Annotated in this window: 55 protein-coding genes and 2 pseudogenes (1 of these 57 running past the window's edge); 35 read left to right on the top strand and 22 right to left on the bottom strand. The window is 38.6% G+C overall.

The window, feature by feature from the left end:
• Nucleotides 1–206: 206 nt before the first annotated feature.
• The 3 genes and pseudogenes from ACFQZ9_RS08640 to ACFQZ9_RS08650 form a co-directional block, all read left to right on the top strand.
• Nucleotides 207–572 (top strand): annotated as a pseudogene (locus tag ACFQZ9_RS08640) (CAP domain-containing protein); the annotation flags it as partial.
• Nucleotides 573–695: 123 nt separating this feature from the next.
• Nucleotides 696–1,064 carry a VOC family protein gene (locus ACFQZ9_RS08645; RefSeq protein ID WP_498943303.1) on the top strand — a complete coding sequence of 123 codons (369 nt, stop codon included), beginning with the start codon at nt 696–698 and terminating at the stop codon, nt 1,062–1,064.
• 153 nt (nt 1,065–1,217) lie between these two features.
• Entirely contained in the window at nt 1,218–1,781 is a 564-nt protein-coding gene (locus ACFQZ9_RS08650; RefSeq protein ID WP_498943305.1) for a hypothetical protein, read from the top strand.
• A gap of 65 nt (nt 1,782–1,846) precedes the next feature.
• Here the strand turns inward: ACFQZ9_RS08650 and ACFQZ9_RS08655 are convergent, their stop codons facing one another.
• Entirely contained in the window at nt 1,847–2,260 is a 414-nt protein-coding gene (locus ACFQZ9_RS08655; protein WP_498943307.1) for a hypothetical protein, read from the bottom strand.
• Nucleotides 2,261–2,438: 178 nt separating this feature from the next.
• On the opposite strand from ACFQZ9_RS08655, the gene ACFQZ9_RS08660 reads away from it, so the two are divergent.
• Entirely contained in the window at nt 2,439–2,564 is a 126-nt protein-coding gene (locus tag ACFQZ9_RS08660; RefSeq protein ID WP_498943309.1) for a hypothetical protein, read from the top strand.
• A 211-nt stretch (nt 2,565–2,775) separates the two neighbouring features.
• Nucleotides 2,776–4,065, top strand: a complete 1,290-nt coding sequence (gene hmpA / locus ACFQZ9_RS08665) for an NO-inducible flavohemoprotein (RefSeq protein ID WP_498943310.1) — start codon at nt 2,776–2,778, stop codon at nt 4,063–4,065.
• 46 nt (nt 4,066–4,111) lie between these two features.
• On the opposite strand, the gene ACFQZ9_RS08670 is transcribed toward hmpA, so the two are convergent.
• Nucleotides 4,112–4,321 (bottom strand): twin-arginine translocase TatA/TatE family subunit, encoded by a 210-nt coding sequence (locus ACFQZ9_RS08670; RefSeq protein WP_026575209.1) that lies wholly within the window; start codon nt 4,319–4,321, stop codon nt 4,112–4,114.
• Between the two features lie 326 nt (nt 4,322–4,647).
• Here ACFQZ9_RS08670 and ACFQZ9_RS08675 point away from each other — a divergent pair, with 326 nt between their 5' ends.
• From ACFQZ9_RS08675 to ACFQZ9_RS08710, 8 genes are all read left to right on the top strand, one after another.
• Complete coding sequence (locus ACFQZ9_RS08675; RefSeq protein WP_498943312.1) at nt 4,648–5,568, top strand: ABC transporter ATP-binding protein; 921 nt, start codon at nt 4,648–4,650, stop codon at nt 5,566–5,568.
• A 21-nt stretch (nt 5,569–5,589) separates the two neighbouring features.
• Nucleotides 5,590–6,735 (top strand): ABC transporter permease, encoded by a 1,146-nt coding sequence (locus tag ACFQZ9_RS08680; protein ID WP_498943313.1) that lies wholly within the window; start codon nt 5,590–5,592, stop codon nt 6,733–6,735.
• Nucleotides 6,736–7,126: 391 nt separating this feature from the next.
• Nucleotides 7,127–7,279, top strand: coding sequence for a hypothetical protein (locus ACFQZ9_RS08685; RefSeq protein ID WP_498943315.1), 153 nt, complete (start codon nt 7,127–7,129; stop codon nt 7,277–7,279).
• Between the two features lie 65 nt (nt 7,280–7,344).
• Complete coding sequence (locus ACFQZ9_RS08690) at nt 7,345–7,869, top strand: acyl-CoA thioesterase (RefSeq protein WP_198309813.1); 525 nt, start codon at nt 7,345–7,347, stop codon at nt 7,867–7,869.
• Between the two features lie 189 nt (nt 7,870–8,058).
• Nucleotides 8,059–9,048, top strand: coding sequence for a TAXI family TRAP transporter solute-binding subunit (locus ACFQZ9_RS08695; protein ID WP_498943317.1), 990 nt, complete (start codon nt 8,059–8,061; stop codon nt 9,046–9,048).
• 63 nt (nt 9,049–9,111) lie between these two features.
• Complete coding sequence (locus ACFQZ9_RS08700; protein ID WP_498943318.1) at nt 9,112–9,639, top strand: DUF1850 domain-containing protein; 528 nt, start codon at nt 9,112–9,114, stop codon at nt 9,637–9,639.
• Between the two features lie 34 nt (nt 9,640–9,673).
• The gene (locus tag ACFQZ9_RS08705; RefSeq protein ID WP_498943611.1) at nt 9,674–11,587 is read left to right on the top strand and encodes a TRAP transporter permease; all 1,914 of its coding nucleotides are present in this window, start codon (nt 9,674–9,676) and stop codon (nt 11,585–11,587) included.
• 94 nt (nt 11,588–11,681) lie between these two features.
• Nucleotides 11,682–12,233, top strand: coding sequence for a CBO0543 family protein (locus ACFQZ9_RS08710; protein WP_198309816.1), 552 nt, complete (start codon nt 11,682–11,684; stop codon nt 12,231–12,233).
• Between the two features lie 40 nt (nt 12,234–12,273).
• Here the strand turns inward: ACFQZ9_RS08710 and dltD are convergent, their stop codons facing one another.
• From dltD to ACFQZ9_RS08740, 6 genes are all read right to left on the bottom strand, one after another.
• Nucleotides 12,274–13,470, bottom strand: a complete 1,197-nt coding sequence (gene dltD / locus ACFQZ9_RS08715) for a D-alanyl-lipoteichoic acid biosynthesis protein DltD (protein WP_498943320.1) — start codon at nt 13,468–13,470, stop codon at nt 12,274–12,276.
• Entirely contained in the window at nt 13,467–13,703 is a 237-nt protein-coding gene (gene dltC / locus ACFQZ9_RS08720) for a D-alanine--poly(phosphoribitol) ligase subunit DltC (RefSeq protein WP_198310159.1), read from the bottom strand. Before dltC ends, dltD begins: the two co-directional genes overlap by 4 nt.
• A gap of 15 nt (nt 13,704–13,718) precedes the next feature.
• Nucleotides 13,719–14,876: a D-alanyl-lipoteichoic acid biosynthesis protein DltB gene (dltB, locus tag ACFQZ9_RS08725; protein ID WP_498943321.1), complete on the bottom strand. Its 1,158-nt coding sequence runs from the start codon at nt 14,874–14,876 to the stop codon at nt 13,719–13,721.
• On the bottom strand, nt 14,873–16,381 hold the full coding sequence (dltA, locus tag ACFQZ9_RS08730) for a D-alanine--poly(phosphoribitol) ligase subunit DltA (RefSeq protein WP_498943612.1): 1,509 nt from the start codon (nt 16,379–16,381) through the stop codon (nt 14,873–14,875). Before dltA ends, dltB begins: the two co-directional genes overlap by 4 nt.
• Before the next feature lie 17 nt (nt 16,382–16,398).
• A complete protein-coding gene (dltX, locus tag ACFQZ9_RS08735) occupies nt 16,399–16,548 on the bottom strand; it encodes a teichoic acid D-Ala incorporation-associated protein DltX (RefSeq protein WP_498943323.1) in 150 nt (49 codons plus the stop codon).
• Between the two features lie 188 nt (nt 16,549–16,736).
• Nucleotides 16,737–17,756, bottom strand: a complete 1,020-nt coding sequence (locus ACFQZ9_RS08740) for a M42 family metallopeptidase (protein ID WP_498943613.1) — start codon at nt 17,754–17,756, stop codon at nt 16,737–16,739.
• Between the two features lie 249 nt (nt 17,757–18,005).
• Here ACFQZ9_RS08740 and ACFQZ9_RS08745 point away from each other — a divergent pair, with 249 nt between their 5' ends.
• The 5 genes from ACFQZ9_RS08745 (at nt 18,006) to ACFQZ9_RS08765 (ending at nt 21,617) form a co-directional block, all read left to right on the top strand.
• Nucleotides 18,006–18,317: a hypothetical protein gene (locus ACFQZ9_RS08745; protein WP_026575219.1), complete on the top strand. Its 312-nt coding sequence runs from the start codon at nt 18,006–18,008 to the stop codon at nt 18,315–18,317.
• A 160-nt stretch (nt 18,318–18,477) separates the two neighbouring features.
• Nucleotides 18,478–19,179 (top strand): DUF421 domain-containing protein, encoded by a 702-nt coding sequence (locus ACFQZ9_RS08750; protein ID WP_498943614.1) that lies wholly within the window; start codon nt 18,478–18,480, stop codon nt 19,177–19,179.
• Between the two features lie 23 nt (nt 19,180–19,202).
• Nucleotides 19,203–19,958, top strand: a complete 756-nt coding sequence (locus ACFQZ9_RS08755) for a GTP cyclohydrolase II (RefSeq protein ID WP_429747144.1) — start codon at nt 19,203–19,205, stop codon at nt 19,956–19,958.
• A complete protein-coding gene (gene ribD, locus ACFQZ9_RS08760) occupies nt 19,951–21,036 on the top strand; it encodes a bifunctional diaminohydroxyphosphoribosylaminopyrimidine deaminase/5-amino-6-(5-phosphoribosylamino)uracil reductase RibD (RefSeq protein WP_498943325.1) in 1,086 nt (361 codons plus the stop codon). The genes ACFQZ9_RS08755 and ribD overlap by 8 nt, the downstream gene beginning before the upstream one ends.
• Nucleotides 21,037–21,047: 11 nt before the next feature.
• The gene (locus ACFQZ9_RS08765) at nt 21,048–21,617 is read left to right on the top strand and encodes a 5' nucleotidase, NT5C type (RefSeq protein ID WP_498943326.1); all 570 of its coding nucleotides are present in this window, start codon (nt 21,048–21,050) and stop codon (nt 21,615–21,617) included.
• A 636-nt stretch (nt 21,618–22,253) separates the two neighbouring features.
• Here ACFQZ9_RS08765 and corA read toward each other — a convergent pair.
• Nucleotides 22,254–23,204 carry a magnesium/cobalt transporter CorA gene (corA, locus tag ACFQZ9_RS08770; RefSeq protein ID WP_498943328.1) on the bottom strand — a complete coding sequence of 317 codons (951 nt, stop codon included), beginning with the start codon at nt 23,202–23,204 and terminating at the stop codon, nt 22,254–22,256.
• A 236-nt stretch (nt 23,205–23,440) separates the two neighbouring features.
• Between corA and ACFQZ9_RS08775 the strand changes: the two genes are divergently transcribed.
• From ACFQZ9_RS08775 to ACFQZ9_RS08790, 4 genes are read left to right on the top strand one after another with little or no spacing between them, the layout of a single operon-like run.
• Nucleotides 23,441–24,772 (top strand): spore germination protein, encoded by a 1,332-nt coding sequence (locus ACFQZ9_RS08775; RefSeq protein WP_498943330.1) that lies wholly within the window; start codon nt 23,441–23,443, stop codon nt 24,770–24,772.
• Between the two features lie 21 nt (nt 24,773–24,793).
• Complete coding sequence (locus ACFQZ9_RS08780) at nt 24,794–25,867, top strand: SLC5/6 family protein (RefSeq protein WP_498943332.1); 1,074 nt, start codon at nt 24,794–24,796, stop codon at nt 25,865–25,867.
• Nucleotides 25,864–26,964, top strand: coding sequence for a Ger(x)C family spore germination protein (locus tag ACFQZ9_RS08785; protein WP_198309827.1), 1,101 nt, complete (start codon nt 25,864–25,866; stop codon nt 26,962–26,964). Before ACFQZ9_RS08780 ends, ACFQZ9_RS08785 begins: the two co-directional genes overlap by 4 nt.
• 17 nt (nt 26,965–26,981) lie before the next feature.
• Nucleotides 26,982–27,680 carry a DUF421 domain-containing protein gene (locus ACFQZ9_RS08790; protein WP_498943334.1) on the top strand — a complete coding sequence of 233 codons (699 nt, stop codon included), beginning with the start codon at nt 26,982–26,984 and terminating at the stop codon, nt 27,678–27,680.
• A gap of 39 nt (nt 27,681–27,719) precedes the next feature.
• Here ACFQZ9_RS08790 and ACFQZ9_RS08795 read toward each other — a convergent pair whose 3' ends face one another.
• Nucleotides 27,720–28,880, bottom strand: a complete 1,161-nt coding sequence (locus tag ACFQZ9_RS08795; RefSeq protein WP_498943336.1) for a TIGR04053 family radical SAM/SPASM domain-containing protein — start codon at nt 28,878–28,880, stop codon at nt 27,720–27,722.
• Nucleotides 28,881–29,688: 808 nt separating this feature from the next.
• Between ACFQZ9_RS08795 and ACFQZ9_RS08800 the strand changes: the two are divergent.
• Together ACFQZ9_RS08800 and ACFQZ9_RS08805 are read left to right on the top strand one after the other, a co-directional pair.
• Nucleotides 29,689–30,021: pseudogene (locus ACFQZ9_RS08800) on the top strand (C40 family peptidase); the annotation flags it as partial.
• 171 nt (nt 30,022–30,192) lie between these two features.
• The gene (locus ACFQZ9_RS08805; protein WP_498943337.1) at nt 30,193–30,819 is read left to right on the top strand and encodes a TVP38/TMEM64 family protein; all 627 of its coding nucleotides are present in this window, start codon (nt 30,193–30,195) and stop codon (nt 30,817–30,819) included.
• Here the strand turns inward: ACFQZ9_RS08805 and ACFQZ9_RS08810 are convergent.
• Entirely contained in the window at nt 30,812–31,165 is a 354-nt protein-coding gene (locus tag ACFQZ9_RS08810) for a hypothetical protein (RefSeq protein ID WP_198309832.1), read from the bottom strand. The genes ACFQZ9_RS08805 and ACFQZ9_RS08810 overlap by 8 nt on opposite strands.
• A 100-nt stretch (nt 31,166–31,265) precedes the next feature.
• Here ACFQZ9_RS08810 and ACFQZ9_RS08815 point away from each other — a divergent pair, with 100 nt between their 5' ends.
• On the top strand, nt 31,266–31,709 hold the full coding sequence (locus ACFQZ9_RS08815) for a GNAT family N-acetyltransferase (RefSeq protein WP_498943339.1): 444 nt from the start codon (nt 31,266–31,268) through the stop codon (nt 31,707–31,709).
• A gap of 435 nt (nt 31,710–32,144) precedes the next feature.
• Here ACFQZ9_RS08815 and ACFQZ9_RS08820 read toward each other — a convergent pair whose 3' ends face one another.
• Complete coding sequence (locus ACFQZ9_RS08820; protein WP_498943340.1) at nt 32,145–33,518, bottom strand: MFS transporter; 1,374 nt, start codon at nt 33,516–33,518, stop codon at nt 32,145–32,147.
• Nucleotides 33,519–33,571: 53 nt separating this feature from the next.
• Complete coding sequence (locus ACFQZ9_RS08825; RefSeq protein WP_498943342.1) at nt 33,572–34,075, bottom strand: hypothetical protein; 504 nt, start codon at nt 34,073–34,075, stop codon at nt 33,572–33,574.
• Nucleotides 34,076–34,693: 618 nt separating this feature from the next.
• Between ACFQZ9_RS08825 and ACFQZ9_RS08830 the strand changes: the two genes are divergently transcribed.
• Nucleotides 34,694–35,671 (top strand): FUSC family protein, encoded by a 978-nt coding sequence (locus ACFQZ9_RS08830; protein ID WP_498943344.1) that lies wholly within the window; start codon nt 34,694–34,696, stop codon nt 35,669–35,671.
• Here the strand turns inward: ACFQZ9_RS08830 and ACFQZ9_RS08835 are convergent.
• Nucleotides 35,668–37,209: a multicopper oxidase family protein gene (locus ACFQZ9_RS08835; RefSeq protein ID WP_498943346.1), complete on the bottom strand. Its 1,542-nt coding sequence runs from the start codon at nt 37,207–37,209 to the stop codon at nt 35,668–35,670. The genes ACFQZ9_RS08830 and ACFQZ9_RS08835 overlap by 4 nt on opposite strands.
• A 133-nt stretch (nt 37,210–37,342) precedes the next feature.
• Here ACFQZ9_RS08835 and ACFQZ9_RS08840 point away from each other — a divergent pair, with 133 nt between their 5' ends.
• The 3 genes from ACFQZ9_RS08840 to ACFQZ9_RS08850 are packed head-to-tail and all read left to right on the top strand — an operon-like array spanning nt 37,343 to nt 40,989.
• Nucleotides 37,343–39,667, top strand: a complete 2,325-nt coding sequence (locus ACFQZ9_RS08840; protein ID WP_498943348.1) for a xanthine dehydrogenase family protein molybdopterin-binding subunit — start codon at nt 37,343–37,345, stop codon at nt 39,665–39,667.
• Nucleotides 39,664–40,503, top strand: a complete 840-nt coding sequence (locus ACFQZ9_RS08845) for an FAD binding domain-containing protein (RefSeq protein ID WP_498943350.1) — start codon at nt 39,664–39,666, stop codon at nt 40,501–40,503. The genes ACFQZ9_RS08840 and ACFQZ9_RS08845 overlap by 4 nt, the downstream gene beginning before the upstream one ends.
• Nucleotides 40,504–40,533: 30 nt before the next feature.
• Nucleotides 40,534–40,989: a (2Fe-2S)-binding protein gene (locus ACFQZ9_RS08850; RefSeq protein ID WP_498943352.1), complete on the top strand. Its 456-nt coding sequence runs from the start codon at nt 40,534–40,536 to the stop codon at nt 40,987–40,989.
• Between the two features lie 51 nt (nt 40,990–41,040).
• Here the strand turns inward: ACFQZ9_RS08850 and ACFQZ9_RS08855 are convergent, their stop codons facing one another.
• From ACFQZ9_RS08855 to ACFQZ9_RS08870, 4 genes are all read right to left on the bottom strand, one after another.
• A complete protein-coding gene (locus ACFQZ9_RS08855; RefSeq protein WP_498943353.1) occupies nt 41,041–42,105 on the bottom strand; it encodes a Ger(x)C family spore germination protein in 1,065 nt (354 codons plus the stop codon).
• On the bottom strand, nt 42,102–43,190 hold the full coding sequence (locus tag ACFQZ9_RS08860) for a GerAB/ArcD/ProY family transporter (protein WP_498943356.1): 1,089 nt from the start codon (nt 43,188–43,190) through the stop codon (nt 42,102–42,104). Before ACFQZ9_RS08860 ends, ACFQZ9_RS08855 begins: the two co-directional genes overlap by 4 nt.
• Nucleotides 43,191–43,208: 18 nt before the next feature.
• On the bottom strand, nt 43,209–44,696 hold the full coding sequence (locus ACFQZ9_RS08865) for a spore germination protein (RefSeq protein ID WP_498943357.1): 1,488 nt from the start codon (nt 44,694–44,696) through the stop codon (nt 43,209–43,211).
• A 143-nt stretch (nt 44,697–44,839) separates the two neighbouring features.
• A complete protein-coding gene (locus ACFQZ9_RS08870) occupies nt 44,840–46,900 on the bottom strand; it encodes a peptidoglycan D,D-transpeptidase FtsI family protein (protein ID WP_498943358.1) in 2,061 nt (686 codons plus the stop codon).
• A 222-nt stretch (nt 46,901–47,122) separates the two neighbouring features.
• On the opposite strand from ACFQZ9_RS08870, the gene ACFQZ9_RS08875 reads away from it, so the two are divergent.
• Nucleotides 47,123–47,509 carry a hypothetical protein gene (locus ACFQZ9_RS08875; RefSeq protein ID WP_498943359.1) on the top strand — a complete coding sequence of 129 codons (387 nt, stop codon included), beginning with the start codon at nt 47,123–47,125 and terminating at the stop codon, nt 47,507–47,509.
• A 20-nt stretch (nt 47,510–47,529) separates the two neighbouring features.
• Here ACFQZ9_RS08875 and ACFQZ9_RS08880 read toward each other — a convergent pair whose 3' ends face one another.
• Genes ACFQZ9_RS08880 through ACFQZ9_RS08890 form a run of 3 tightly spaced genes read right to left on the bottom strand, consistent with a single transcriptional unit; the run spans nt 47,530 to nt 51,193 of the window.
• Complete coding sequence (locus ACFQZ9_RS08880) at nt 47,530–48,018, bottom strand: (2Fe-2S)-binding protein (RefSeq protein ID WP_498943361.1); 489 nt, start codon at nt 48,016–48,018, stop codon at nt 47,530–47,532.
• Complete coding sequence (locus ACFQZ9_RS08885; protein ID WP_498943362.1) at nt 48,015–48,854, bottom strand: FAD binding domain-containing protein; 840 nt, start codon at nt 48,852–48,854, stop codon at nt 48,015–48,017. Before ACFQZ9_RS08885 ends, ACFQZ9_RS08880 begins: the two co-directional genes overlap by 4 nt.
• The gene (locus ACFQZ9_RS08890) at nt 48,854–51,193 is read right to left on the bottom strand and encodes a xanthine dehydrogenase family protein molybdopterin-binding subunit (protein ID WP_498943364.1); all 2,340 of its coding nucleotides are present in this window, start codon (nt 51,191–51,193) and stop codon (nt 48,854–48,856) included. Before ACFQZ9_RS08890 ends, ACFQZ9_RS08885 begins: the two co-directional genes overlap by 1 nt.
• Before the next feature lie 250 nt (nt 51,194–51,443).
• Between ACFQZ9_RS08890 and ACFQZ9_RS08895 the strand changes: the two genes are divergently transcribed.
• Together ACFQZ9_RS08895 and ACFQZ9_RS08900 are read left to right on the top strand one after the other, a co-directional pair.
• Nucleotides 51,444–52,976: a carboxypeptidase M32 gene (locus ACFQZ9_RS08895; protein ID WP_498943366.1), complete on the top strand. Its 1,533-nt coding sequence runs from the start codon at nt 51,444–51,446 to the stop codon at nt 52,974–52,976.
• A gap of 351 nt (nt 52,977–53,327) precedes the next feature.
• The gene (locus ACFQZ9_RS08900) at nt 53,328–54,095 is read left to right on the top strand and encodes a TerC family protein (protein ID WP_198309844.1); all 768 of its coding nucleotides are present in this window, start codon (nt 53,328–53,330) and stop codon (nt 54,093–54,095) included.
• A 45-nt stretch (nt 54,096–54,140) separates the two neighbouring features.
• Here ACFQZ9_RS08900 and ACFQZ9_RS08905 read toward each other — a convergent pair whose 3' ends face one another.
• Entirely contained in the window at nt 54,141–54,569 is a 429-nt protein-coding gene (locus ACFQZ9_RS08905) for an EamA family transporter (protein ID WP_198310167.1), read from the bottom strand.
• Between the two features lie 218 nt (nt 54,570–54,787).
• Between ACFQZ9_RS08905 and ACFQZ9_RS08910 the strand changes: the two genes are divergently transcribed.
• The 3 genes from ACFQZ9_RS08910 to ACFQZ9_RS08920 all read left to right on the top strand — a co-directional run.
• Nucleotides 54,788–55,393 carry an undecaprenyl-diphosphatase gene (locus ACFQZ9_RS08910; RefSeq protein ID WP_498943368.1) on the top strand — a complete coding sequence of 202 codons (606 nt, stop codon included), beginning with the start codon at nt 54,788–54,790 and terminating at the stop codon, nt 55,391–55,393.
• A gap of 69 nt (nt 55,394–55,462) precedes the next feature.
• Nucleotides 55,463–57,145, top strand: a complete 1,683-nt coding sequence (locus ACFQZ9_RS08915; RefSeq protein ID WP_498943370.1) for a DUF6044 family protein — start codon at nt 55,463–55,465, stop codon at nt 57,143–57,145.
• 21 nt (nt 57,146–57,166) lie between these two features.
• Nucleotides 57,167–57,671 carry the 5' portion of a glycosyltransferase family 2 protein gene (locus tag ACFQZ9_RS08920; protein WP_498943372.1) on the top strand. It continues 488 nt past the right edge of the window, so 505 of the gene's 993 nt are visible here — the first part of the coding sequence; the start codon lies at nt 57,167–57,169; the stop codon falls past the right edge of the window.

The raw sequence follows: 57,671 nt of genomic DNA on the forward strand, positions 1-57,671 counted from the left end.
GGGTCCAACAAGGGAATTTCTGGTACTATAGTTTTGCTCCTAATGCTGTAAATCCAAAAACAAATTTACCGAATACAGGTAAAAATGGTATGGTCACGAATCCAAATACAGGGAAACAGGGTACAGTCAATAAGACTACACCAAAAACTACAACACCGCCTGCCCAGCAACCAACCACTCAGGCGCCAGCTGGGATTACCAAAATGGCGCAGCAGGTTATTGATTTAACCAATGCGGAAAGAAAAAAAAATGGGCTTCCGGCACTTTCAGCAGATGCTTTATTAAGCAAAGTTGCTCAGACAAAATCAGATGACATGGAAGCAAAACATTATTTTTCACACACTAGTCCAACTTACGGTTCACCGTTTGATATGATGCGGGACTTTGGTGTAACCTATAAATCAGCTGGTGAAAATATTGCCATGGGACAGCCTACTGCACAAGAAGTTGTCACTGCTTGGATGAATAGTGAAGGACACCGAAAAAATATTTTAAGCCCTAACTATACGAATATTGGGGTTGGTTTTAACTCTAAGGGAAATTATTGGACACAGGAGTTTATAGGTAAATAACCAAAAGAGAGCTATTTTCTTTAAAAAGGAATAGCTCTCTTTTTTATGAATAAAATTTGATGGAATTTTAAAAATTTTGTAAAATAAGGCTATGCACCCATAATCTGTTTTGGAGGGATGAAAATGGCCTTTTCATTTAAAAAAATTGATCATGTCCAGCTTGCTGCACCAAAAGGGTGCGAGGATGATGCCCGAGAATTTTTTAATGGGATTCTTGGTTTAACCGAAGTAGAAAAACCGGAAGAATTAAAGAAACGCGGCGGAGTTTGGTTTGAATTTGGCACTTTTCAGCTTCATATTGGGGTAGAAGAGCCCTTTACACCGGCGAAAAAAGCCCACCCTGCATTTGTGATTGAAAATATTGAAGATTTAAAAGCACATTTAAAAAATAAAAATGTTTCGTTTACGGAAGATGATAATCTGCCAGGTGCAAACAGGATTCATGTTCACGATCCCTTTGGCAACCGCCTTGAATTTATGGAATGGATGTAAACAGAGATTTGTCGAACTTGCTGGAATTCTATTTCCATCCTAAAATCCCTTCTTAATGGAGGGATTTTTTTTTGAATATTTTTAAAGCGAGAGGGTATCATAAATTCGTGCCATTTAAAAAATGGATGATTTTACTAATGAAGGGAGATTTATATGAAGAACAAACTTTTTGTTTTGATTCTTGGGTTGTTTTTAGCCGTACCAGGTCTAGCATCAGCACACAACCATATTCCCGTTGATCATGAAGGGCATGATAATCATAAGGGAGATTGCTGTGATAAAGATAATCACCGTCACCATTTTATGCACGGAGATTGGAAGGCAAAAATGGCTGCGCGGGAAGGGAAAATTTTAGCGTGGGTGAACCAATATACCCCTGAGAAAAAAGCGGAATGGACGAAAATGTTCTCAGAGAAAAAGGTTCTGATGATGAAATGGCTAAGCCCGCAAAATGCAGCAAAGCGCGAGCAGTGGAAAAAAGAGGGCATGGAAAAAATGGAGAAGTTCCGAAAGCAGTATGATGAAGGAAAGATAACCAAAGAAGAATTCCTTAAAAAAGTTCATGGCGGCAAGGACATGAGCCATTGGCAAACCTACCATGAATTAGAGGAAGCCGTGGCAGAAAAAGACAAAGAAGAGGCTAAAAAATACCTAAATCAATTATTGGAGCAATACAAAGCACATAACCAAATGTTAAAAGATTTAATGGCAAAATAGTTTTTTTCAAAACGCTCATTCTTGTGAATGAGCGTTTTTGGTTCAAAAAAGCAGGGATTGGTTTTTCAATCATCCAATTCTTCCACATTCACTAAGACATTGTCCTTATAGTAGACAATTAATTCGCTGGTTGCCTGTGCGGCCTTTTGAATGATCCTAAGATTTCTGCAAAACAAAGGGATTTCAACGGACCCGCTTCGGAAAATAATATAGGTAAATTCATCCGAAAACGGTGATTCCTCATCGCGGATCATCAAAAATGTCCCTTGAAAACTAGAAAGAGCATGAATGTCTGAATTCTCTGCTTCTTCCACTTGAACGAGAAAATTTTCATTCACATGCCTTAGAAGTTCTCTCAAAAATAAAAGAAGAGCAATAAAACCTAAGACCATTAAGGCAACCATATAGCTATCTGACAGCGTAGGAATCGAAATAGCCAACACCCAGCAAAGCACAGCAACCACAATGTGAAAATACATAATTTCCACCTACATTTAAAAACTGAAAATTTAATTATTTGTATTTTTAGAATACAATAATTTTTCGAAATCGTAAATGTTTAGTTTTACGAAACTGTTAAATTTTGATTACTACTTTTAAAAACAGAAAGAAGAGGGAAGATATATAATTGAAGGCTAGTCACGAGGAGGAATGAGAATGAATCGAAAAAATTTAATGATGACCACTGTTGCCCTAGGTGCTGCATATTTACTAAGAAATAAAAAATCCCGGCAAAAGCTGATGGGTCAATTCCAATCCTTGGCAGATAAATCACGAAGATAATTCTCTGACACATTCCCTGTACAACTTAGGGGATGTTTTTTTATTAAGCTGTGTTAAATGTGAATGCTGACTTTTTAACATCGTTGAATAGAGCAGAGTGCCTGAAGCGGAAAACACATCGTTTAAAAAAGCCTTTCATTAAACATGCAAAACCTACCTTAATGCCATCATTCTTGTACGGACATACTTTCTATGAAGGGGGGAATTTATCATGAGTTTAAACACTACATTGGAAGCAAAACATTCATGGAAAGAAGTTTTAAATAAAGTAAAGGCGCTAGATCCTAAAAAATTAGAAGTGATTAAAGCAACCTTGCCGGTGGTAAAAGAACATGGCGAGGCAATTACGAAGCAATTTTATAAGCGAATGTTTAAACAACATCCGGAACTAAAAAATATTTTTAATCAGACGCACCAAATCACCGGCCATCAACCAAAAGCATTAGCGGATGCCGTTTACGGTGCAGCAGCAAACATTGAAGATTTTAGTCAAATCATGCCTGTGCTTGAGCGAATTGGTGAGAAGCATCGCAGCCTACAAATTAAACCCGAACACTACCCAATCGTTGGTGAAAACCTTTTGGGCGCGATAAAAGAAGTTCTTGGCGATGCTGCTACAGATGAGATCATGAATGCATGGGCAGATGCCTATGGGGTGATTGCAGATGTGTTCATTCGTATGGAAGACAAAATGTATAAGTCGACTGAATCACAGCCGGGCGGTTGGGCAGGGTTCCGTGATTTTGTAGTAGACCGAAAAGTAAAGGAAAGCGATGTAATTACTTCCTTTTATTTAAAACCAAAAGATGGACAACAAATCACTACCTTTATTCCCGGTCAATATATTACAGTAAAAATGGAAATGAGCAGTGAAGAATATACTCATTTAAGGCAATATAGTTTATCTGACAGACCTGGTTTGGAGTATTACAGAATCAGTGTAAAACGGGAGGATGCAAGAAGCGAAGGAATTCCGAACGGGATTGTATCAACTTATTTGCACAGCCACGTGAATGAGGGGGATATCATTCCCATCACGGCACCTGCCGGAGATTTTTACTTAAATATGGATTCTAGCCTGCCATTAGTCTTAATCAGTGGCGGGGTAGGTTTAACACCAATGATGTGTATGTTGAATACAACGGTGAACGAAAATCCGAATCGAACGGTTTATTATATTCATGCAGCAATTAACAGCAATTTGCATGCGTTTAAAGATCACGTCAACGACCTTGCCGCAGAACATAAAAATGTAAAATCCTTCGTCATATATGAAAAACCTAGTGAAACCGATCAGGAAATGAAGAATTACGATAAGGAAGGCTTTTTTACACTTGAATGGCTGCAAAGTGTTTTACCATCCAATGATGCGGATTTTTACTTTTGTGGCCCTTCGCCATTTATGAAGGTTGTCAATCAATCGTTAAAACAATGGAAAGTCCCTGAAGAACAGATTCACTATGAGTTTTTCGGCTCCTTTGGAAATCTGGACGAGTTTTAAAACTAACAAAAAATGCAAGATGAACAATCATCTTGCATTTTGCCTTTTATTTTTTCAAATCAATTTGTTTTGCTTCTTTAATATCTTCTTTAAATTCTTCCTTTATATCGTCGGCAATTCCTTCGGTTGCTTTCTTAAATTCGCGAATCGATTTTCCAAAAGCACGTCCAATTTCCGGGAGCTTATTTGGGCCAAAAATGACTAATGCAACAACTAAGATTAAGATTAATCCTGGTACTCCAATATTTGAGAACATGGTAACACTCCTTGCGAAGATGGTTATTTACTTCTATCCTCATTATAACTTTTTATCTTAGATTGTACAGTATATTAAGCAAATGTAGCATGAATCATAAATAAGATAAAGAATCCTATTCCCAGCTCAAATGCCACTATTTTAATGGTTAACACCACCTCAAAATATTGTTCTTGCCAATCATATAAATATTAATTATTTCTTAAGATTCCCTTAATAATTAGAAAAAGATTAAATTTTATCTTTTTCCAGAATAGGTATTTCATTGTTTCTAGAAATGTATAATATATAGGTTGCAAAAAATGGATTTTTTTGGAGGGTAATAAATGGAGGAATCGGTAATTGTAAGTAATTTGGTAAAAATATTTGGCTCAAAAAAGGCCCTTGAAAATGTTTCATTTACTGTAAAGGAAGGAAGCTGCTTTGGTTTGCTTGGTCCAAACGGGGCAGGTAAATCAACCACAATGAAAATTATTACAGGTATTATTGAAGCAAATGAAGGGGGAGTGGATCTGTTTGGGCAGGATATCCGAAAATCTGCGGAGTCAATTCGCAAGATCGCCGGTTACGTTCCTCAGGAAATTACCCTATACGATAAAATTTCCGCTTATAACAATCTTATCTTTTTTGGAGAAATGTACGGGGTGAAGGGTAAGCTGCTTAAAGAGAGAATTACTGAAGTGTTGGACCAGGTGGGGCTTAAAGAACGGGCTAATGATCCAATCAATACCTATTCAGGCGGGATGAAGCGAAGGATTAATATTGCCGCCGCCATGCTCCACAAACCAAAATTGATTATTCTGGATGAACCAACCGTCGGGATTGACCCGCAATCACGCAATCATATTTTTGAAATTATAAAGACTCTACGTTCTGAGGGAGTAACGATCATTTATTCCACTCACTATATGGAAGAGGTGGAGGCTCTTTGCGATGATATTGCCATTATTGATCATGGTAAGGTCATTGTCCAAGGGAATCTGGATGACTTACTACGCTTATATGCAACAAAAGCGATTTACCTTGAGTTAGAAGATCAGCAACATTTACCTGCAATCCCAGGTATCAAGAAGGTCAGCGAACATAAGAAGGGCTGGCTGCTTGAAACGGATGAGGTTTTACCTTCAATGGAAAATACCATCCAAGCAGTAACGGAGACAGGAGCCAAAGTAAAGGCATTAGAAATGATGAAACCTTCACTCGAAAGTGTTTTCTTATCCTTAACGGGAACGACCCTCCGAGATTAATGAAGAAAAGGAGAACGTGCAATGATCAAAAGCATTATTCGGAAAGAAATTCAAATAACACTGAAGGAAAAAGGGACCTTTTTTTGGCTGTTTTTACTTCCAATCTTTTTTATTGTCATTTTTGCATCAATTTTCGGAAACACCTCAGATAAAATCACCATTTCCTATTATGACCAAGACCACTCCGAGATGTCCCAAATGTTTTTAAAGCAATTAAAGCAAATTCCCGGTTTTGAATTAAAAAAGGATTCTTCTCTTTCATTGAAAGAACAAATTAAAGAAATAAAAGAGGGGCGGTCCACATCACTTTTGGTTATTCCAAAAGGTTACGAGGAAAATTTAAAGGCAAATCGACCTGCAGATATTCAGCTATTCCGAGATGCAACAGCAGATTCAGCCGTCGCACCGATTAAAGCGGTACTCGAGAATATGACAACATCTTTTAGAGAAGCCAAACTTTCACAAACGCTTCAAACCTTAGGACAAAACACTGCTCAGGCCAAAGTCACTTTGACGCCGCCAGTCGAAGTGAAAGAAATTAAAGAAAATGCCGCTAAATTGAATATGATTACGCAGGTTGTCCCAGGATATACGGTAATGTTTGTATTTTTTATAATGATCACAATGGTTCGAAATTTCATTAAAGACAAAGAGTCAGGGATGCTTTCGCGTCTAAGGAGTACGCCGATGAAATCCTACCATTATTTAATAGGGATGTGGGTGCCGAATATATTGGTCGTCATAACTCAATCCACTGTATTATTAATGTTTGGAAAAGTGGTATATGACTTGAATATCGGAGACCTGCTTTCAATAATCTTAATTGTTATAAGTTTGGCGATATGCGCAACCGGCTTAGGTTTACTACTGTCTGTATTTGTTCGTAGTGAAAATCAAGGCGTTGCCTTTGTGCAAATCATTACGATGGGCGGTGCTGTTGTTGGAGGTTTATGGTTTCCCTATGATTTCCTGCCAAGATTTGCACAGATTATCGGTAAATTCACTCCTCAGTATTGGGCTCAGCAGGGCATGCAGAATGTCATGATTCGCGGGGCACATTTGGGGGATATTTGGATGACCGTCTTGATCCTTTTAGCATTTGGATTAATAGGTTTAATGATTGCTAGTTTACGATTTAAAAAGTTTTTTACGACTTCGATTAATTAAAAAAGGTTATTAAAAAACACGCTGAGTTCATTTTTAGCGTGTTTTAATACTTTTATTGATTTGAAATTTTTTTAAGCTGAACTTGTGCCTTATGACTGGCAAGATTTTCAAAGACTATTGGATAAAGCAAGAAAATGGATTTGTCTGCTAATTTTTTTTGCGCTAAATATACTTTTTGTTTTTAAAAGCGCAAAAAAATTTGGCGCTTTTTAATTTTATGCCCAATAAATTTAGAATCTTTTAAAAAATCGAAATTGGCACGGAACTTGCATTGTTTAGTAGATTGAAATTAAAAACTGGGAGGTATGAGTTTCCGGAAAGAAGAAAAATAAATTAAAAAAGAAAAAATGATAACAGAAAATAAATTATCAATTAGTTGGAGGGATTTTAAATGTGGGTAATCACTGTTCATTCAAGGAATAACGTTCAAATGTTTGAGTTTGATAATGAAAAAGAAGCAAAAGAAGTTTTGGCTAGAATTCCAGGGTATAAAATTCTTACCGAAGTAATTTATTTTAATGACGATTCTTTTAATGAAAAGTAGGTGGGGAGTAATTCCAATTTTGATCGAACTAAAAATAGATAGATGTGTTTTAAGGGGATGTGTTCATGGAAACAAAATATTGTAAAGAATCAAGGGTTATAAGAACAAGCCGTGTATTTCCGAATGATGTAAATAATCACAATACATTATTTGGCGGTCAGCTAATGAGTCATTTGGACCAAGTTGCTTCAACCTCTGCAGCACGTCATAGCCGTAGAGAATGTGTAACTGCTTCAACAGATACAGTTGACTTCTTACACCCGATTCAGACAACTGATTCGGTCTGTTTTGAATCATATGTAACGTGGACAGGCACATCATCAATGGAGGTATTTGTAAAAATTATTGCTGAGGACTTAAAAAGTGGTGAGTGCAAAATTGCAGCAACTGCCTTCCTAACGTTTGTAGCACTTGATCAGAATAAGCGTCCAACACCCGTTCCACGTGTTATTCCGGAAACAGAAGAAGAGAAAAGATTGCATGAAACAGCAATGGAGCGAGCAAGAATTCGAAAAGATCGGAAACAAAAAAGTAAAGAATTAGAAGCATTTTTAACGATAAATTATCCAAGTGTACAATATAGTTTATAATGATACGAATCTACCGAAGATCAAAAGATAAAATAATAGGTTAACAGGGGCAATGATTAGTCATTGTCCTTTTTTTATAAATAGAAAACAGGGCTAAAGTACCAACTTTGTAATATTTGACAAGTTTGTAAAATACCTATCATAGAAATAGATACGAAATTGGTAATCCAATAAAGGGGGAAATAGGTATTGAAAAAGAAAAAATTTCTCACAATCTTTTTATTAGCATTTTCGATGATTCTTGCTGCTTGCAGTAGTCAAGAAGAGGATGAGAAAACGAATGGAAATGGTAATGATGAGAAAACACCAAAATTTATGAGTATTTTAACAGGGGGAACGGGTGGAACCTATTATCCGCTCGGAGGATCATTTGCAAAAATCATCAAAGATGAAACAGGTATACAAGCCAATGTGGAAACTAGCGGAGCATCTGCTGAAAATATGAACTCCTTGAAACAAGGGGATGCAGAAATTGCCTTTACCCAGACGGATATTGCCTCCTATGCAAAAAGTGGTAAATTGATGTTTAAAGACAATAAGGTTGAAAATGTCCAGGCGATTGCAACACTTTATCCGGAAACGATTCAAATTGTCACAACGGAAAAGTCTGGAATTAAATCAATGGAAGATTTAAAGGGGAAAAAGGTTTCAGTTGGTGCTCCAGGTTCCGGGACAGTTGCAAATGCTGAACAAATCCTGGAATTACATGGCATGACCTTTGATGATATTAAGAAACAGGACCTCTCTTTTGATGAATCTACACAAGGCATTCAAGACGGCACAATTGATGCAGCATTTGTAACAGCAGGTACTCCTACCGGAGCAGTTGAAAGTCTATCCGCAACAGAAGATATTGTTATCGTTCCAATTGCTGGCGATAAAATCGATGCGCTGATCGAAAAGTACCCTTACTATGTAAAGGATGAGGTTCCTGTCGGAACGTACGGTTTGAAGAATGCTGCATCCACCGTTGCTGTTCAAGCTATGCTTGTGGCAAGAAGCGACCTTTCGGAAAAAGTAGTATACGATATTACGAAAGCTATTTTTGAAAACTTAGATAAAGTAACACATGCAAAAGGAAAATTGATTAAGGTGGAAAATGGACTAAATGGTGTAGGAATCGAGGTTCATCCAGGCGCTCAAAAATATTTCGATGGAAAAGGTGTTAAGGCGCAATAAGAAGACAATGACCGGTTGTGCTAATCCAAGCAAGCCGGTCTCATTTTCAAAAGTGGAGGGAAAATGAAAAAAGGTAAGTTTCCAAAATTTATCATGTATCTAGTATTCTTTCTTATCCTACTCACCATCTTTGCAGCCATACCGCTCCAAGAGTCACTTGTGTTCCAACCGCCTCACTCCACTGCTAAGATCGCCTACATTCCGATAAAAGACAACGCCCATTTTAAAATTAAATACACTCATTCGATCCATCTAACAGATGTCGTAGAGAGCTACAAAATGACTTCAGATCACAAAATACAGCAATATGAACTGGAATATCAGGATTTTGCCATTGGTATGCCGGCAAATGCCGGTGAAGGAGAAAGATTTATGCAAAAAAATGGAAAATATTACATCGAAAATATGAAACGAATTTTTCCTTTTTTTAATCTACGAATCGGACAGGTCCGTGCTAATCATCGGGTGATATTTGATCAAAGGGAATATCCCTTATCCCGCTACATACCAGGGACCACTGTAAAAGTAGAATTCCGTAAATTAAGTATTTTTCAAAGGTGGAAAGGAGTGAATATCCTTGAGTCAATTTGAAGAAACCTTGTCTATTGAAAAACAGCAGGAACTGATGGAAAAGTATGATCCGGAGGCTGGAACAAGAAAGCTTAAGGGTATTGGAGGATGGATTGCTTTCGCAGGATTATTAGCCTTTTCTTTATTTCATCTCTATACAGGTATTTTCGGGGTGTTAACAGCTCAGCTTCAGCGCTCAATCCATCTAGGGTTTGCCCTTGCACTTATTTTTTTACTTTTTCCGGCGCGGAGAAAAAACAGGGGAAAAGAAAATAGGGTTGCCTGGTACGACATAATCTTAGCTGTTATTTCCATTATTGTGGGTGCTTACTGGCCGCTCATGATTGATGACTTAGTGTTAAGAGCAGGGATGTTAACAAACCTTGATTTTTACGTGGGGCTGGCAGCCATTATATTAGTATTGGAAGCAACCCGTCGTGCAGTCGGTCTCCCGATTACGATTATAGCGATCGTCTTTATGCTATATGCTTTGTTTGGCCAATCGATGCCCGGATTCATTGCTCATCGAGGACTTGATTTGGAACGGCTGGTACAGACGATGTTTTTTACCACTGAGGGGATTCTTGGTACACCAATTGGTGTTTCGTCGACATTTATTTTTCTTTTCCTATTGTTTGGTTCGTTTTTAATTAAGACAGGGGTGGGGGAGTACTTTAATGATCTTTCAATTGCTATCGCCGGGAGAAGCGTCGGCGGGCCGGCAAAGGTAGCGGTGTTTTCAAGCGCGCTGCAAGGAACGATCAGCGGCAGTTCTGTGGCAAATGTGGTAACCTCCGGAGCTTTTACCATCCCGATGATGAAAAACCTTGGCTATAAAAAAGAATTTGCCGGTGCAGTTGAAGCGTCTTCGTCAACAGGCGGTCAATTGATGCCGCCGATTATGGGGGCAGCCGCCTTCCTTATGGTCGAGTTCATCGGTGGAGGTATCACGTATTGGGATATTGCTAAAGCTGCGGCAATCCCAGCAGTATTATATTTCACCGGGATTTGGATTATGACTCATTTTGAAGCGAAAAGAATCGGACTTCGCGGGTTAACAAAGGAAGAAATGCCAAGCCGGAAAGAAGTCTTCAGTAAACTTTATTTGTTATTGCCAATCATCGCGATTGTAATTCTATTAATGTCTGGTATGAGTGTCATTCGAGCGGCATTATGGTCGATTGTCATTACCGTGGTAGTGAGTGCTTTAAAAAAGGATACGAGAATTGGCTTTAAAGGAATAGTGGATGCACTAGTCGATGGCGCACGATCTGCGCTTGGAGTGGCTGCGGCAACGGCTGCCGCCGGAATCATCGTGGGTGTGGTGACAAAGACAGGTTTAGGCTTGAAAATGGCAAACGGGTTATTGGATCTATCCGGGGGATACTTACTTCCTACTTTATTTTTAACGATGGTTGCATCGTTGATTCTCGGAATGGGATCACCAACGACAGCAAATTACGTCATAACCTCGACGATTGCAGCGCCGGCCATCATTTTATTAGGGATACCGGATTTATCGGCTCACTTATTTGTGTTCTATTTTGGAATTGTCGCGGATATCACACCGCCGGTGGCATTAGCCGCATTTGCAGCGGCGGCGATTTCCGGGGGAGAACCATTTCGAACGGGAGTGGAGTCTTCAAAACTCGCGATATCGGCGTTTATCATTCCGTATATGTTTGTGTTATCGCCGGAATTACTGATGATTGATACGACATGGTCTTACTTAATATGGGTGGTGTTTACCGCCTTCATTGGGATGATCGCCATCAGTGCGGGAGTGATCGGCTTCTGGATGCGAAAAATGTTCTGGATCGAACGGATTTTTGCGGTTATTTCAGGGTTGTGTTTAATCTATCCGGAGAAAATCAGTGACATCGCTGGGTTGCTGTTGTTTGCTTTATTATTTGGACTACAAAGGTTGAAAAAGAGTAGCAATATCTCAAAATTTCAAAAGATTGAATGAGAGTCCTCCGATTGAGGGCTTTTTATTTTGCTTCGGAGTATAATAAGCGCCAAATTGGAAAAAAATAAGCTTTATTTTACATATAGGTGATTCCATGAAAAATAAAGTTTATGACGAAATGAATAAAGGCTTGGAGTTAATCCATCAAGGGTACCAAATCAAATACGATATTTGGCAGGATCAGGTCCTTTTTACCTGGCGCTGGTGGCTTGGCTGTGGACTCGTAATACTTTGTTGGGTGGGCTGGAGCTTTTTCAGAAAGAAGAGAAGCTCCGATCGGCTGTTCTATGCAGGATTGTTCGTTATGACAATTTCGGTAAGCTTGGATGCAATCGGAATGCAGCTTAAAGCATGGAATTATATCTATCCGCTAATCCCATTAATTCCAGCCTATTTACCCTATGACCTAGCGTTAATGCCAGTGTCTGTCATGCTCTTAATCCAAGTTAAACCAAAGATAAATCCATTCTATAAAGCGATTTTGTTTGCTGCTTTGACGTCTTTTGCCGGGGAACCCATTTTTAAGTGGCTGGAAATTTATGAACCGCTAACATGGAGATATATTTATTCTGTTCCTTTTTATATTGTCATTTATTTAATAGCTAATTGGTTGAGCAAGAGGTCAAATTTTGAAAAAATTATATAAGAAAAGCTTGGACTTTTTAATAAATCCAAGCTTTTCTTGATTAATTTAATTGAGCAACGTTTTTATTATTGCCAGCATAAAATTGTTCAATGGCTCGATCGGTATAAACCCAGCCCTTCCAGCCGATGTGAATCGTATCCTTCATGAAATATGGGTCGTATTCATGTCCGGAAAAATCGGCTACTTGAAAGCCTGAAGCCTCAATTTGTTTCTTAATTCTGTGATAATAAGTGATACGACCTTGTTTCGGGAAGCCGGTATAATCATAATAATGGCCATTGACCGGAACTGAGATAAATAACGGTTTTGCACCTGACTGCTTCAACACGTCTAAAACAAGCTGAAAGTCACCGTATTCCTTCGATTTTCCATAAGAAGCATGGATGTTTTTATTTTTTAAAGAAGGCAGGAAGCCTTTGATTTTGTTATATTGTGAGTTCACAACGTAAAAATGATTGTTTGTTGCCCGCTTAGCACCGTATTGGTCAGCTTCCTGTTCCAGTTGGCTCCATGTTCGATGTTTTACTCTTGGATTGATATCCCGTTTACGGTGAATCCCGCCTGCCAAAGAATAATATAAATCTTTCTTTTCTAGTAAATGGCGGTAGGCAAGGGCGAAAGGCCGTACGAAAATTGCTTCCCGTTTTGTCCAAGGATCATTTGTAATCTCCGCCTTGTAAAGAGTAGAGAGCATTGGGTCATCCTTTACCGATGAATAAGTCAATAAACGTTTGATTGCTTCCTTCTTCACTTGTGGATTGATTGTGTTGTTAAAGGCAAAATCATATCCTTGTAAAGAAGAATAATTGGGAACAAAATGCGATTCATCGGCTCCTTTAGGGTTAAACCATTGCGGAGATAGGACAAACACAATTTTCTTACCTCGAAGATCGCCAATATGCTCGGAAAAATTTAAAAAATGAATAAGCGATTCGCTGCCGCCGCGCCCGATAAGAAAAGGAGTAAATTCTTCATGCACCTCTTTAAAATAATTGGAGGGGTGGAAGCGGTCCAGCCTTGCGAGTTCAGATGATCCATAAATCGGCAGATATTTTGGGTCCTCTAACATTTTTTTCTGAATATATTTTCCCTGAAACATGAATGGATTTAATTCTGTTGCTGCCTGACTCACCCGGTTCTTTGGAATCATGCTTTCAATCCAGCGATCCGGAATTACAACTAGGATCAACAGGACAAGAAACGCTAGAAAAAGCGGGATAAATACAGGCTTTTTCATCTCATATCAGCCAACTTTATTGCGATATTATTAGGAGTATTCCATGTATCTCGATCAAATTCAGTAATCGGAACGGTAATCCCAAAGCGCTCTTCGACTTGAACGAGTAATTCTACCGTACCAAATGAATCAAGCAGGGCAGAATCAAATAAATCAATATTTGGATTTTCTTTCACCACATCATCCTGACAAACTTCTGCAACTAACTCAATTACTTGTTCTTTAAATTCCATTGTAATCAAACTCCTCTAATGAATTAAGTGACCGGAAAAAATATAAAATCCAAAGCAAACCACATGGAAGGTTAATAGGATACTAAACACTTCAGTAAACTTATTTTGCGGCCACCATTTATGCTTTTTGTTCCATTGCTCAAAGGTATTATAGCCGACCATTAATACGGCATGATAAATTCCATAAATAATATACTGGATCGCAAGTCCATGCCAAAAACCCATGAGCAGGAATAGTAATATATAGCCAAGATTGGATGTTACATTACGATTTTTAACCCATTTCTTTTTAGTCATCCAAAAAACAAAGCGCATATAGACATAATCTCGAAACCAGAAAGAAAGGCTCATATGCCAGCGATTCCAGAAATCCTTCATATTTCGGCTGATAAACGGAAGATTGAAGTTTTCCGGCGATTTGACACCCATGATATAGCTGACGCCAATTGCGAAACAACTATAACCGGCAAAATCAAAAAATAAGTACATGCTATAACTGTACATATAAAAAAGATGACTCTGAAAATGGTTGGCTGCGATGAATCTTAAATTGGCAATTAAAAAATGATTTAACGAATATCCAATAATATATTTGTATAAAAACCCTTGAAAAATTTTATTGATTCCATCGTATAAAAATTGCTTATATTCTTCTCCTGTTAATTCCTGCTTTAGGTCCTTATCAAACCTGCGATAGCGGTCAATCGGGCCTGATGAAATTGTCGGGAAAAACAGAATGAAATAAAGCAGGCGAGGGAGAGGAATATTTTGTTTAATCAACCCATCCCTTGTTTCCATAATCATTTGTGTTCCCTTAAAGGTTAGATAAGAAATCCCCAAAAAAGAAATCCAATTAACCTGTGAAAAATAGGGCAGTAACTTTGAAATGACCAATGGAAAAATAGAGGCAATTACAGCAATCGAGAAAACCCAGCCACTATTCCCCTTTTTCCGATAGCTGATATACCCTTGTATTAATAGAACCTGCCACACGGTGAAAATAATTAAAGCAATGAAACCGGTAAGCTTTGATGAAAAAATTATCGCTAAGACAAGAACAGAGATAATCATATTGTAAGAATGAAATCTCTTTCCTTGCAGTCCAAGAATAACCGTCGGTGCTAAAAGAATCACTAGGATGAAAAAGAATGTAAAAGAGCCGTAAGGTGTCATAGTAAAACCTTTTCACGTATTTTTTTTCGATCGATTTTCCCATTCGGAGTGATTGGAAGTTCTTCATGATAGGAGAACTTTCTTGGAATCATATACGCTGGAAGGACTTCACCTAGTTCTTTTTTAATCGCACTGGTCAATTGATATTCTTTTTCAAAGCTGTGCTCAGCCGGGATGATTAAAACCGATAAATAATCAATTTTCTCATTTTGATAGATGGGAATGACAACTGCTGATTTCACATATTTCGATTTGGAAATATGGTGCTCGATTTCCTCTAGCTCCATTCGATAGCCATGCAGCTTAATTTGAAAATCCATCCGTCCTTTATAAAAAAGGTTCCCCTGTTGGAAATATCCCGCATCACCAGTCCGGTAAGCAGGCATACCGTTATAGGTGAAAAAGGCTTTTTCAGTCAATTCTTTTTGGCCTAAATATCCTTTGCTGACACTAGGTCCGACAATAATGATTTCACCTTTTTTACCCTCGGGGATTAACTGTTGATTTTCATCTAGTAAAACAATTTGTGTATCAGCTTTTGCTTTCCCAACAGGAAGGGTTTGAAATTTCAGCAGAATTTCATCAGTCACTTCAACCGAAGTGATTGCAACCGTTGCCTCTGTTGGCCCATACGTATTGTATATTATCGCATTAGGAAAGCGTTCCTTCAACTGCTGGCAGATGGACACAGGAAGAATCTCACCGCAGAAAAGGAAAACAGAAAGATATGGAAGCAGTTTCTCATTAAATGATGGGTCCATTAAGCACATTTGAACAAAAGATGGTGTTGAAGTCCATACCTGTGTATTCGATTTTTTTAATTCCTCAAATAAAATTTTCGGTTTAGCAATCATATCTTTTGTAATGGCAAAAATCGTCCCGCCGCTTGCTAACGACGGATACAAGTCCATGACAGAAAGGTCAAAGGAAAAGGGTGCCTGGTTTAAAAAGCGTAAGCCACCGGAAATATGGAAATCTTCCACCATCCAATTCACAAAGCTTTGCAAATTGTTCGCAGAAATTTGCACGCCCTTTGGATTTCCTGTACTGCCTGAAGTATAGATGACATAAAAATTTTCATCTTCCTTTACCCAACTATCCATCGGAACAGGTAATGAAGGATCAACCTCCATTTGGTTAATGTTGATGATTCGAATGGACGAATTTTCAAAGAATAAAGGTTGATTTGTAACATTGATGACGATTTCTGTTTTTGAGCTCTCGATGATTTTGACAATCCTCTCCACAGGGATTGAGGTATCAACAGGAATATATGAATGCCCAGCTTTTACACTGCCTAGAAAGGCAATTAGCATTTCAGGCTCCATGTGGCCATAGATTAAGATCGGTGATGATGGCGTAAGCTCAAGTTGTAAGATATAGGAGGCAACTTCCTCCGATTTATTCCAAAGTTCTCGATAGCTGATTTCTTCATTTTGGGAGATAAAGGCTAATGATTCAGGTTGTGTATCAGCCAAGTTTTTTATTTTAGATAGTAGTTCCATCATTCGTTACCTCCACATTAAAAATCATTATAGATGTAGGACCCTGCACTCGCATCATTGAATCCATACATAAAAAAGAGTAAAAGCAGGATAAGCAGGTAGTACATAAATCTCCCACACCATCGTACTCTTTCTCTGAAAAAAAAATCCTTTATTTTCTGAATCATACTGAATACCCCACAATAAAGTAGTTGTTTCATTACATTTAATTGACTTCATAATCATAATTCGCTTTTGAATTTGTTGCATTAAAATTTGATGAGAAGATTATTAATTTTTTGTGACGGATAACTAAAAGATAATAGAAAAAAGCCGGTGCTGTTGCTGTACCGGCTTTTGTAAATCCCTTATAAATTTAAACTAATTCCGCTTGGACGTAGTAGTATAAAAGCTTTGCTGTTGCTTCAATTGACGATTGATGGGTTCGTTCAAACGCATGAGACGAATCAATTCCGGGACCTACCAATCCATGGACAATATCATGTCCGGCGCGAATTGCTGCTGAGGCGTCGGACCCATAGTATGGGTATATATCGAGCTTATAGGGGATTTTATTTTCTTCTGCCAGACGGACTAACTTTTTTCGTAATTCATAATGGTAAGGACCACTTGCATCCTTCACGCAAATAGACACCGTGTATTCATCTGTTGATTGTCCGTCACCCATTGCTCCCATATCTACGGCTAAATATTCTATCGTTTCTGGTGTGATATTGGAATTGCCTCCATAGCCGATTTCTTCATTGTTCGAGATTAAGAAATGGGTCGTGTAGGGAAGGGAAATATTTTCATTTTTGATTTGCTTGATTAACTGCAATAGAATTCCGACGCTTGCTTTATCATCTAAATGCCGCGATTTAATAAAGCCGCTTGATGTGATTTCGACCCGAGGATCAAATGAAACGAAATCCCCGACTTCAATTCCAAGGGCACGGATATCTTCTGCATTATGTACTTTTTCATCAATCCGGATTTCCATGTTTTCTTGGTTGCGCTCAAGCTTTCCTGCATCCTTATAAACATGGACCGAGGTTTGATGCATCAAGATTGTTCCTGTATATTTTTTTCCACTGCTGGTTTCAATTTGACAGTATTCCCCCTCAATTGAATTGTATTTAAATCCGCCAATTAGGTCGATTCGCAGACGGCCGTTTCCTTTAATTTCCTTCACCATTGCCCCAAGTGTATCAACATGGGCGGTTAACATCCGATGCCGGTTCGTATCTTTCCCAGGGATTGTTGCAATCAATCCGCCTTTACGATTTCTTTTTGTTTCGACCTGTAACCCTGAGAGGAAATTTTCGACGAATGTAATAACATCATTTGTATTTCCGGACGGACTTGGGATTGATACAAGGTCAGCAATTAATTTCATGGTTTCTGCTGTATTTGCGTATGACAAGGCGATTCTCCTTTCAAAATTATTCTTTTTTATTATACAACTAATTAAAAACTAGATGACAAAAATCGTTTTTTCGGCAATTTTTTTCAGGTTCGCGCATAGGTTAGCAGTGATTAATTCTTTTTATGGATAAAACAAAAGAAAATTGGGCATAAATGGAACAATTTCAGGGGTAAGGGGAAATCAAAAATTAGTGATTTACAGACTGGCGGAGGGAGAAAAATGACCAGATTAGAACTATACCATGACAAGCCGAAGCAATACCCACGCAAAGGTCCACTCTTTTTCATCCTTGCTTGTATAATTTTAACAGTAGGTTTCTTTGTCTTTCGATATTTTTATTTCAGCACAATTCGTATTGAAGCACCGTCGGAGGATTTAGGAAGGAAGGTTGTCATCCATCTTCCAAACGGTCAAAAGGTGTATACGTATGAAAATTTAATTATTGAGAAAGATGGCAAAAAATATTATAAAGGTGAGCGCAACACCATCGATTTAACAGGCGGCAAGGTGGATTATAAGAATTGGAAGTAAGTTTAGTTTGAATTGATTAATACGCATGCACATGAGATTTTATGTTAGTATAAATCTCATGTGCATTTTATTTTTAAAGCAGTTTTTTAACACAGATTAGGGAATAATTCAAATAGATGTTTGCAAAAAGAGGTGTATTTTAGGGGAGATTAAGTTGGAAATGGTTTACCGTACATTAATTGTTTTATTGGCAGGATATTTGTTTTTAAGGGTGACAGGAAAAAAGGCAGTTTCTCAAATGCACACTTTCGATTTATTGTATATTTTTGTCCTTACGAATATCATCAGTACGCCCGTTGAGGATAGTAATTTAGGAAAAGCCATCATTTATGGTGCAGTCACAGTCATTTTATATAAAATCTTTATCCGATTATCCTTACATAATAAATTAAGATGGATTTTATATGAAAGTCCAACAGTCTTGATTCGAAACGGTGATATTGATCGAAAAGGACTAAAAAAGGTGCGTATGCCGATAAATGAATTATTGTCACACTTAAGAGTAAAAGGGTACACAGACACAAGGAATATTGCTCTTGCTGTTATGGAAGAAACAGGAAGTATTAGTGTGATACCCAAATCTAAATACCGACCAGTTCAACCTAATGATTTAAAGCTTACGGTGAAGAAAGAATATATTCCCATTCCACTGATCATGGACGGGCAAATTATTTATCATAATTTAAAATATTTAAAACTAGAACAAGGTTGGCTAATGAATGAGGTTAAAAAATTGGGCGAAAAGGTAGAAAACATTATGCTAGCTACTTTTTTAGACAATGGAAAATTATTTATTGATAATAATGAAATTAAAAATCATAAAAATAATCCCTATTACTACAATCCTGGGGAAGATAATTAAAAACATAAAGGGGAATCATTAATATGAAACAAACCAAATTAGATACTAAAGTTCTGTCGGTTTTAGGTGACAAGATTCAATTAATTAAAACAGAAAAAGGGGCAATCTACTTAGTCGGTCCGATACGACTCCCTGTTAACTTATATGGCGAAACGGTCATTTTCAAGTGGTACTGCTGGTTAAATTGTGATGAAGTAACAGAGGATTTTGAACGGATCATTGAAAAATTATCTTCTGTTAATTTAGCGGAATTTCAGCAATCAAGTGTCTTGGCTTATGGAGATTTCGAATATGCAGATGATGCGATTATTCGGATGCATTCGATTTGTCATACAGGTGATATTTTTGGAAGTAAAAGATGTGATTGCGGGTTTCAATTAAAACAATCGATGAAAATGATTGTGGAACATGGAAATGGTGCCTTATTCTATTTAGCCAACCATGAGGGACGTGGAATTGGATTATTCAGCAAGGCCATGGCCTATATCCTTCAAGAAAATGACTATGATACAGTTGAAGCTAATCAAGCTTTAGGTTTTGTGGATGATTCGAGAAATTATAGCGATTCTATACAAGTATTAAAAGCATTAAGGTCCAAGCCAGTAACGTTAATTACGAACAATCCAAAAAAACTTCAAGCATTAAAAAACGCTGGTTTAGTGGTTTCAGGCAGAGAACCTTTATGGGGGGATATTTCCGAATATAATGAGAAGTATTTGAAGACAAAAATTAATAAGTCTGGTCATTTAGAAGATGAAGGGACTTGTTGTAATGACTAACCATGCATTCTATATGGATTTGGCATTAAATAATGCGAAAGCAATGAAAGGTCAGACAGATCCAAATCCACTGGTAGGCGCGGTCATTGTAAATGATAACAGAGTGGTAGGAATCGGTGCTCATTTAAAAGCGGGTGAGCCGCATGCTGAGATTCATGCTCTTCACATGGCAGGTGAAAAGGCTAAAGGAGGCACCATTTATGTAACACTTGAACCTTGTTCCCATTATGGAAGAACAGGGCCATGTGCAGTTGCAATTGTTGAAGCAGGCATTAAAAAAGTTGTGATTGCAACTCTTGACCCGAATCCGGTTGTTTCAGGTAATGGGGTCAAAATACTAAAGGATGCGGGTATTGAAGTGATTATAGGGGTTTGTCAAGAAGAATCCCAACAAATGAATGAGGTATTTAACAAATTTATTGTGGAGAAAAAACCTTTTGTTACTCTAAAGTCTGGGACTTCGCTTGACGGTAAAATTGCCACTCATACATCCGACAGCAAATGGATTACATCTGAGGAAGCCAGATTGGATGTCCATCAACTTAGAAATGAAAATATGGCTATTTTAGTGGGAGTTAACACAGTCATTAAAGATAATCCAGAGTTGACAACACGCATTCCGAATGGCAGGAATCCTATTAGAGTGATTATGGATTCCACATTAAAAATACCTTTAGATTCGAAAGTATTGAATGATAAAAAAGCTGAAACATGGATCTTCACGAGCATGAACTATGATAAGGAAAAGTGGAAATTACTGAAGGCATTAGGAATAAAGATTTTTCCAATTGCAGACCATGTAGACCCTAAGGAAGTAGTAAAAATATTGGGCGAAAATCTTGTCTCTTCTTTATTAATTGAAGGGGGGGGTTCGATCAATGCATCATTCCTGGAAAATAAATTAATTGATAAGGTAATTTTATATTTTGCTCCCAAATTAGTTGGCGGAGGGCAGGCACCGACCTTCCTAGAAGGGGAGGGAATAGATAAAATGAGGGATGCTGTCAAGCTAAAGGACACCTCTTTTATAAAAATTGGCAAAGATTTTAAATTCGTTGGATACCCGATTTACAAATGAGGGATTTTTAAATGAAATTTGGTTTTGATATTGACGATACATTAATTGATCTAAGGAGACATGCCTTTCTTCTTTATAATAAAAAGTTGAATCAGAATGTTCCTTTAAATATTTTCCATGGATTGAATAGAGTGGAAATTCATGAACCGTTTGGATTAACGGATGAGCAAGGGAAAGAACTATGGAATGGTTCATTAGAGGAAATTTATTACACCGCATGTCCTCCATTCCCGCATGCGGTGGAAACATTACAAGAGTTAGAAAAGCAAGGACATGAAATATACTATATTACTTCAAGACCAAAAGAACATGGAGAACGTACTAGGGAATGGTTAAAGGAAAGAGGATTTCCTGTTCAAAATGACCGGTTTTTCTACGGCATGCAAGACAATGAAAAAATCGAAATCATTAAAGAATTAAAACTTGATTATTATTTTGATGATAAACCAGAGGTTTTAAATACACTTTTGAACGAATCGTTAAAGGTTTACATAAAAGATCAATCCTATAATCGACATTTAAAGCTTCCAAGAATCGTTAATTGGACAGAACTTAAGGGGATTATTTCCAAACCAATTTAATGCTTAAAAGGGAACGGGACACCGTTCCCTCATGCTGCCGAAAAAATTCGATAGCCTTTATTCATTTACTTTCTTTAAAAATTCTATAATGTAATTTAGTTTATATATAGGCTGTTCAACGGGGCCGTTGATTTCCGCTCCAGGCACTTCGCTTTCCGCGGGCGTGCCGGGGAGCCTCCTCGTCGCTTCGCTCCTGCGGGGTCTCCCCTGCCCCGTACTCCCGCAGGAGTCTCCGTGCCTTCCGCTCCAATCAACAGGTGTATTCAATAAAGATTACATCTCCCGATAAATACTTAAAAGTAAGTGGTAGCCAAAGTGATTTTGAATTTGTTTTTTTGTTTAATTAGTTCCGGACAACCACCTTCTTTCTTTTTGGTTGTTTTCACAAAGAGTGTTGTTTTCAGAATAGATTAAAGCGCTTGTTGATCCGGGTAATCGACTTTGAAATCAACAAACTTGTCTGAATCAGGGCACTATTCGGACTCGACCGTCTTTGAAATCAACAGGCCCCTTTGCATGGAAAATCCTTTAATAAAAATGGGTATTTAAGTTTTAGAAAGAATGGAAAACTTCCGAGAAATATACCCTTTCTCGACAATCTGAGGGAACGGGACACCGTTCCATTTTGAGCGTTACTTATTTAAACCAGCCCTTTTTCTTAAACCAGAGATACATCCCCAAACTAATTAACGCCATAAGAAAAAGTGCGCCAAAGTACCCGTATTTCAAAGTTAATTCCGGCATATAATGAAAATTCATTCCATACAGTCCGGCAATGAAGGTAATTGGCATAAAAATCGTAGTGATAACTGTTAAAACCTTCATTACATGGTTCGTTTGGTGGGAGTTGATCGAAATATAGCTATCCCGAATATCGGTGGTCAGCTCACGATTTGCTTCAATCATCTCCGACAGCTTTAGTAAATGATCATAAATATCAGAAAAATAAGCAATCCTGCCTTGAATACTTGTCAGCCGCTGTGAATTAATGATTCGATACAGCAAATCACGCATAGGGGTAATCGTATGCCGGAGTGAGAGAAGGTCATGTCTAGCATCAAATAGATCCTCCAGCAAAGCCTCCATCGAACGTCCCTTTGAATTTTCATCTATTTCGTTTAATGTATCTTCGATTTGATAGACCAGGGGAAAATAGTTATCAACCATTTTATCGAGCACATTATATAGCACATGTGAAGGATCCCATTTTTTTACGGCTTTTCCTAAGCTGAATCGATTCCAAACTTCATCTATTTCTGAGCAGGGTCTATGATGAAAAGTAATTATATAATGTTTACTGAGAAAAAAATCTACTTCTTCTCTCGTAATTGTCTGGGGATTCAGTGACTGTGTGACAAAAAAGGCATAGTCATCATAATAGTCGAGCTTTGGTCGCTGTAATGTATGAATACAATCCTCAATTGCCAAGGGGTGAAAGTCCAGCGGTTCTCGCAGCATATCCGTTTCCTCCTCGCTTGGCTCTTGAAAATCAATCCAATACCAGCGAAACTCTCCCTTCACCAGCTTTGAAACCTCTACGTCCTTGATTAATTCATAATTCTGGTTAATTGCAATCGTTCTAATCATAGTAACTCCTTATCGACATTCAAATTCTAAAATTAACTATAAACGAATTTGAAGAAAAAAACAGGAAATCATTCTTTTATCGTAACAAACTACTCTAGGTCCATTTTTATATCTTGGCAAAGTAATGAAAACTTATCCCAATTCTTCGTATTAGTAGATAAATGAGGATTTCGGAATAAAATCCCATTTTCAAGGAAAGTTAAAAGGAAAGAAGTGGAACGCGGGGGAGCAATATGATGTTTAATCGAATTGAAAAGATTAAAGAATCATTAAGAAGCAAAATTCAGCAAGCAGAAGATGTGGTCTTTAAAGAACTACATACAAAAGATAAATACATTGAAATTCTGTTTATTAAATCAATTAGTGATGAAAATGTCCTTCAGAGTAATTTAATAAAACCATTTTTTGAAATATCTACACCTGATAGTTTTTTAGCGTACCTTCAATCGCAGCCAAAGATTAAGCCATTTGTAGATGAGCAAAATACTTTGGATGAGTTAATCAGGGGGGTAACAGTCCTTTTCTACCAGGATGCCATTTTCATCCTGGATAGTAAAGTGGATCGAAATAGTTCTGTATTGGATACAACTGTTGAAACCACTATTCAAGGTCCACAATCGGGGTTTAGTGAAAGTTTGCCGACAAACTTAGGGCTTATTCGCCAGCGTTATCCAGAGACCAGTTTAACAGTAGAAACTACTGAGGTGGGGAAAATCTCAAAGACAAAGGTGCTGATTCTTCATGATGCAAAGGTTGCTGACCCGGAAGTACTAAATCGGATCAAACAATTTCTTTCATCCGTTGACATTAACATGTTCCAAACAGGTGAACAGCTTTTGGATGCGATAAAGAAAAGTAACCGTTCTCTTATTCCGGTTATGCTCGTAACGGAACGACCTGACAGGGTTGTAGTAAATTTAGCTGCCGGTAAAATAATTTTACTAGTTAGCGGCTCCCCATTCGCAATGATTCTTCCAACGGTAATGAAGGACTTTATGGCATCGATGGCCGATATTTATCAAACCTATTGGATTTCTAGATTACTATTGTTTTTACGGTATGCAGGGTTTATAACGAGTATCGTTCTACCGGGTTTGTATGTTGCGGTAACGAGCTATAATCCTGAGCTTTTTAGGGCGCAATTAGCCTTGTCGATTGCCGGAAGTCGAACTGCTGTACCCTATCCTTCTTTTATTGAGGTACTCCTCATGCTCTTCATGGTGGAATTATTAATTGAGGCGAGTATCCGATTGCCAAAGGCGATTGGACCGACAGCCACAACGGTAGGGGGCTTAATTTTAGGGACGGCTGCAGCTGAGGCAGGGCTTGCTAGTAATATTATGATTGTGATTGTCTCGTTTGTGGCAATCTCAAACTTTGTTGTGCCGATTAACGCCTTTAGCTTCACGATTCGAATCTTGAAATATTTTGTTTTGGTTATGGCGACTATCTTTGGGTTAGTGGGCTGTGTGGTTGGCTTCTTTATCATCATTGCATATATGGTTAAGCTCGATAGCTTCGGAGAACCATTCCTAACATTGGTACAAAGTAAGCCTGCTAAAGAATAGTTACAAAAAGGGGGGAGGGCAATGAATCGGTATTTTTTATATTTAATCATGCTTAATATGATGATCAATGTCATCATTTTTGTACCGAAAATTTTAATTCAGTATCGGTATGAAGGTGCCGTCTCCGCCGTATTAATTGCCATCCCAATCGGAGTATCCCTTACTGTTCTATACTGTAAAGCCATTTCCAAGTTCCCCGAAAAAGGGCTGCCTGAAATCTTTGAGAAAACGAAATACCGCTTTATTAAAATCATCCATTTTGGGAGTGTTCAAGCCTTTACCTTTATTGCTGGTCTGATCACATTGGTGGGGTTTATTGATATTTTAAGCCGATTTATTGACCCTGAGATGCCAAAGATTTTTATTTTAATCATCTATTTAATTGGGATTATCCTAATCATTCAGATGCCAACGGAGAGGGTAATGTATTTTTTAGAGATTGTTTTATTTCTCAATACACCGTTAATTTTCTTTATTATTTTTAAAGCCTTAACGAGTCAAGGGCTAAGCTGGGACTCCATGTTTGAGGTCGGAACTCATCTGTTTGAAGTTCCTAATTTAAAAGCACTTGCGGCAGCAACCTATGTTTTTTCCGGGTATACAAATCTTATGATTTTTAACCGTGTGATTAAAGGGAAATTGAAAATCTGGAATTTTATTGCCGTCTTTTTTCTTGGCATTTTTAACCTTTTTACTACATTTCTCATTCCAATTGGGTTTCATGGGTCTGACGGGACGCAAGAATTTCTTTATCCGTGGATTTCAACAGCAGATAGCCTGCGCTTAGTATACAGTCCAATTGAACGGGTCATCTTTCTATTTTTAATGTTTTATATGAGCATTTCACTTGTAAGCATTTCGGTTCATTGGCATGTGGCCTTAGAATTGTTAAAAGGAATCTTTAAGGATAAGGGAAGTAAGAAAAAGGAATGGACCGTCCTTTCCTTTTTTATTGTCTTCGCCGTCACCGGTGTGCTGTACTTTAATACGGTTCTATTAAATAAGTTTACTGTTTACTGGCTGCAAATTCGCTTTGGCTTTGAAGTTGCTTTAGTTGTGATTTTCTTCTTATGGGCAAGGAGGAAAAAAGCATGAATTCTATTTATAAAAAATATTTGCTGACCCTTTTGATCATTCTAACCTTTTTGCTGGGTGGATGCGGTTTTAAGGATCTTGATAAACGCTTTTTTGTTGTCAGTATCGGTATAGATCTAGCAAAGAACAGTCCAAAGCGATATCTTGTCAGTCTAAAGTTTGCCATTCCGGCAATAAGTAAGGATTCACCAAGTGAATATCAAATTGTTTCGGAAGAAGGAGACTCAATTGGTGAAGCAGTACGAATGATCAAAACGAAAGTAGACCGAGAGATAGATTTTAGTCATGCTAAGGTGGTTGTTTATGGAGAGGAGTTAATAAAAGAAACGCGAAATGCCGGCATCCATTATTGGTTTACAAGGCGGAGAGATGTGCAGGAAATTGCTTGGGTTGCCATTGGAAAACCAAATGCTCTATCAGTGTTAAAGGTAAGACCTAAATCAGAAACCATACCCTCTAATTCATTATTTCTTTCTCTTGGAAAGGATGGTTCAGAAACACCATATGTCCTCTCACAATATGTGTTTGAGTTGAAAAGAAAATTAATTGAAAAAGGAGTGGATCCTTTTCTTCCTATTATCGAGGCTAAAAAGGGTTTGTTTGAAATTAATAAAGTCGGTCTTTTAGATAAATCCCGTTTAAAGCTAACCCTAACCCCTGATGAAACAAAGGTAGTAAATTTCCTTTTGAATCTTGAAGAAAAAAGTGCACTTACTGGTCAAAGAGGAAAAGTGAAGTATACCATTAATACCGAGAGAGTAAAAACGAACTATAAAATTTACACACCTAAAGGAAAGCAGCCGTATATTAAGGTTGATTTTTTTATAAAAGGGACAATTGAGGAAACATCAAGGCGAATATCGAATCAAGAGTTATCAAAATACGAAAAAGCGGCAGAAAAAACCACTGAAAAATTGGTAAAACAAGTATTAGAAAAAATACAAAAAGCAAACATCGATCCAATTGGATTTGGACTGCACTACCGTGCCCGCCATTTTAATAATAATGACTGGGAAGAGTGGCAGCAAATTTATCCGAATATCACATTTAAAGTTAACTCCAAGGTTCAAATAACCGATACAGGATTAATCGAATAGAAGAAGGGAGTTTTCAAATGAATTTACTAGAGGTTTTTGCCAGAGCAGCTGGAGCATTTGTTGTTCTTTTTCTATTAACCCGGATGATGGGTAGAAAACAGATTTCACAAATGACCTTTTTTAATTATATTACAGGTATCTCGATTGGTGCGGTGGCCGGTTCTATGACCATTGATTCAAGTATTAAATTTTCAACAGGATTTGTCAGCCTTTTAACTTGGTCCGGGTTGACGGTATTGGTAGGTATTGTTGATCTAAAGTCTAGAAAGTTTCGAAAGATGGTTGAAGGGGAACCGATCATTCTTATAAAACAAGGGAAGGTATTGGAAAAGGCCTTGAAAAAATCGAGCCTGGATATTAATCAGTTGCAGATGCTTCTTAGGAAAAAAGATGTATTTTCTTTTTTAGATGTCAATTATGCAATTTTTGAAACAAATGGTGAGGTATCCGTACTGCTTAAGGAAGGAAAACAGCCCTTGAAGCAGGAGCAATGGCCATTACAATTAAAACAGCAGCAACAAACACCGATTCCAATTCAAATTATCGCAGATGGTAAGGTGATTGAAGAGAATTTAATGCAATTAAATGTAGGCAGGGAATGGGTAGAAGAGCAATTAACAAAAGCTGGAACAAATCTTTCTGAAGTTTTTTATGCGGAATTACAAAAGGATGGTTCCTTGTATATTGATCAACGAAATGATCAATTCCTTCATTAAAAAGAGGCATCCTTGTTGAGAGGATACCCCGATTTTCCTTTAAACGGGTGAGGGTGCTTGATTTCGAAGTGCGAGTGGAATGTAAACACAGAAGGGCTCACTCTCCATATAGTCCCCTGTTACCGCATAGGTTCTCGAACGGGAACCCCCGCAAATCTTGTTATATTCACATACACCACATTTCCCTTTATAGCTGTCCGGCTGTCTTAGTTCTTTAAATATCTTGGAATCACGGTAAATATCCGCAAGCGGCGTCTCGCGAAAATTTCCACCGACAATTGGCAGTAATCCGCTCGGCATGACATCCCCAATATGGGAAACGAAAAGAAAGCCATTACCATCATTCACCCCTTTAGGTGCCCGTTTCAGGCCGTCGTGCATCGATGCAAAGTCGGTGGTAATCGAATCTTCGTAACGAATTTCGCCGTTTGTGATTAGATGCTCACGTGCTTTTTGCTGGAGTACGACACGTCGGTAGTGTTGGGCAGCCGTTGTTTTAATATCATATGGAGCCGTTTTGCATAACTCATACAGCCAATGGAAAACTTTCTCATGCTCAGCGGGAGTAATGCAAGCATCTAGCTGGCCCCTGCCGGTTGGAACTAGTAAGAAAATATACCACATCACTGCTTTTAATTCACCGACAAGCTTAGCCATTTCTTCTAATTCGTCATAATTGTAACGGGAAATGACTGTATTAATTTGAAGTGGCATGTTAAGTTCATTTAAGTAGTTTATTTTTTCAAGCGTTAAATGAAAGGATCCTGGTGTTCCGCGGAAATGATCATGAATTTCGGGTGTCGGGCCATCCAAACTAAAGCCCCAGCGGGAAAGACCGACCGTTTTTGCCCGTTCCATGCGTTCCTTTGTTACGTTTGCAGTGGCACTGGGGGTCATCGAGACACGCATCCCTTTTTTAACTGCATAATCGGCTAGCTCAAAAAGATCCTCACGCATCATACAATCCCCGCCGGTAAATACAAGCATTGGGTTATCCAATTCAAAGATTTGATCAATCAGGTTAAGGCCTTCCTCATGGGTCAGCTCCCTGGGGTCTGGTGTCAGTTGGGCATCTGCCCGGCAGTGGACACATTTAAGCTGGCATGCCCGTGTTACCTCCCAAATCACAATAAATGGATTTTGATTGTAATCAATGATTTTACCTAAACCATAAGGATGGCCTTTCTCAAAACCATGCATCTTCATCACCAAAATTCTATGTATTTTGTAAAAAATATCTTTCTAGGTTTATTATAAAATTGTCTTTCAGTTGTGAATGGATGGTTTGTTACAATATTTCTAAAACCTTTTTACAGATATTTGTCTATTCGCCCTTTTAAACTATTAAAAATATATTACATGAATGTTACAATCCATTGGGATTTCATGAGAAAAACAGCCCTGAACCCAATTATGATAAAGGTTGGAGTTGTTTCTAATGTTTGTTACATTAAGTGCTTTCTCTACCAATATAGGAATAGTTAACCAATCTCTCCAAATTTTACGGCTATTTCCAACAGTACATCTTCCATTATGATGGGAGTAACAATAAATAAAGAGGAGTGCCACCATGAAAAAACAACTTTTAACAGCTTTTGCTGCTGCCGGAATATTATTTACAGCATTTGGAGGTTCGGCTAGTGCAGAAGAAAATGTATACACTGTTAAATCTGGCGACACACTTTGGAAGATTTCGCAAGCAAATAATGTAACGGTTAGTAACCTAATAACCTTGAACCACCTTTCTACTAATACCATCTATGTAAATCAGAAGCTATTACTTTCAGCTGAAACAGGGACTACTCCTGCTACTGATTCTACCTACACGGTAAAATCGGGAGATACACTTTGGAAAATTGCTACCGCTTTCAATACAACGGTTTCTGCATTGAAAAGTTTGAACGGGTTAACATCTGATACCATTTATGTGGGACAAACCTTAAAGGTAAAGGGAACCTCAGCTGTGGCTCCTTCAGTAGAAACGACGGCACAAGCGGTAATGACTGAGGCAAAAAAATATATTGGAACTCCATATTTATGGGGTGGAAGTACTCCATCCGGTTTTGATTGCAGCGGATTTACTAGTTATGTATTTAATAAAGTTGGGATAACGATCCCAAGAACTGCTGCGACACAATGGTCTGGATTAAAAACAGTCAGCGCCCCGCAACCAGGTGATTTAGTATTTTTTGAAACGTATGCACCAGGCCCTACTCATGTTGGAATCTATTTGGGCAACAACCAATTTATCAGTGCAACCTCTTCATCCGGGGTTACGATTAGTGATATGAATAATACGTATTGGAAGCCTAGATATATAGGTGCAAAAACAGCATTTTAATAGATAGATTTTGAAAAGTCCTTTATCATATGATAAGGGGCTTTTTTAATATAAACTGGAAGGTTAAGTGTTTAAAGGTCAATGTTTTCATTAGTAGAAGAAGGATTATCCTATTAGAAAAATGAATAGTAACATGTGTAAAGATCAAAATTACCTGCCAGGGAGAATTCGATGAAAAAAAGAATTATCAGTATTAGTGTTTTAATTTTGATTATTGTAATCGGTTATTTGCAAAAGGATGAACTTGTCCATCTAATTAAACAAGGCGGGGCCCTTTCTATTTTTATCAGTATGATTTTAGTAGCAATTTGTGTCTTTTTTCCGCTTATACCATTTCCTGTGTTAGCAGGAATGATCGGTGCCATATTTGGGACAGCCCAAGGTATGTTTATCTCTTTAATAGGAGCCATGGCTGGAACAATGGTCTTCTTTTTTATCACCAGATATGGATTTAGGGATTATGCGCAGGAAAAGCTCTTGAGATTTCCCAAGGTTCAAGAATATGAGGAATTCCTCAATCGCAATTCCTTTCTTGCCATTTTAGTCTGCCGATTAGTTCCGATTATTCCAGCACCGGTTGTGAATATTATTTGTGGTCTTAGTAAAGTGAATTGGCTTATATTTTTTACCGCTTCAACTATCGGGAAAATCCCGAATATTTTGTTGTTATCGTTTGTTGGTGCAACACTAAGCAGCAATAAGCTTTTATCCTTTGGTTTGTATGGCTTTTATATTTTGGTTATCTTTCTGATTAACTTTGTCATTGTCTTCCGCAAGAAAAGTAAGCCACTTAAATAACGCTTTTAATCGATATCTCGTCATTTTTTCCTTCTAAGGTGACAACTTTTTTGAAGTAACTTTTTAAAATAAGCCACCTTGCCGGGTAAGAGTAAATAAAATCCTCCATCACTTCTGGGGAATAGAAGATCAAACAATCCAACTGGGCTTTGTTCTTTTTCAAATCATAAAGCAGTGCATGAGGAATCGAATAATGTTGATAGATTTGGTTTGGATTTAATTTTACAATTTGAATGCTTTTGCTTTGAATATGATTTAAAATGCCTTGTTCTTGAAGGGTAAAGCTTTCTTCCTTCGATAAATTATTTATTTTTATTTGTTCATTTATAAAATAAATGCCTTTCATTTATGACCACCCCATTTTATTACTTGATTGGTATTGTTATTGACAGGGAACGGTGTTCGTATACCCATAAATGAAACGGTTTTTCTGAAAGGTGATAAACATGTCAATTTGGAAAAAAGATGGTTTTTTTATTTGTACGGAAAAACAATACCTTGATGTCTCTCTAATTCATCAATTTTTAAGTGAGGAATCCTATTGGGTACCTGGAATTAAACTTGAAATTGTAAAAAAATCAATCGAGAATTCATCAATTTGTTTTGGGGTATATGAGGGAGATCCAGCCAGAGGAAATGCTAAACAGATCGGCTTTGCCCGTGCAGTCAGTGATTTTTGCCGGTTTGGCTGGATTATGGATGTTTTCATTCTTGGTGAATTTCGCGGTAGAGGGTTATCCAAATGGCTAATGGAAGTCATTACAGAACAGTCTGATTTAAAGGATGCTGCGAAACTAATGTTGGCTACCAATGATGCCCACGGACTGTATGCACAATATGGATTTAAGACGATTAAAAATCGGGACCTTTATATGGAACGAAAGTTATAGTTTTGGGGCAAAAAAATGACCCGGCAAATGCCTGCCGGGCTTTACAATACAAATCTATATTAAAAGGGGAGCGGTGTAGGTTCGTCCTGAACCTATTTTTATCTTAACGAAAATTTATGAACAAACTATGAAGGAAACTTTAATAGTTTTGGAAATGTAAGTTTCAAATTAAAGGCGGAGAATATTATGAAAGATTACCATTGCTGTGCCACATGCCAGCATTTTAAGGCAGAGAAAAAAGAAAAAAGCATGCACTATTACTGCAGCCGGCTACGCTACGAAACCAAAACCCACTACAAATTCAACTGCTGGACCCCAAAAGATCATATCAAAAAACTAATGCGGTGACATTTGGTGACAGGCACCGTTCGTGGACAAAACGGTTTTTTTGTCCGTGTGGGGCGGACATTAAGTAGGGTAATAATTGATTTCACCCTACCCATGCCCTACATTAACACTCTTCATCTTAACCCCGGTAAACCACAAACTCATCATGAAACTTACCACCCCAATTCCAATCAATACTTCCCCAAGGATTTCCATATTCTCCGACGAAACCTCGGACCCAAAAATTAATCCCAGAACAATCGATGATAAAATCGAGCCCAAATAGCGACAGGTTTGAAACAAGCCTGAAGTGGTCCCAAGCATTTCTTTCGGACTTTCTTTCAACATCGCCACCTGCAAAACAACATTTCCAATCCCATAACTCAACCCCATCACCGCTAAAATCAACCCAATTTGCCACCAATTGGCGGCCTTGATAAAGAAAAGAGACAAAATAATAGCACCTAACACCGATAACAGCGCACCAAATACAATCGGCTGCTTAACCCCCGACTTATCAATCCACTTCCCAGTGATCTGCGAAATAATAATGCTCATCCCAGACATGAAAAGCATAAACAAACCGCTCTTTTCAACACTCAAATGCATCGCATCCTGAAAATAGAGGGGGAGTCCGAAAAACAAACAATAAAAGAAAATATTTAATACGATAAACTGCAGATAAACCCATGAAAGCCGCAGATGCGTTTTGAAGATCCGCACATCAATAAAAGGTGCTTTCACACGTAAATCCCGCCAAACAAATAATAAGAAAAATATTACCCCAGCGATTCCGGAAAGATAATGAATTTTTGATTCAAACGATAACAAAAACCATAAAATGAACACCATTCCGCCCGCAAAGAAAGCGATCCCTAACAAATCAAGATGAGAAAGAAACGCTTTGATACTTTCTCTCTCTCTTGGCGGGTCCTTTGGGAACATATACCAGCCAAGCAGTAAACTAATAAGAAGGAATGGAACGTTTACCCAAAAAATCGCCGGCCAATCTCCCCATACAATTAAAAATCCCCCAAGTGTCGGACCAAGTGCTGTCATAGCGGAGGCAAAAATAGAGAGAACAGATAAGGCCGAGGCTTGTCTTTCTTTAATATTATCCCGTATCAATGACACCCCGGAAGGATAAATAGCACTACTGCCGATTGCCTGAATTAACCGCATTAGTAATAACATCAGAAAGGTGGTGGAAAACGGTGCTGTAAAAGCTGAAATGGCAACAAGAAACAATCCCGTGATAAAGGTCTTCTTTCGGCCAATTAAATCACCAATTTTTCCAGTAACAGGCTGAGCAACAGCACTAGCAAGGTAAAAGGATGAAATCAACCAAGAAACAGTTGTAAATGAAAGGTTGAAATCCTTTTGGATGCTTGTTAAGGCAAGTGATATCATTGATGAATTTAACGGGTTGAGCATGGTACCTGAAGCCACTGCCGTTAAAAATAACGCGCGATTTTTCTTCATGTGTTCATTCCCTTTGCAAACAAATTTCTAGGTGTTTTTGAAAAAACAAAATCCTAATGATAAACTCTTTTTCTAAAAAAATAATGATAGACGATAACTAATAGGCTTTCAACAAATACGTAAATACAAATGGAATAACGTAACCCGTAGCCATTTTTATAATGAAAAATTCCGATTTTTACACACAACCATTCAAGCGCTATGGCACCAACGGTCCACACCAAAATATATACTATACACATAAGTCCTCTAACTTTAAATTTTTTAAAGAAATAAATAAAAAGGTATCCAAAAGGACAATACATCATATAGGACAAAATATCAAAGAATTCATAGTCGGACAAATCGCCAACATCATAAAAATCAAGTGGTGGAACAGCAAGGGAATGGTCAAAAACCATTCCCAAAAATGGTCCGAAAAGAAGACAGAATAGCATTGCAGACATCGGCATTATTTTTGGTATAAAATAAATCAAACTAAAGCCCCCGAGAATCATGAACAGAATAAAGTATTCGTTAATATTAAAGTGACGATCATAAATTTGATAGATGATCATTCATATTTTTCTCCTTTGAAAATAATTTCCTAAACAGGTTCGCAAATAGGAGGCATATAAGTATTAAACTAAAATCAAATATTGCTTCTCGGAAATGGGACCAATGACGATAATGAAAATATCCTAGCATCAAAAATAAATGTTCTGCAGCTTGGATCATTAAAAAGATTGCCGCAGTTATGCCTGCTTTAGCCCATTTCATTTTAAATGAGAAAAACAGATTTACGTAAATGAGAAGAAAGATCGGAAGAGATAGATCACGAAAAAGAAGAATGGCGGTAAAAGGCATTGGGTTTGTATTTGGAATTAAATAGTTTAACTTAAAAGTAAAGATTGTAAAAAAGTTAATATGAACAATCTGAAAGGACAAAAAGGTGAGGATATTAATAGCATTTGAAAGACTTTTTTTCATTAACAAGAAAATACTTAATGCAAACCAAGCTATTAATAAAAAATATACTAACCCCATCGAACTCACCATACCCATCTAGTTTCTAACCCTAGCATTTCCTAACGAACCTGTGTTTAGACAAGATTATCACTGGATACCTTAGGATCATCGCGGGAAGGATAAGGGTTAAATGGTAATTTACCAAGAGATGAGGTAGAGAAGATATGGTGAACCCGTCATTTGAACATAAACAAAATAAAGCCCTTCTTATTTGGAAAATGGCCGTAGCAAGCACCATTTCTTGGCAAATTGCAAAAATTGCTGGGTCACATCATCCTTATTTTGCCCCGATTTCGGTGATTCTTTGTATGCAGTCAACCATTAATCGTTCGATTCGATTCTCCTATCACCGAATGGCAGGAACCATTATCGGGATTTCCGTAACCGTTTTGGCAGCACCCTACATCAATGTAACAAGTTGGACGATCGGGATTCTTATCCTTATCGGATGCTTCATTGCCAAATGGTTGAAAAGTGATGAAACGGCAATCCACCAGGTCGCTTTAACGATATTGCTAGTTTTTGTCGTAGGGCAGAAAGCGGGGGACTATCCAATCGATCGTTTTCGAGATACATTAATTGGGGCAATCATAGCTGTGATCATCCATATGCTTGTCTATCCTCCGAATTTTACAAAGCAGTCCCAAAAAAATCTTATACAGCTTACAGAACATTTAACAGCCACTTTTACCAAGGTTTCCGATTGGATTCATCAAGGGCTTAATCGAAACGCGGGCGGTCAACTCCAAATAGAAATAAAACAACTTCTCGAAGAACTTCACCAATCAAAGCAAATGATTCAGAATGCCCAAGAAAGTCTTAAATACAATCCATATGCAAGTAAAAGTATCAAAGAGTTGACTCTCGACCAGCAACGGATTCACTCCTTAACAAAAGGTTATTCTTATTTAGATCAGAGTGTGGAAATCTTGATTGCATGGGGAATATCCGGAAGTATGACGGCGGAGAATCAAAAAATCTGGGCTGATCAGGTGAAAGCCTTGGCTCCTTTATTTCAGGAAACTTCGGCGGACCGTAGTCCGCCGAGTGAGTACCTGCATGTTTCAATTGCAAAGGAACTGGAAAACCAGCAATATTTCATCGCGTTATTCAATAAAACTGCGGCCTTAATAAAAGAAAACTAATTTGGCGGGAGAATCCAATATGGCCGCATCATTTCATAGTCTTCATGCTCAAGCATATGGCAGTGCCATACATATCGGCCTGTAAAAGGGAAAAATGGAATGATAATTCTTGTTATGTGACCGGGCGGGCATTTCACGGTATCCTTCCAGCCCTTTTCTTCCGAACTAGGGGCTACCGGCAAACCAGTGTATCTGATTCTCCCCGTTTTTTTATAATGTTTCACATCAAAAGGCTGCCGGTCTAAAATTTGAAATTGAACAAGATGGACGTGAATAGGGTGATCATCCCCATTTGTATTGAGAAAACACCAAATCTCATTTGTCCCGACTTGAGGATTTTCAGTAATCGGATCATCCCATTTTTTTTGATCTAATAAAAATAGTGACCTGCCAAACCGATCTTTTTCCTCACTCAATTGTAAAAACCTTTGCTTATGGGCAGTAGACTCCGGCAGTCGATGAATTGATCCCATAAAGGGTGGAATCACACTCGTATCCATGTTTGAAAGTGGTTTTGTAACCCGGAACTGCATCACAGTCCCAGTGGTCTCAGTGTCTACGGGATCTCCGATTGGGAAGTGTGTACGTGCATCATTTTTCATGAGGATGGACCTACCATTCAAATTGGAAAAATCAACAATCACATCAGCACGCTCAGCCGGGGCTAGCAGAAGTGACCGAACTCTATTGGGCCGCTCCAAAAATCCGCTGTCTGTACCAATCTGAAAGAATGGATGTCCCGAGTCGAGAAACAAATGAAAAAACCTCGCATTTGCTCCATTTAACAAGCGAAATCGATATTTTCTTGGCTCCACTTCAAGAAAGGGCCAGACCTTCCCATTAACAACAATGGTATCCCCAAAAAAGGAAGAAATAATAGAAGGCGTAAATTCAGTCGGATTTTTTGATGATTGTTCTGGATAAAATAAGGACCCATCTTCATTAAAGGAACGGTCCTGAAGCAGTAAGGGAATTTCAAACTTTCCCCTTGGAAGATTTAGTGATCGCTCATTCGGGTCGCGGATAAGATAAAATCCAGCTAACCCGGCATAAATATTTAACCGGGTAATCCCAATTGCATGGTCGTGATACCAAAGTGCCCTCGCACTTTGCAGGTTCCTATATTCATATATTTCTTTCGAGAAAAAGGGGCCTTTTTTTTCAAATCCCTTTGTAAACCATGCATCTGGATAGCCATCACTCTCCGGTTCTGTCCTGCCCCCATGTAGATGAACAACAGTACGAACGTCGGGTTTAACCTTTTCTGCTCCGTGAACGGTATGGTCTATTGGAAAGAGATGCTTTTCAGGAAGATTGTTTATCCATTTCACAAAGACCCTCTCACCCGTTTCCACTTCAAAGGTTGGACCAGGGTACAATCCTTCATATCCCCATAGGGTTGTATTAGGAATTTGGCTATGCAGGTTTAGTTTTACCTCCTCCATTTTTACCTCATAATACGTGTAATCTGATGATTTCCACTTTGGCTTTAGCAAGGGGGGAATGGGCAAAGGGTCTGTAAATTTTGTTAATTTCACATCAACCGCTCCCAACGAAGAATGTTTTTATAAGATTATGATTGCACAAAGTAAAAAATTAACATTCTAGGACGGTATAAAGCATGAATATAAATAGGGAAGGAGTTTTTGTGCTGTTAGGAGGGAATAAGAGTTGGAGATTATTGGAAAAAGTGTCATACGTAAGGAAGCGCAGGAAAAAGTGACAGGAAGGGCTCGCTACACGCATGACCACCAATCAGTCAAAATGCTCTCCTGTAAAATGGTGATCAGTCCATATGGTCATGCGCGAATTGTTTCCATTGATACAAAAGAAGCAGAAAAAATGCCCGGGGTCAGAGCTATTGTTAAAGGTGACGGACAGCTTCCCTTAATCGGAGAAAGTGTACGTGACCGGCCGCCAATTGCTTTTGAAAGGGTACGATACCACGGTGAGCCTGTCGTGCTCGTCATTGCAGATACGGCTCCTCAGGCAAAAAAAGCAGCTGATCGGGTTAAGGTTCAATATGAATTACTACCGGTTGTCAATTCGCCGACACAGGCTTTTCAAAAAAATGCTCCCCTCCTTCATCCACGGTTAGGTGAATATAAAAAAGACGATGTATCCTTCCCGGTTCCTGGCACCAATATTGCCACGCATTATAAAATTCGCAAGGGCAGTATGGAAAAGGGCTGGGCAGAGAGTGAAACAACGGTCGAGGCAAATTTTTCATTTTCGCCATCGGATCATGTTGCAATTGAAACAAGATGTTCGATTTGCGAGATTTTACCGGATGGCATCATTAACATTACCACTTCCTCACAGGCCCCTTTCATGGTAAAAAGGCTTATTTCTGACTACTTCGGTGAGGATATGGGGAAAATTGTTGTCTATACTCCTTTAGTGGGCGGAGCATACGGCGGGAAAGCACCGGTCCAGCTTGAAGTGTTTGCATATTTAGCCTCAAAAGCAGTCGGCGGAAGGCCGGTCAAGATTTTAAATGACAGGGAAGAGGATATCATCACTTCTCCGTGTCATATTGGTTTAGACGCAAAGGTTAAAATTGGTTCCGACCGAAATGGAAATATAAAAGTGATGGAAATTGGATATTGGTGGGATGGCGGAGCCTATTCCGATAAAGCCATCGATGTTTCAAGATCAGGGGCCGTTGACTGTACGGGGCCATATCATGTCGAAAATGTTTGGTGTGATTCCTACTGTATGTATACGAACCATCCCTATGCTGCACCATTTAGAGGTTTCAGTCATTCCGAGCTTTCGTTTGCGATTGAAAGAACGATGGATTTACTTGCCCAAAAATTAAGAATGGATCCCCTCGAGCTTCGGTATAAGAATGCAATCCAACCGGGCAACACAACCCCGTCAAGAGTTCTTTTAAATAAAAGTAATGTAGGAAACTTACAAAAATGTATTGAGAGATTAAGAGAAATTTTTAACTGGGAGGAGGGAGCTATTAAAGAGCTTGATGCCCGTTATGTACGTGTAAAAGGGGTAAGTTGCAGTTGGAAAACCTCTACGGTCGACTCCGATGCTCCATCTGGTGCGATTATTACCTTCAATAAAGATGGAAGCGTTAATTTAATGTCTGGTGTTGTTGAGATTGGAACAGGGACCAAAACGATTCTTGCGCAAATACTTGCAGAGCGATTGAAAATGGATGTGGATAAAGTTCATGTACGGATGGAAGTCGATACGCAAACCACACCGGAACATTGGAAAACTGTTGCAAGCAGGGGAACGTTTATGGGAGGAAGGGCCGTCTTAGAGGCAGCAGATGACGTCATCCGCCAGTTAAAGGAAGTGGCAGCCTGTGTTTTAAGGGCACCAGTTGAGGACCTTGAAGTGGCAAACAGCCGGGTTTTTCTCCGGGATGATCCTTCCATTGGCCTTGATTTTAAAGACATTGGCTATGGATATAAATATCCGAATGGAAATGGCATTGGCGGACAAATCATCGGCAAGGGGAACTATATTTTACGTCATCTCACAAAGATTGATCCAGAAACTGGAGCAGGAAAACCAGGACCGGAATGGACAGTGGCGGCATATGGAGTGGAAGTGGAGTTTGACCGAAGGGATCTTACCTACCGTCTTGTAAAAGCAGCAACAGTTGTTGATATTGGAAAGGTGATGAATGAAAAAGCAGCAGAGGGCCAGGTGATGGGGGCGATGAGCATGGGCCTCGCATTTGCCGGCAGAGAAACCTTTTATTTCGATGAACTTGGCAGAGTATTAAACCCACAGCTAAGAACGTACCGGCCACTGCACTATGGAGAAAACCCTGAATTCTTAGTTGGGTTTGTTGAAACCCCGCAGCTTGATGGTCCATATGGGGCGCGTGGCGTTGGAGAACATGGTTTAATGGGAATGCCTGGTGCGCTTGGGAATGCCCTTTCTACCGCTTCCGGAGTATCACTTCATCATTTACCTCTGATTCCGGAGCTGATCTGGAAGACAAAGGAGAGGACGAAGCAATGATTCCTTTTGAATTTGATTATTATAAACCGACATCAGTAAGGGAAGCAGTGGATTTATACCAATATTTAGACCAGCAGGGGAAACAACCGATGTTAATCTCTGGTGGTACCGAATTAATCACACTTGGAAGAATTGATCTTGTTTATACGGAAGCGGTCATTGATTTAAAGGGATTGGCAGAATCTTATGCTATGGAGACGGATGGGGATTATCTTGTACTTGGAAGTTCCTTAACCCTTACACAAATTGAGGAAGCAGATCCATTTCCCTTATTAACGAAAACGGCCAGCGAAGTGGCGGACCATACAGCACGGGGAAAAATAACGCTCGGCGGCAATATTTGTGCGCAAATTTTTTACCGAGAAACGGTTCTGCCATTTTTATTGGCCGACAGTCAAGCGGTCATTGTCGGGCCGGAAGGGGTAAAAGTAGCCGCTATGAATGATATTTTTCAAAAACAGCTGCAATTAAACAGAGGTGAATTTCTTATTCAATTAGCGACAGAGAAAAGGTTTATTGAGGCCCCGTTTATCAGTATCAAGAGGAGACAGCAATGGGATATCGGTTATCCTTTGATTACGATTAATGCATTAAAAATAGATGGCCAAATCCGTGTAGGGGTGAGCGGCCTCTGTCCATTTCCATTTCGCTCGGAAAAAGTCGAAGTCGCATTAAGTAATCAGTCACTGCCCATTGCAGAGCGAATCAATCGTGCCCTATCGTACTTACCCGAACCGATTCTTAATGATATCGAAGGGTCAAGTGAATACCGTTTATTTGTTTTACGACATTTATTTGAAGATGTAATATTCGAACTCGATGGGGCGGCGGTTTGACGGGGGAACTAGAAGAGAGGAGTGGCAAGCTTGGGATCCCATTCGATTGTTATTCATATTAATGGGGAAGAACACCCTGTAACAATACGGTCTGCAGACACCTTATTATTTGTTATCAGAAGCAGGCTTGGGTTAACTGGAGCTAAGCCGGGCTGTTTAAATGGCGATTGCGGTGCATGCACAGTGAATGTAGATGGCTGGCCGATGAAATCATGCTTAATGTTGGCTGTAGAGGCTGAAGGCAAAAAAATTACCAGTATTGAGGGATTAAAGGATGCACCGATCCAGAAGGCTTTTGTTGAAAACTTTGCCTTTCAGTGCGGCTACTGTACCCCCGGATTCATCATGAATTGTCATTCGCTAATCAAGCAGCATCCGGCAGCAAGTGATCAAGCAATTAAAGAGTGGCTAAGGTCCAATATTTGCCGCTGTACAGGATATGCGGAAATTGAAAAAGCGGTTAAATCGGTATTAAAGGAAAAATGAAAAAAATGAAGGACACAGACCCTGTTAGCAGCAGTTTGTGTCCTTCATGAACTATTCAATAACCCCAGATTCCATAATCGTTACATCTGCATGAACATTTACTTTTAGATTTGGATAGTCCGTTTTCCATTTTGAAAAACTAAATTTTCTTGTTTTGCTTTTTATAAAATGGCCAAATCCCACAGGGTCAATATTTTTCTCTTTAAATTCTTTTATTAAATTCTTACATTCAGATTCAATTTTTTCTTCTACCTTTTTTTCTATTTCCTTAGTTTCCTTAGGGGTAACTTTTTTTCCCGAGTATTCTTTCAAGACTGCATTCAGTTTAATCCGTACATTGACGGTTAAAGGATCCCTGGAGGTAATCTTCATTTTGAATTTTGATCGGATACTTTCGATGGCTGCCATTTCCTTGCCTAATGTTACTTTTAAAGTTCCTTTACTGTAATCGTCAACAAGCAGCTTAAAGAAGAACATTTTTTCGTCAGGAATCGAGTAAACAACATGACCATATCGAAAAAAACTGATACCGGTTATTTGTATTTGGTCTTTGCCGATTTTTTTTAGCCTTGGAAGATAAGGCGTTTTACCTAATTGATTAAAATCAAATAAAAAACGCTGCAGGTTTGTTTTAGGAACATCCATTGTTTCCATATTATGCTTGATGAGATTGGTTAAATAAACTGCATTTCCTCTTTCTCCATAATTACCTTCAATGAAATCCTTTGCTTCCCCTTCGGTTACAGCCAAGTAAAGGCCGGCGCCAATGCTCGGATCCCGCTGAAATGAGTCCATCAAATCTAAAATTCCCTTTTTTTCCGCAAGCTCTTCCCCAAAAAGAACCACCTTAATGCTCCCCGTCACGAGTGGATCTGAGGATTGGCGCTGGATATCTCTTAAGAAGTCTCTGCTTAAGGCAGAAGAGGCCGTGAAGGATTTGTTTTTCACAGCTTGATCTGGTAAATAGATCGGAACTAAGGCCGTTCCGAGAATTTTACCATCCACATAATCATAGGCACTTCCCGTTTCAAGATTGACATCATCCAAAATTCTCTTTTGTACACAACCACCAAGCACAAGGGATACGATTAGAACGGGTATGATGATGTTCTTCATTTTTTCTTCACCCTTTTCATAATCAATATCAGAAAAAAAAGTAATGGAACATATCCATAATTAATGTAAAAGAATATTTTTCCCGAATAGTCGGTAAGGGTGTTAATTTGCTGCCTTGTCTTAAGAAAAACGTTCGCTATTAATACAATAAATGATAAGAGGATGACACCATTTTTTTGCTTCAGGTTTGTTATCCTTTTTAAAATGCGTGCGGCACACCAAAGCGCAATACAAAAATTGGGAAGAATGATGATAATCCAATTGGCAATGCCGATATATTCAAATCTCTCAACAAAAGGCATTTCGACTATTTTCCACATGGTCAATGTCGGCCAGATATACTTTTGCAATTGTCCCTCTGAAAAAAAGGAAAAGGTCGCAATAGAAATAAGTGTATAGATAATAGTGGTAGTAAAGGCTCCCAGATGGGCCCATTTCTTAGATTTTTCTGGTTCTTTGATAAAGGGATAAAAAAACAATAGTATTAGAAACCCAGAATAAGTAAAGGACATTTGATAGGAGGCAAAAGCCAAATCCTTTATCGAATGATCAAAAATTGGAAGTAAATTCCTTATATCCGCATATGGAATGGTAAACAGGAAGGTGAATAGTAAATATGCTGGAAGAACTACTCCAAAAAATGCTACACCTGCGACAGTTCTAAAACCTCCGTATAATATATAGATTCCTAATCCACAAAAAGCCAGGGAAAACCAAAAGGTACTTAAATCTTCAAACATCCAGGCTTGAATGACTTCAATAAAAGGTCTTAACGTGATAATAGCCGCAAGCAAGTATACCAAAACAAATGGTAAGGACAGGAGGTTACCCATTATTTTCCCAAATATAAAGGTATGGGCCGACATTATATCTCCATTTACTGTTTCTGAGATTCTGTACATCATCCAAATAATGATATTTACACTTAAACCGGCAATCACAACGGAAATCCATGCATCATATCCCGCTGTTAATGCGATAATGCGTTGGAAGCCGAGGACCCCGACACCAAACTGCATCGTATGAATGAGAAAAAATACTAAGAAAGGAGATATTTTTGCTTTTTCAGGCAGTACTTGTTCCATATTCCCTTCCTCCGGTTCCTATTCGTCAATATCACTTTTTTTACTTTTTTTACTCGGAGTAAAACGAATAGGGTTTTGTGTTCTTAACGTTAACGGCCGCTTTGATTGTTTGCTGAATGGAAGCCGAATAAGTGAATCTTTAAGGTCTTTCATTCTAGGTGGATAGAGTGGTTCTAAAAAAGGCCGATTAAGGGATGTAAGTCGTAATAAGTGGGTTAATAATATACAAAAACAGAATACGATTCCAATCAGTCCCCACAATTCAGCAAAAAACAAAAATGGAAAGCGCAGTAAACGAATCGCATTGCCCATTTTATAAACGGGTGTTGTAAAAGATGCGAGTGCTGCAAGTGCTACGATAATCAGGAGGACATTACTTGTCAATCCTGCTTGAACAGACGCAGTTCCAATAACGATACCGCCTACGATACCAATGGTCTGCCCAACCTTGGTCGGAAGCCTTGCCCCTGCCTCTCTGAGCAATTCGATGGTGAGCTCTAAAAATAGAGCCTCCAGGATAGGGGGAAGTGGAATGGCACGCCGGGACGTAACCAATGTATTCATCAAATCCTTAGGTATTAGTTCGTAATGGTAAGACAATGTAGCTACATATACTGGGGTTATTAAAATAGAAAATGCAACGGAAAACAGACGGATCAACCGAAAAAAAGATGATAAAATCCAGTTTAAGAAATAATCCTCGAATGAGCTAAAAAATTCAACCAATGTTGTTGGCGTAATTAAAACATGTGGAGATCCATCAACAAATATGGCAACTTTACCTTCTGCCAGGATTGCTGTAACCCTGTCAGGACGCTCCGTATCTAGAAGCTGCGGGAAAGGGGAATTTTTATTATCCGATATTAATTGAACAATATAGGAACTGTCAGTAATCGCATCAAAATCAACATTTTTTATCCGTTCTTTAACTGTTTGGACATTGACAGGATCTGTAATGCCGTCAATGTGCATTATCACCACTTTTGTTTTAGAAAGAGAACCTACTGTTAACTCGTCTAAAATAAGTTCTTTAATAGGCAGCCTTTTACGAATTAAGTTAATATTTTGCTCGATTGATTCAACAAATGCTTCCTTCGGACCGATAACACTAAACTCTACCTCGGGAGTTGTGACACTTCGGACAATTTCTTTTTGCGCAGCTAAAAACGCAAATTTCTTTTTTTCTGATTCAAGCGTCAGGAGAATATATCCATTAAATAATTTTTGTTCGATAATACTTTGATCCTCGCTGATTTCCACGTCCGAGAGGGGAATGATTTTTTTTATGTCCTCGATTGTTTCAAATGATTTTTCAAGTAAGTAAGGAAGTGCGCTTTTCTGTATAATTGACTCATCAATGAGAGTGGAAATAAATGAAAAGCTAAAATGGTTGTTGGTTTTCTGATTGACATAAGAAACTTTTTTAAAATCTTTTGATTGCTGAAGATATTGTTCCAATGCTTCTTTTTTATCATATTGTCCTTGTTTGTTCTTAAACCAAACCATTGATTCCAACTCCCAGACATCTTTCTTTTCCGATTATGTTTCCCTTTTTTGGAATAATTATGAATTCAAATCCTATTTGCAAAAAAGGATATTTTTAAATGCAAAATGGCTTTGAGTCATGAACTCCAAGCCATTTTTGATGATTATTTTTGTTTTAAATGAAAATAAGTATCCATTACCCTACGGCCAATGCGGAAATTGGCTTTATTTTCTGATTGACCTGTATAGGCCCATGGTACGAGCACAGCCATGGCAACTTGAGGATTGTAGCTCGGTGCATAGCTCACAAGACTTAGGTTAATCACCCCCGGTGGTTCTTTACCATATCTCCAGCGGTCAGGCCCGTCATAAAATCCTTCCGCCGTTCCTGTTTTTCCTGCCGGAGAATAGGGGGCACCCTTAAAGTACGGATAGGCGGTCCCTCCGGGCTCTTGAAACACTTTTTTAAATCCAAGCTGAACTCGGCTTATCCACTCTGGTTTCATGTCAAGCATATTTAAAACCTTCGGGTGTATTTGTTTAAAAACAGGACCGACCACCTCAGAGCCGGTTAATGGTTCACGAATTTCTTTTACCATATGGGGCTGCATCCGATAGCCTCCATTTGCAAGTGTCGAAACATATTGAGCCATTTGCATCGGAGAATAGGTATCATATTGTCCGATGACAAGGTCAAGTAAAAATCCCGGCAACCTGCTTGAACCTTTAAACCCTGCTTGTTCGTTTGGAAGGTCAATTCCGGTTCTCGTTCCTAGACCAAAGCTCGCAAAGGAATTACGGATAATATCAAAGCTATTTGGTTTAAGTGATAATGGCTGATCGGGTATATAATTTCCTCCGCCAATTTTGATGGCTGTCCGGAACATGTAGACGTTAGAGGACAATTTTAGGGCATTAAGATCGTTTAAGGTCCCTAAATACATCCATGATTTCTTAACTGGTGTACTCTTAATCCTGATCGGTTCGTCACTTAAATAGGTATTGGGAGCGATTGCCCCTGTTTTATAACCAGTTAATACTGTAGCTCCTTTAACAGCAGAACCAACATTATACGTGGTAGTAAAAGTTCCAAGTGCATCGTCAATCATCTCGGTTCTGCCGGTCTTCTCCTCCCGAACGATACGTTTTCCCGCCATTGTTAAAATTTCACCAGTTTTAGGGTCCATTAAAACAACATAGGCACGATCTAAGAAATGCGTACCAGGCAGTCTCTTTAATGACCAGAGCTCTTCCTCAATAATGTGTTCGACCTTTTTCTGCAATTCCATATCAATGCTTAGTACAACATCTTTCCCACGCTGGCCATCATATACAACCTCAGTATCTACGACATTTCCTTGGTTATCGGTGACGTTTTTAACCCGTGATTTATATCCATGCAGGATATCTTCATATTGGGCTTCTAAATAACTTTTTCCGACACGGTCATTTCGGTTATAACCTTTTGATAAAAAATAATGCAGTTGATCGGCAGGCAGCCCTTCATCTGATTTCGTCACTTTACCTAAAATAGATTTTAAGGTTTTATCAAAATTATAAGATCTTTCCCAATCCGTTGCTGTGTCCACGCCAGGAAGGGACTGAAGATTTTCGCTGACCACCGCAAATTCCTTATCCGTTACTTCCTCATTTTTAACGATTTGCGGGGTGAATTTATAACCATTTCGAAATTCACGAAAAATCGCAGCCACCTCGAGATCTTCACGTGTGAGTTGTTTTAAATCCTGCTTGGTAATCCGCTTTATTTTTATATCATAAAGATTTTTATCTTTTAATTTCTTTGCTTTGTATAGTTCATTTTCACTTTTAGTAATTTTGTCGTCCGCTAACTCGGGGTATTTTAAAATCCAATAATCTTTTTTATCCCATTCTGTCAGTTTATCGGTTTTTTTATCGATAAGCTTAGCTAAATTCTTTGCAGTTTCCAGCATTTCCTCTTGGTTGGACCCCATGTTTGTATAGGTAATGGCTTTTTTTGGGGTATTATCGACGATCACTTTATAATTACGATCGAGCATTTTCCCCCTTGGAACAGGATTTTTTATCGTAATATCCTCGTTTCTTTCAAGGTCACGCTTGAAATTTTCACCGTAAACAATTTGTACAAAACCAAGACGTAAAATAAGTGCAGAAAATAATAGAAAAACGCTAAAAAACAGTAAATTAATTCGAAAAGGAAAGTGGGACTTTTGCTTTTTTTCCAATTTTGTTACACATCCTTTATGCCAACCGTGCTAAGTCCTTTTTATTATGCCCTATCCATAAGTTGGTATTATTACTATTTATTTTACAGATGGAACCGTACAGGTGTAAAGGATTACCTTCTCAACAATTTTTTGTAAATAGCGCTTTGAAAAAAATGATGGATAAAAGGAAATGGATTAATGAAAGCTAGAAGAAGAGAGAAAATTAAAGGAGGTGCTCTTTTGAAAAAACAAGCTCAGCAGCAATCGCAAAGCTTTCAACAGCAGCAAATGATGCAGCAGCAACAACAGATCCAAGAAAATCAATCCATGATGGAGCAGCAATTTCAAACCCAGAAACAACAGGCACTTCAATCCATGCAGCAGGCAACTACAACCATACAACAAAGTGCTTCCATGAATAATCTTCAGTCATTGCAGCAAGCTCAGCAGCAGCTGCAACAGGCAACACAGCAGTTAAACCAAATGCAAGGGATTGCCGTTACACAATCGACCACTGCAACCCAGCAGCAATTAGAACAGGTCCAACAGCAAATTGAGCAGGCTTCCCAAACACTTGGTCTAATTGACAGCCTGAATCAAGGAAATAACAGCTTTAAAAAAGGCTAAAAATAATGCCCAGCATCGATTTATGAAGCTGGGTTATTTTTTGCCTCCGCTAGTACAGCCCTAATCGCCTCTTTTATTTCATGATAGCCTGTACATCGGCACAAATTGGATTCCATCCACTCCTCAATAACAGAATCATCAGCATCGGGATGTTTTTCCGCTAGGGCATGACAATTCAGAATGAAGCCGGGTGTGCAATAACCACATTGGATGGCCCACTTTTCAATAAAGGTCTTTTGGATAGGGGAATCCAATAGGCTTTCAATCGTGCTGATTGAGTTGTTAATGGTTTCAATTGTCAGGGACAGGCAAGAATGGTGTGGTTCACCATTCACTAATACCGTACACGCTCCACAGTCACCATTTTCACAAGCCCTTTTAGCACCCGTAAGTCCCAACTGCTCCCGTAATGTATGTAATAGCGTATCGGCACTTCGAATCATTACTTCCTTGGTCTCTCCATTTACATGAAGCTTGGCAACCGTTTTTTCTGAACCATTTGAGATCATGAGATGGCCTCCTTTAAAGCTTCAATCGTTTCCAGTAACGCATTTTTAAAAACAAATTCCCGGTATTCTGCGGAGGCTTGAATATCATGTACGATCGTTGAAGGCAGCAGTTCCACAGCCTGCTGTACGCGATCTGCAACGGGAAGGGAAGTATCATTTAAAATGTTTTCAATTTCCATTGAGCGAAACGGGTAGGAACAAATCCCACTGAAAGCCGTCCGTAATTTTTGGTCCTTCACTAAGGCGGCAATAGATACAACTGGATATCCAACCTTCGTACTCTTTGTTTTCTTAAGACTAAAATGTTGAAGGTTAAGGTATGATTTTTTTATTAAAATTTGTACAAGGAATTGGCCTTGAGTGATTTGTAATTCCTGTTGGAAGATCTCGTCCAAAGGCATTAGAGTTTCACCCTCGGCCCCGGCTAATTTAACCATTGCGTTGGATAAAAGCAAGGGTAATATCCCTTCCCGATAAATGAGCCGGCTGTTTAGGTTACCGCCGATGGTAATCTTATTCCGGGAGGTATGGTCTGCCACCTTTTTTACGGCTTCCCCTAATAAAGGGAACAAATTGGATTCTGTTATTTGATTTAATGTTACCCCGGATCCGATAACTAATTGTTCATCCTGAGCTCCTAAAACATTGCATTCCGGGATTCCTTTTAAATCGATCACGGCATCAGCTATCTGAAGATTTCTGCGTGAAAACGTAATAAATTCAGTTCCCCCGCTATAGTAAAGGACGGATTTACCTTGTTTTTGGATATCCTCATAGGTTTGGACAGCTTCTTTCATCGTCTCAGGTTTATAGTACTCAAAGTCAAAAGGAATCATTACAGGTTCTCCTTTATCATTTTCCAAATGAGCTCCGGAATTAATGGCAGGTGATTTAACTCTACTTCGGCGGCAGCCGATAAACTATTCGCAAGTGCGCCGGCCATGCCAATTACACCATATTCGCCAATCCCCCTGGCTCCATATGGCCCGTCAGCTGCTGGGGATTCAACAAAGTCAACTAGGTATTCTGCCGGCTGTTCCCCAAAACGCAGCATTTGATAGTTTCGTAATTGCGGATTTTGTACCACACCATTTTCGTCAAAATGGAACGATTCACTGCTTGCAAAGCTTAAACCCAAATACATTCCGCCTCTCATTTGCTGTGTCGCCATTGCCGTGTTAATAATCGTTCCCCCGTCGAGAACGGTTACCGCTTTTAAAACCTTGTAGGAGTAATCCTTCGGGTTCCATTCGACCTCCACAGCCTGTGCGCCAACAGACCACCATGGCCCCGGCTTGCCGAATCCTGTTTCCTTATCCATTGGTGTCAGATGTCTTTGGATATACTTTCCGTGACCGACCACTTGACCTTCTACGGCATGACCATTTGGATACTTGTATCCGAGAGCGATATCCTCGAATTTAACACCGTATTCAGGACTTGGTTTAAGGTAGACACGGCCGCCTCCTACCTCTAGATCTTCTTCTGTACACTGCAGAGCGATAGCAGCCGTTCTTTTTAATTGGGAGATGGCATCATCTGCTGCTGCCATCACCGCTCTACCTGCTAAAAAGGTCGTACTGCTGGCCACGGTCCGCCACTGATGGGGATCATACTGGGTATTGACCTCCATCGTGACATGAATTTTGTTCATATCCATTTTTAATCGTTCGGCTAAAATTTGCGCAAGAGTCGTTTTTGTTCCCTGGCCCAATTCAATTGCCGCACAGTTCAAATTTACACTGCCGTCTGCTTCAAAGGTTAAAATTGCTCCTGACTGTGCATTAGTAGCTGTTGTGGAGGTTTTCCAAAACACACTGATTCCCATCGACCTAACCTTACCGGTGTCCGTTTCAATTCGCCGATCTTTATCCCATTTAACAAGCTCTTTAGCCCGTTCAATACATTTCTCGACATCGCCAATATTATTGGCATTGAGAACGGTTTGAGTCGGAGATGAATTCCCGGGTTTAATGGCGTTGATTTTTCTCAGTTCGATCGGACACATGTTTAATTTTTTAGCAAGCTGATCCATTGTTCGTTCGACAGCAAAGGTTAATTCAGGATGTGCATACCCCCTGAAAGAGGTCGCATATGGATGGTTCGTATACATGCAATAGGAATCACACCAAATGTTTGGTACATCATATGGACCGGTACAATCCAGCGCCATGGCTCTGGTAATCCCGGCAGCCTGATCCGTGTATGCACCGGAGTCAATCAGGAAAGTATACTGTCCGGCAATAATTTTCCCGTTCTTATCCGTTCCTAGCGCAATGGTCGCATCAAGACCAATATGGCAGGGAGCGGTGATCAGGTCCTCTTCTCGTTCATATTCGAGTTTAACCATTTTCCCGCCAATTGACTTTGAGGCTAAATAAGCAAGCGGTTCAAGCTGAACCGTTCCTTTGCCGCCGAACGCTCCGCCTACTAATGGGACATGGACAACAATATCTCCAACCGGAATATTGAAAAATTGATTCAACACCTTTTTAATCGTGTAGGGTGATTGTGTATTAGAATGGACTACAACTTTTCCCGCAGGGTTGATTTCAACTCTGGTACCGCGCGTTTCCAATGCTGCGTGGTCGGAAAGATTAAAAGAATAGGTTTCTTTTATTTTTGTTGTGCAGTTCTCCCAGGCCTTTATGAAATCACCTTTACGGATTTTGATATGACTTCCGATATTGGTCCCCTGAACAGGATAAACATTACTGATAATTTTTATATATTGCCCTGAGTTTTCATGAATTAATGGAGCATCGTTTTTAAATGCATCTTGAACAGAATTCACAACTGGCAATGGTTCATATTCTACCTTAACCAATTGTGCTGCTTTTTTAGCTTGATGTTCATGGTCAGCTACAACAATCGCTATCGGTTCACCATAGTATCGTACTTTATCGAAAGCAAGCGGCGGCCGATCTGCTAAAATGGGACCGATGTGAAAGGGGAACATATTTCCTGTTACAATCGACCGAACACCGGGGCACTTCCATGCTTCTGTTACATCAATGTACTTAATCTTGGCATGTGCCTGTGTACTTGTAACCAATTTAGCGTGGGCCAGGTTGGGCATGGAAAAATCTCCGATAAACCTTACCGTCCCAGTGGCTTTTTCGATGACATCAACTCGTTGTTCGGGCTTTCCAATTGTTTTTCTAACTTCCAACATTCTTTTGCTGCCTCCTATAAAAACATGATGCCAATGTAAGAATCTAAGATAATTTTTATTTTTCTCTTTTAGATGTAAAAATTATACAGGTGATCTGGAAATTAGAAGCATTAAAATAACAAGTTTAAAAAATTTGTCAATAAAAAGATTTTCTAAATTTTTCCCATATTGGATGGATTATTTTATAATTAGAAGGGAATAGGCTGGTTTTGAAATTGGCTTGTTTAATACCATTAGGGGGTCATACATAGTGGAGAATAAAGTGGTTGATCCAACTGTTCAGAAGGCTTTAGAAGAATTTAGAGCATTAGATGAAAAAATTTCACATTTTTCTAGCATTATCGGTTTAACAGACTGGGATCAAAAGGTGATGGCACCCAAAAAAGGAAGGCATACCTTTGCGAAGGCTATCGGTACTCTAAGGACGGAAGTATTTAAACTGTCGGTTTCAGAGGAGATGGGCAGCTTGATAGACGCGCTTAGCATAAATGAAAGCGCTTCATCATTGGATGCTGTTACATTGGCAAAAGTAAGGGAGTATAAAGATTATTATCAGAAGGCAAAAACTATTCCGGCAGATCTTTTTCAGGAATATTCAATCTTGACTGCTCAAGCAAATGACGCATGGGAAGAAGCAAGGGCGACAAATGATTTTGACCTTTTTCTTCCTTACCTTGAGAAAATTGTTAATTATAAAAGAAGGTTTGCTGAAATTTATGGTTATGAAGAGCATCCATACGATGCGATGTTAGATGAGTTTGAGCCGGGATTAACCGTTAAAAAACTTGATCCATTGTTTGCTAAATTAAGAGAATCAACTGTGAGCTTACTAGAAAGAATTCAACAATCAGGAAGGCCCACACCAGCAGAAATTTTTGACCAATCCTATGCTGTGGAAAAACAAAAAGCATTTAACCGCTTTATTTTGCCGCTGATTGGGTTCGATCTAGAGGCGGGGCGTTTGGATGAAACCGTCCATCCTTTTGCCCAAACAGTTAATACCGGTGATGTCCGCTTAACAACCCGTTATTTAGAGCATAATGTTCGGTCAGCCTTGTTTGGTACGATTCATGAAGCCGGTCATGGAATTTATGAGCAAAATATCAATCCGGAATTCGAAGGTTCTGTTCTTCAAAGCGGTGCCTCCTTCGGAATTCATGAGTCCCAATCAAGATTTTTGGAAAATATGGTTGGCCGGAGTAAAGAATTCTGGAATTATTTTTATCCGCAGCTTCAAAACCAATTTCAGGAGGCACTTGAAAATGTGACAGTTGAGGAGTTTTACCGTGCTGTTAATACCGTACAGCCGTCGTTTATTCGAGTGGAAGCAGATGAATTAACCTATAATCTTCACATTATGATTCGCTACGAAATAGAAAAAGCTTTAATGTCGGGTGAAATTGAAGCTAAAGACCTGCCAGCTATCTGGAATGAGAAAATGCAGGATTATCTGGGAGTCACACCAGGAACGGATACAGAGGGAGTCCTTCAGGATGTTCACTGGTCGTTTGGCGGAATTGGCTATTTCCCTTCATATTCATTAGGGAATTTGTATGCCGCACAAATACTTAGAAAGATCGAACAAGACCTGCCAGAATTCTATTATCATATTGAACAGGGAAGATTTGATCTTATTCAAAATTGGTTAAAGGAAAACATTCATCAATATGGTAAGCTCTACACCCCGAATGAATTAATTCAAAAGGTAACGGGTGAAGAATTGAATGCAGAATATTTAGTTGAATACTTGGAGAAAAAATATTCAGAGGTATATGGGTTGTAATTTTATTGACAATTATGAAACTCTAAATATATAATGATAGTAATTAAATATTTCCTTTTAAAGGGGAGTAGCTGTACAATAAAGTCGTCATTTCGAGAAACCAGATTTCTCCGGCTTTATTGGCAACGATGACGTTGTTAGCAAGACCTTTACTTCGGGTAAATGTTCAAACATTTAGCCCAGTAAAGGTCTTTTTGTATTCTTAGGCCTTTACCAGGGTAAAAGTTAGGCTTTTACCCACAGGTAAAGGCCTATTTTTATTGCTATAGCTTACATTCTTGTAGAGACTGAGCTTTTGCAATATTCAAATGGCAAAAGGAGAAATTTAAAAATTTTAAGGAGGTTTGTTTAATGGATTTTACAATTTTATTGGAGTATGGCTGGGTATTATTGGTTCTAGTGGCTTTGGAAGGTCTTTTAGCAGCAGATAACGCATTGGTGCTGGCAATCATGGTGAAACATCTTCCGGAGGAAAAACGAAAAAAAGCTTTATTTTATGGTTTAGCGGGTGCATTTATGTTCCGTTTTGCTTCATTATTTGTCATTTCTTATCTTGTGGATGTATGGCAAGTTCAGGCAATTGGGGCCATTTATTTGTTGTTCATGGCGGGAAATCATATTTTTCGAAAGCTGGCGAAGAGTAAGACGGAAGAAAAACCGAAAGAGCCAAAAAAGAGCGGGTTTTGGACTACTGTGTTAAAGGTAGAACTAGCGGATCTTGCCTTTGCGGTAGATTCAATCCTTGCAGCAGTAGCGATGGCGGTGGTGTTACCTGAAACAAAGCTTCCGAATATTGGCGGCCTAGATGGTGGTAAGTTCTTAGTAATTTTTGCCGGAGGCTTTCTTGGATTGATCATAATGCGTTTTGCGGCAAATAAATTTGTCCAGTTATTGGAGAAACGCCCAGGTCTTGAAATGGCTGCCTTTATGATTGTTGGCTGGGTAGGGGTAAAGCTAGTTGTCTATACACTTTCACATCCTGCACTCGCGATTTTAAATGAAGAATTTGCCCATTCAACTGAGTGGAAAATTAGCTTTTATCTTGTTTTAGTCGCGATTGCAGCCGGAGGATGGTTCTTATCACGGGAAACTGCAAAAAAAGAATCAAAAGCATCATAATTTACTCTTGAAAAAGTAAAGGCAGACTGCCTTTACTTTTTCATTTTAATGAAATGCCGTCAAAATCACACCCACTGCAATCAATGCTACCCCAATCCCATTCAGCAAACTAAGCTTCTCCCCAAATAGGAAAATGGCCAGAAGTGTTGCGATAACCACGCTTAATTTATCTACTGGAGCCACCTGTGAAACTTTCCCTAATTTTAAAGCAAAAAAATAGAACAACCACGAAGCAGCACCCGCAATACCACTCAATGTGATAAATAAAATAGCCTTTTTATCATGTAAAATAATAGGTATTTTATTGAGGTTTCCCTCAAACACAACAACACCCATTAAAAAGATTGCCATTATGATTGCTCGAATGGCGGTTGCGGTATTGGCATCAATATTTTGTAAACCCATTTTTCCAAAGATCGAAACGAAAGCAGCAGATACAGCAGATAATAGTGCAAAAATAAGCCACGACATAATTTCATCTCACCCTTCATTTCTTTTATCTTTTCAATTTTTTAATGGGTAAACCCTCTTCTACAATCGAATTTAATAAATATTTAATACTCGATTCATACAAAATTTAAGCTGGAGGTCTATTCTAATCGTGTGGGTAAAAGTGTTTTTTACAACGTCACACTGTGGAGTATTACTCTTAGTAAAATCTTAAAAGAGTGAGGTAAAGGTGGAGGAAGAAATTGTTAACACACTTAGATTATACAGCATTTCAATGGGTTAATCATTTAGCCATCACGGACCATTTTATGAATCCATTCATGGTATTTTTAGCCGATAAAGCAGAGTATTTATTTTTTGCAGGCATGCTATTTTATTGGTTTTATCATAAAGAGCAAAATCGGAAAATGGTTGCAACTGCCTGCATAGCAGCCTGTCTTGCATTAGCAACAAACATGATCATTGGAGACTTTTATTATCGTTCGCGTCCATTTGTCGCCCATCATGTGATCATGCTGATTTCACACGCAAAGAATGCTTCTTTTCCAAGTGACCATGCGACCGCAGCATTTGTGATTGCCATGACAATTTGGTTGTGGAAAAAACGGAATGGTTGGATTTGGCTCCTTTTAGCCGCGGGAATTGCTTTATCACGCGTATGGACAGGGGTTCATTATCCATTAGATGTCATTGCCGGTATGATAATTGGAATAGTAACTGCAGTTGTGGTTTATCTACTAACAGCAAGCTGGGGAAAATTAAATCAGTTTATTGAGTTTCTTATCAATATTTATGAAAAACTTGAAAGCAAGATCTTTAATACTACTCTAATAAAAAATGAAAAATAGTTCTATATAATTGGAAAATCACAAAAATTAAATGAACAATGTGATTTAAGAATCGGTGAGAGAATGAAGATGTTTTGGACAAATTTGAATAAAGAAAAACAGCATTTATATTATGCAACCTGTATATTAGTACTTTATTTATCGCCATTATTTATTCTAGGTGAAAATTCCCATATTCGAGTTCATGATAATTTGGACTCGAATATTTCTTGGTATAAAGTGCTCAATGATAGCGGGCAACTGTTTGGCGGAATAAACTCGGTTATCCCGCAAATTATTAATGGATTACCAAGAAATGCATTTGGAACAGAATTCAGTGGGATCCAGTGGCTTCACAATTTGTTTCCGTCCATGCTTGCATTTTCAATCAGTCAAGCAATTACAAGGATTTTTGCCTTTTTGGGTATGTACCTTTTATTAAAAAGGCATTTTGTTAAGGCGGAGGAGGCTTATTTAATCCGCATCTATGTTTCGCTGGCATTTGCACTTACTCCATTTTGGCCTTCAGGAATGCTTAGCACCCTCGGGATGCCGCTTGCATTTTGGGCTTTTTTAAATATAAGAGAAGGAAGGTACTCTTGGAAGGAGTGGCTCACGCTCATTCTGCTTCCGTTTTATTCAAGTTTTGTGCTTGGATTTTTCTTTTTTCTTACAGCGATTGGGCTGCTTTGGCTCAGGGATTTAGTGGTTAAGAAGAGAGTAAACTGGGTCTTTTTTGGCAGCATTATTGCCATGACACTTATTTATTTAATCATCGAGTACCGCCTTGTTTATTCTTTAGTTTTTCCGGAGGCACCGACAAATCGGAATGAATTTTTTGAATCCACAAATGGTTTCTGGAGTACGATTCGTTTAATTTTCAAAAATTATTTTCTAGGACATACACATGTGATGACCCTACATACATTTGTGATTGTTCCGCTTACCTTTCTTGTGATTTGGGCCATTAAAAATAAACAGAAAGGTCATATAGAAAAACAGTTTATTTACCTATTTATTTTGAATTTTATTCTATCTGTCTGGTATGCTTTTTGGTTTTATAAAGGATGGATACCGTTAAAAGAACGAGTGCCCTTTTTAAATACCTTTAATTTTTCTAGATTTCATTTTTTAAGGCCATTGATTATTTATTTGATGTTTGCCGTAGGATCCTATATTTTATGGCGGATGGGCAAGCACTGGAAACTATTCGTTAAGTTATGTTTGGTTGGTCAACTCCTAGTACTATTTGGGGCAAATAATGAAATCTATTATCGGGTGGCAGGAACACCGACATTTAAACAATTTTATGCAACTACTCAATTTTCCGATATTAAAAAATACATTGGTAAGCCGCAAAATAGCTATCGTGTTGTAAGTATCGGAATTCATCCTGCTATCGCTCAATACAATGGTTTTTATACGCTGGATACTTATAATAATTTTTACCCACTAGCTTACAAGCATCAGTTCCGCAAAATAATTGCAAAAGAATTGGATAAGAGTCCCACATTAAAATCCTATTTCGACCATTGGGGCGGGAGATGTTATATTTTTGTTTCTGAATTAGGGAAAAAGTATGATTTTACAAAGGATTCAAAAGTGGAAATCCATCATCTTCAGCTTAATACCAAGGTATTGAAAAGTATGGGAGGAAAATATATATTCTCGGCTGTTCCAATTTTAAACGCCAAAGAAAACAAGCTGGAATTTAAAAAGGCATTTAACCAAAAGAGTTCTGCTTGGAAAATTTATCTTTATGAAGTAAAATAATGTAGTTTAAGGAGTCTTATCATGAATAAACCGGTATTAACCATCGTTGTACCCTGTTATAATGAAGAAGAAGTCTTTATGGAAACATCTACCCAATTATCTCGTATATTGGAAGTGTTAATCGCTGACTCGCTTATTTCAAGGGAAAGTAAATTATTGTTTGTGGATGATGGCAGCAAGGACCGGACATGGGAGTTAATAGAAAATGAAAGTGGACATAATTCTTTTGTTAAAGGTTTAAAGCTTGCTAAAAATGTCGGACATCAAAATGCATTAATGGCAGGTCTTGAAACAGCAGCGAAGCAATCGGATTGTGTCATATCCATTGATGCTGATTTACAGGACGACATTAACGTAATCCAAGCATTTCTTGAAAAGTATTGGGAAGGGTACGATATTGTTTATGGAGTGAGAGAAAGCCGGGAAACAGATACCTTTTTTAAAAGAACCACTGCTGTCGGGTTCTATCGTTTTATGGATAGAATTGGGATAAAATTAGTTCCTAATCATGCAGATTTTCGGCTTA

The sequence above is a fragment of the Neobacillus sp. GCM10027624 genome (genome assembly GCF_042675345.1).
In the GTDB taxonomy this organism is placed as follows: Bacteria; Bacillota; Bacilli; order Bacillales; family Cytobacillaceae; genus Neobacillus; species Neobacillus cucumis_D.

Excerpts from the sequence above, each read along its gene's own strand:
- ACFQZ9_RS08645 (WP_498943303.1), top strand. The coding sequence starts at position 696 with ATGGCCTTTTCATTTAAAAAAATTGATCATGTCCAGCTTGCTGCACCA.
- ACFQZ9_RS08650 (WP_498943305.1), top strand. The coding sequence starts at position 1,218 with ATGAAGAACAAACTTTTTGTTTTGATTCTTGGGTTGTTTTTAGCCGTA.
- ACFQZ9_RS08655 (WP_498943307.1), bottom strand. The coding sequence starts at position 2,260 with ATGTATTTTCACATTGTGGTTGCTGTGCTTTGCTGGGTGTTGGCTATT.
- ACFQZ9_RS08660 (WP_498943309.1), top strand. The coding sequence starts at position 2,439 with ATGAATCGAAAAAATTTAATGATGACCACTGTTGCCCTAGGTGCTGCA.
- hmpA (WP_498943310.1), top strand. The coding sequence starts at position 2,776 with ATGAGTTTAAACACTACATTGGAAGCAAAACATTCATGGAAAGAAGTT.
- ACFQZ9_RS08670 (WP_026575209.1), bottom strand. The coding sequence starts at position 4,321 with ATGTTCTCAAATATTGGAGTACCAGGATTAATCTTAATCTTAGTTGTT.
- ACFQZ9_RS08675 (WP_498943312.1), top strand. The coding sequence starts at position 4,648 with ATGGAGGAATCGGTAATTGTAAGTAATTTGGTAAAAATATTTGGCTCA.
- ACFQZ9_RS08680 (WP_498943313.1), top strand. The coding sequence starts at position 5,590 with ATGATCAAAAGCATTATTCGGAAAGAAATTCAAATAACACTGAAGGAA.
- ACFQZ9_RS08685 (WP_498943315.1), top strand. The coding sequence starts at position 7,127 with ATGTGGGTAATCACTGTTCATTCAAGGAATAACGTTCAAATGTTTGAG.
- ACFQZ9_RS08690 (WP_198309813.1), top strand. The coding sequence starts at position 7,345 with ATGGAAACAAAATATTGTAAAGAATCAAGGGTTATAAGAACAAGCCGT.
- ACFQZ9_RS08700 (WP_498943318.1), top strand. The coding sequence starts at position 9,112 with ATGAAAAAAGGTAAGTTTCCAAAATTTATCATGTATCTAGTATTCTTT.
- ACFQZ9_RS08705 (WP_498943611.1), top strand. The coding sequence starts at position 9,674 with ATGGAAAAGTATGATCCGGAGGCTGGAACAAGAAAGCTTAAGGGTATT.
- ACFQZ9_RS08710 (WP_198309816.1), top strand. The coding sequence starts at position 11,682 with ATGAAAAATAAAGTTTATGACGAAATGAATAAAGGCTTGGAGTTAATC.
- dltD (WP_498943320.1), bottom strand. The coding sequence starts at position 13,470 with ATGAAAAAGCCTGTATTTATCCCGCTTTTTCTAGCGTTTCTTGTCCTG.
- dltC (WP_198310159.1), bottom strand. The coding sequence starts at position 13,703 with ATGGAATTTAAAGAACAAGTAATTGAGTTAGTTGCAGAAGTTTGTCAG.
- dltB (WP_498943321.1), bottom strand. The coding sequence starts at position 14,876 with ATGACACCTTACGGCTCTTTTACATTCTTTTTCATCCTAGTGATTCTT.
- dltA (WP_498943612.1), bottom strand. The coding sequence starts at position 16,381 with ATGGAACTACTATCTAAAATAAAAAACTTGGCTGATACACAACCTGAA.
- dltX (WP_498943323.1), bottom strand. The coding sequence starts at position 16,548 with ATGATTCAGAAAATAAAGGATTTTTTTTTCAGAGAAAGAGTACGATGG.
- ACFQZ9_RS08740 (WP_498943613.1), bottom strand. The coding sequence starts at position 17,756 with ATGAAATTAATTGCTGACCTTGTATCAATCCCAAGTCCGTCCGGAAAT.
- ACFQZ9_RS08745 (WP_026575219.1), top strand. The coding sequence starts at position 18,006 with ATGACCAGATTAGAACTATACCATGACAAGCCGAAGCAATACCCACGC.
- ACFQZ9_RS08750 (WP_498943614.1), top strand. The coding sequence starts at position 18,478 with ATGGTTTACCGTACATTAATTGTTTTATTGGCAGGATATTTGTTTTTA.
- ACFQZ9_RS08755 (WP_429747144.1), top strand. The coding sequence starts at position 19,203 with ATGAAACAAACCAAATTAGATACTAAAGTTCTGTCGGTTTTAGGTGAC.
- ribD (WP_498943325.1), top strand. The coding sequence starts at position 19,951 with ATGACTAACCATGCATTCTATATGGATTTGGCATTAAATAATGCGAAA.
- ACFQZ9_RS08765 (WP_498943326.1), top strand. The coding sequence starts at position 21,048 with ATGAAATTTGGTTTTGATATTGACGATACATTAATTGATCTAAGGAGA.
- corA (WP_498943328.1), bottom strand. The coding sequence starts at position 23,204 with ATGATTAGAACGATTGCAATTAACCAGAATTATGAATTAATCAAGGAC.
- ACFQZ9_RS08775 (WP_498943330.1), top strand. The coding sequence starts at position 23,441 with ATGTTTAATCGAATTGAAAAGATTAAAGAATCATTAAGAAGCAAAATT.
- ACFQZ9_RS08780 (WP_498943332.1), top strand. The coding sequence starts at position 24,794 with ATGAATCGGTATTTTTTATATTTAATCATGCTTAATATGATGATCAAT.
- ACFQZ9_RS08785 (WP_198309827.1), top strand. The coding sequence starts at position 25,864 with ATGAATTCTATTTATAAAAAATATTTGCTGACCCTTTTGATCATTCTA.
- ACFQZ9_RS08790 (WP_498943334.1), top strand. The coding sequence starts at position 26,982 with ATGAATTTACTAGAGGTTTTTGCCAGAGCAGCTGGAGCATTTGTTGTT.
- ACFQZ9_RS08795 (WP_498943336.1), bottom strand. The coding sequence starts at position 28,880 with ATGCATGGTTTTGAGAAAGGCCATCCTTATGGTTTAGGTAAAATCATT.
- ACFQZ9_RS08805 (WP_498943337.1), top strand. The coding sequence starts at position 30,193 with ATGAAAAAAAGAATTATCAGTATTAGTGTTTTAATTTTGATTATTGTA.
- ACFQZ9_RS08810 (WP_198309832.1), bottom strand. The coding sequence starts at position 31,165 with ATGAAAGGCATTTATTTTATAAATGAACAAATAAAAATAAATAATTTA.
- ACFQZ9_RS08815 (WP_498943339.1), top strand. The coding sequence starts at position 31,266 with ATGTCAATTTGGAAAAAAGATGGTTTTTTTATTTGTACGGAAAAACAA.
- ACFQZ9_RS08820 (WP_498943340.1), bottom strand. The coding sequence starts at position 33,518 with ATGAAGAAAAATCGCGCGTTATTTTTAACGGCAGTGGCTTCAGGTACC.
- ACFQZ9_RS08825 (WP_498943342.1), bottom strand. The coding sequence starts at position 34,075 with ATGATCATCTATCAAATTTATGATCGTCACTTTAATATTAACGAATAC.
- ACFQZ9_RS08845 (WP_498943350.1), top strand. The coding sequence starts at position 39,664 with ATGATTCCTTTTGAATTTGATTATTATAAACCGACATCAGTAAGGGAA.
- ACFQZ9_RS08855 (WP_498943353.1), bottom strand. The coding sequence starts at position 42,105 with ATGAAGAACATCATCATACCCGTTCTAATCGTATCCCTTGTGCTTGGT.
- ACFQZ9_RS08860 (WP_498943356.1), bottom strand. The coding sequence starts at position 43,190 with ATGGAACAAGTACTGCCTGAAAAAGCAAAAATATCTCCTTTCTTAGTA.
- ACFQZ9_RS08865 (WP_498943357.1), bottom strand. The coding sequence starts at position 44,696 with ATGGTTTGGTTTAAGAACAAACAAGGACAATATGATAAAAAAGAAGCA.
- ACFQZ9_RS08880 (WP_498943361.1), bottom strand. The coding sequence starts at position 48,018 with ATGATCTCAAATGGTTCAGAAAAAACGGTTGCCAAGCTTCATGTAAAT.
- ACFQZ9_RS08885 (WP_498943362.1), bottom strand. The coding sequence starts at position 48,854 with ATGATTCCTTTTGACTTTGAGTACTATAAACCTGAGACGATGAAAGAA.
- ACFQZ9_RS08890 (WP_498943364.1), bottom strand. The coding sequence starts at position 51,193 with ATGTTGGAAGTTAGAAAAACAATTGGAAAGCCCGAACAACGAGTTGAT.
- ACFQZ9_RS08900 (WP_198309844.1), top strand. The coding sequence starts at position 53,328 with ATGGATTTTACAATTTTATTGGAGTATGGCTGGGTATTATTGGTTCTA.
- ACFQZ9_RS08915 (WP_498943370.1), top strand. The coding sequence starts at position 55,463 with ATGTTTTGGACAAATTTGAATAAAGAAAAACAGCATTTATATTATGCA.